The sequence below is a fragment of the Sporosarcina saromensis genome (assembly GCF_033253735.1).
Lineage (GTDB): Bacteria > Bacillota > Bacilli > Bacillales_A > Planococcaceae > Sporosarcina > Sporosarcina saromensis.
The window spans coordinates 1-57521 of sequence record NZ_JAUBDI010000022.1 but is presented as its reverse complement, the minus strand read 5'-3'; the positions used below and the strand labels follow the sequence as shown (position 1 = coordinate 57521).

Annotated in this window: 57 protein-coding genes, 1 pseudogene and 1 riboswitch; of the genes and pseudogenes, 34 read left to right on the top strand and 24 right to left on the bottom strand. The window is 41.4% G+C overall.

Annotation, left to right across the window (positions count from 1 at the left end):
• Positions 1–426 precede the first annotated feature (426 nt).
• The 3 genes from QT711_RS16740 (at position 427) to QT711_RS16730 (ending at position 2036) form a co-directional block, all read left to right on the top strand.
• The gene (locus QT711_RS16740; protein WP_317946157.1) at positions 427–1137 is read left to right on the top strand and encodes a cytochrome c biogenesis CcdA family protein; all 711 of its coding nucleotides are present in this window, start codon (positions 427–429) and stop codon (positions 1135–1137) included.
• A 64-nt stretch (positions 1138–1201) separates the two neighbouring features.
• The gene (locus tag QT711_RS16735; RefSeq protein ID WP_317946156.1) at positions 1202–1531 is read left to right on the top strand and encodes a thioredoxin family protein; all 330 of its coding nucleotides are present in this window, start codon (positions 1202–1204) and stop codon (positions 1529–1531) included.
• Positions 1524–2036, top strand: a complete 513-nt coding sequence (locus QT711_RS16730) for a CcdC family protein (RefSeq protein ID WP_317946154.1) — start codon at positions 1524–1526, stop codon at positions 2034–2036. Before QT711_RS16735 ends, QT711_RS16730 begins: the two co-directional genes overlap by 8 nt.
• Positions 2037–2569: 533 nt before the next feature.
• On the opposite strand, the gene QT711_RS16725 is transcribed toward QT711_RS16730, so the two are convergent.
• Positions 2570–2938, bottom strand: a complete 369-nt coding sequence (locus QT711_RS16725; protein WP_317946152.1) for a DUF4181 domain-containing protein — start codon at positions 2936–2938, stop codon at positions 2570–2572.
• Positions 2939–3334: 396 nt separating this feature from the next.
• The gene (locus tag QT711_RS16720) at positions 3335–3745 is read right to left on the bottom strand and encodes a DUF2621 domain-containing protein (protein ID WP_317946162.1); all 411 of its coding nucleotides are present in this window, start codon (positions 3743–3745) and stop codon (positions 3335–3337) included.
• Between the two features lie 134 nt (positions 3746–3879).
• Here QT711_RS16720 and QT711_RS16715 point away from each other — a divergent pair, with 134 nt between their 5' ends.
• The 5 genes from QT711_RS16715 to QT711_RS16695 all read left to right on the top strand — a co-directional run bounded on the left by QT711_RS16715 (position 3880) and on the right by QT711_RS16695 (position 5924).
• Entirely contained in the window at positions 3880–4098 is a 219-nt protein-coding gene (locus tag QT711_RS16715) for a DUF1659 domain-containing protein (protein WP_317946150.1), read from the top strand.
• 20 nt (positions 4099–4118) lie between these two features.
• Positions 4119–4331, top strand: coding sequence for a DUF2922 domain-containing protein (locus tag QT711_RS16710; protein WP_317946148.1), 213 nt, complete (start codon positions 4119–4121; stop codon positions 4329–4331).
• A gap of 68 nt (positions 4332–4399) precedes the next feature.
• Positions 4400–4528 carry a YvrJ family protein gene (locus tag QT711_RS16705; RefSeq protein WP_317946147.1) on the top strand — a complete coding sequence of 43 codons (129 nt, stop codon included), beginning with the start codon at positions 4400–4402 and terminating at the stop codon, positions 4526–4528.
• Positions 4529–4636: 108 nt separating this feature from the next.
• Positions 4637–5236 (top strand): SCO family protein, encoded by a 600-nt coding sequence (locus tag QT711_RS16700; RefSeq protein WP_317946145.1) that lies wholly within the window; start codon positions 4637–4639, stop codon positions 5234–5236.
• Positions 5237–5261: 25 nt separating this feature from the next.
• Positions 5262–5924 carry a lytic transglycosylase domain-containing protein gene (locus QT711_RS16695; protein ID WP_317946143.1) on the top strand — a complete coding sequence of 221 codons (663 nt, stop codon included), beginning with the start codon at positions 5262–5264 and terminating at the stop codon, positions 5922–5924.
• 52 nt (positions 5925–5976) lie between these two features.
• Here the strand turns inward: QT711_RS16695 and QT711_RS16690 are convergent, their stop codons facing one another.
• Positions 5977–6231, bottom strand: coding sequence for a GlsB/YeaQ/YmgE family stress response membrane protein (locus QT711_RS16690; protein ID WP_317946142.1), 255 nt, complete (start codon positions 6229–6231; stop codon positions 5977–5979).
• A 111-nt stretch (positions 6232–6342) separates the two neighbouring features.
• The gene (locus QT711_RS16685; RefSeq protein WP_317946141.1) at positions 6343–6888 is read right to left on the bottom strand and encodes a cysteine hydrolase family protein; all 546 of its coding nucleotides are present in this window, start codon (positions 6886–6888) and stop codon (positions 6343–6345) included.
• 156 nt (positions 6889–7044) lie between these two features.
• On the opposite strand from QT711_RS16685, the gene QT711_RS16680 reads away from it, so the two are divergent.
• From QT711_RS16680 to thrS, 4 genes are all read left to right on the top strand, one after another.
• On the top strand, positions 7045–8217 hold the full coding sequence (locus QT711_RS16680; RefSeq protein WP_317946139.1) for a type III PLP-dependent enzyme domain-containing protein: 1173 nt from the start codon (positions 7045–7047) through the stop codon (positions 8215–8217).
• Positions 8214–9518: a D-arabinono-1,4-lactone oxidase gene (locus tag QT711_RS16675; RefSeq protein WP_317946138.1), complete on the top strand. Its 1305-nt coding sequence runs from the start codon at positions 8214–8216 to the stop codon at positions 9516–9518. The genes QT711_RS16680 and QT711_RS16675 overlap by 4 nt, the downstream gene beginning before the upstream one ends.
• Positions 9519–9833: 315 nt before the next feature.
• Positions 9834–12548 carry an aconitate hydratase AcnA gene (gene acnA / locus QT711_RS16670; protein ID WP_317946136.1) on the top strand — a complete coding sequence of 905 codons (2715 nt, stop codon included), beginning with the start codon at positions 9834–9836 and terminating at the stop codon, positions 12546–12548.
• A 939-nt stretch (positions 12549–13487) separates the two neighbouring features.
• Positions 13488–14684, top strand: coding sequence for a threonine--tRNA ligase (gene thrS, locus QT711_RS16665; protein ID WP_317946135.1), 1197 nt, complete (start codon positions 13488–13490; stop codon positions 14682–14684).
• A 43-nt stretch (positions 14685–14727) separates the two neighbouring features.
• Here thrS and QT711_RS16660 read toward each other — a convergent pair whose 3' ends face one another.
• Together QT711_RS16660 and QT711_RS16655 are read right to left on the bottom strand one after the other, a co-directional pair.
• Positions 14728–14883 (bottom strand): hypothetical protein, encoded by a 156-nt coding sequence (locus QT711_RS16660; RefSeq protein ID WP_317946133.1) that lies wholly within the window; start codon positions 14881–14883, stop codon positions 14728–14730.
• A gap of 107 nt (positions 14884–14990) precedes the next feature.
• The gene (locus QT711_RS16655; RefSeq protein ID WP_317946131.1) at positions 14991–15272 is read right to left on the bottom strand and encodes a hypothetical protein; all 282 of its coding nucleotides are present in this window, start codon (positions 15270–15272) and stop codon (positions 14991–14993) included.
• A gap of 316 nt (positions 15273–15588) precedes the next feature.
• Here QT711_RS16655 and QT711_RS16650 point away from each other — a divergent pair, with 316 nt between their 5' ends.
• The 5 genes from QT711_RS16650 (at position 15589) to QT711_RS16630 (ending at position 20460) form a co-directional block, all read left to right on the top strand.
• The gene (locus QT711_RS16650) at positions 15589–16014 is read left to right on the top strand and encodes an acyl-CoA thioesterase (protein ID WP_317946130.1); all 426 of its coding nucleotides are present in this window, start codon (positions 15589–15591) and stop codon (positions 16012–16014) included.
• Positions 16014–16334: a hypothetical protein gene (locus tag QT711_RS16645; protein WP_317946129.1), complete on the top strand. Its 321-nt coding sequence runs from the start codon at positions 16014–16016 to the stop codon at positions 16332–16334. The genes QT711_RS16650 and QT711_RS16645 overlap by 1 nt, the downstream gene beginning before the upstream one ends.
• 214 nt (positions 16335–16548) lie before the next feature.
• A complete protein-coding gene (locus tag QT711_RS16640) occupies positions 16549–17760 on the top strand; it encodes an ATP-grasp domain-containing protein (RefSeq protein WP_317946127.1) in 1212 nt (403 codons plus the stop codon).
• 58 nt (positions 17761–17818) lie between these two features.
• Positions 17819–18202: a CotY/CotZ family spore coat protein gene (locus QT711_RS16635; protein WP_317946126.1), complete on the top strand. Its 384-nt coding sequence runs from the start codon at positions 17819–17821 to the stop codon at positions 18200–18202.
• 92 nt (positions 18203–18294) lie between these two features.
• The gene (locus tag QT711_RS16630; RefSeq protein WP_398296300.1) at positions 18295–20460 is read left to right on the top strand and encodes a YheC/YheD family protein; all 2166 of its coding nucleotides are present in this window, start codon (positions 18295–18297) and stop codon (positions 20458–20460) included.
• 36 nt (positions 20461–20496) lie between these two features.
• Here QT711_RS16630 and QT711_RS16625 read toward each other — a convergent pair whose 3' ends face one another.
• Entirely contained in the window at positions 20497–21717 is a 1221-nt protein-coding gene (locus QT711_RS16625; protein WP_317946123.1) for an ATP-grasp domain-containing protein, read from the bottom strand.
• Positions 21718–21892: 175 nt separating this feature from the next.
• On the opposite strand from QT711_RS16625, the gene QT711_RS16620 reads away from it, so the two are divergent.
• From QT711_RS16620 to QT711_RS16605, 4 genes are all read left to right on the top strand, one after another.
• Positions 21893–23284, top strand: coding sequence for a Mur ligase family protein (locus tag QT711_RS16620; protein WP_317946121.1), 1392 nt, complete (start codon positions 21893–21895; stop codon positions 23282–23284).
• Between the two features lie 140 nt (positions 23285–23424).
• Positions 23425–23814, top strand: coding sequence for a hypothetical protein (locus QT711_RS16615; RefSeq protein ID WP_317946120.1), 390 nt, complete (start codon positions 23425–23427; stop codon positions 23812–23814).
• 29 nt (positions 23815–23843) lie between these two features.
• Entirely contained in the window at positions 23844–25163 is a 1320-nt protein-coding gene (locus QT711_RS16610; protein ID WP_317946119.1) for a YheC/YheD family protein, read from the top strand.
• Between the two features lie 14 nt (positions 25164–25177).
• Entirely contained in the window at positions 25178–26560 is a 1383-nt protein-coding gene (locus QT711_RS16605) for a UDP-N-acetylmuramoyl-tripeptide--D-alanyl-D-alanine ligase (RefSeq protein WP_317946118.1), read from the top strand.
• A gap of 49 nt (positions 26561–26609) precedes the next feature.
• On the opposite strand, the gene QT711_RS16600 is transcribed toward QT711_RS16605, so the two are convergent.
• The 3 genes from QT711_RS16600 to plsY form a co-directional block, all read right to left on the bottom strand.
• Positions 26610–27977, bottom strand: a complete 1368-nt coding sequence (locus QT711_RS16600; protein WP_317946116.1) for a C40 family peptidase — start codon at positions 27975–27977, stop codon at positions 26610–26612.
• Between the two features lie 208 nt (positions 27978–28185).
• Positions 28186–28479 carry a HesB/YadR/YfhF family protein gene (locus tag QT711_RS16595; protein ID WP_317946114.1) on the bottom strand — a complete coding sequence of 98 codons (294 nt, stop codon included), beginning with the start codon at positions 28477–28479 and terminating at the stop codon, positions 28186–28188.
• Between the two features lie 33 nt (positions 28480–28512).
• Complete coding sequence (gene plsY, locus QT711_RS16590) at positions 28513–29115, bottom strand: glycerol-3-phosphate 1-O-acyltransferase PlsY (protein WP_317946112.1); 603 nt, start codon at positions 29113–29115, stop codon at positions 28513–28515.
• A 273-nt stretch (positions 29116–29388) separates the two neighbouring features.
• Between plsY and parE the strand changes: the two genes are divergently transcribed.
• From parE to QT711_RS16575, 3 genes are all read left to right on the top strand, one after another.
• Entirely contained in the window at positions 29389–31359 is a 1971-nt protein-coding gene (parE, locus tag QT711_RS16585; RefSeq protein ID WP_317946110.1) for a DNA topoisomerase IV subunit B, read from the top strand.
• On the top strand, positions 31356–33788 hold the full coding sequence (gene parC / locus QT711_RS16580; RefSeq protein ID WP_317946108.1) for a DNA topoisomerase IV subunit A: 2433 nt from the start codon (positions 31356–31358) through the stop codon (positions 33786–33788). Before parE ends, parC begins: the two co-directional genes overlap by 4 nt.
• 135 nt (positions 33789–33923) lie before the next feature.
• Entirely contained in the window at positions 33924–35153 is a 1230-nt protein-coding gene (locus QT711_RS16575) for an MFS transporter (protein ID WP_317946107.1), read from the top strand.
• 130 nt (positions 35154–35283) lie between these two features.
• On the opposite strand, the gene QT711_RS16570 is transcribed toward QT711_RS16575, so the two are convergent.
• The 6 genes from QT711_RS16570 to QT711_RS16545 form a co-directional block, all read right to left on the bottom strand.
• Positions 35284–36396, bottom strand: a complete 1113-nt coding sequence (locus tag QT711_RS16570) for an LAGLIDADG family homing endonuclease (protein WP_317946106.1) — start codon at positions 36394–36396, stop codon at positions 35284–35286.
• 138 nt (positions 36397–36534) lie between these two features.
• On the bottom strand, positions 36535–37566 hold the full coding sequence (gene fni / locus QT711_RS16565; protein ID WP_317946103.1) for a type 2 isopentenyl-diphosphate Delta-isomerase: 1032 nt from the start codon (positions 37564–37566) through the stop codon (positions 36535–36537).
• Positions 37563–38687 (bottom strand): phosphomevalonate kinase, encoded by a 1125-nt coding sequence (locus QT711_RS16560; protein WP_317946101.1) that lies wholly within the window; start codon positions 38685–38687, stop codon positions 37563–37565. The genes fni and QT711_RS16560 overlap by 4 nt, the downstream gene beginning before the upstream one ends.
• A 16-nt stretch (positions 38688–38703) precedes the next feature.
• The gene (gene mvaD / locus QT711_RS16555; RefSeq protein WP_317946099.1) at positions 38704–39684 is read right to left on the bottom strand and encodes a diphosphomevalonate decarboxylase; all 981 of its coding nucleotides are present in this window, start codon (positions 39682–39684) and stop codon (positions 38704–38706) included.
• 35 nt (positions 39685–39719) lie between these two features.
• The gene (gene mvk, locus QT711_RS16550; RefSeq protein ID WP_317946097.1) at positions 39720–40670 is read right to left on the bottom strand and encodes a mevalonate kinase; all 951 of its coding nucleotides are present in this window, start codon (positions 40668–40670) and stop codon (positions 39720–39722) included.
• 117 nt (positions 40671–40787) lie between these two features.
• Positions 40788–41222 carry a GNAT family N-acetyltransferase gene (locus tag QT711_RS16545; protein WP_317946095.1) on the bottom strand — a complete coding sequence of 145 codons (435 nt, stop codon included), beginning with the start codon at positions 41220–41222 and terminating at the stop codon, positions 40788–40790.
• A 234-nt stretch (positions 41223–41456) separates the two neighbouring features.
• A riboswitch (FMN riboswitch) is annotated at positions 41457–41606 on the top strand.
• A gap of 59 nt (positions 41607–41665) precedes the next feature.
• Between QT711_RS16545 and ribD the strand changes: the two are divergent.
• The 4 genes and pseudogenes from ribD to ribH all read left to right on the top strand — a co-directional run bounded on the left by ribD (position 41666) and on the right by ribH (position 45097).
• Positions 41666–42800, top strand: a pseudogene (ribD, locus tag QT711_RS16540) (bifunctional diaminohydroxyphosphoribosylaminopyrimidine deaminase/5-amino-6-(5-phosphoribosylamino)uracil reductase RibD).
• Positions 42755–43411 carry a riboflavin synthase gene (gene ribE / locus QT711_RS16535; RefSeq protein WP_317946091.1) on the top strand — a complete coding sequence of 219 codons (657 nt, stop codon included), beginning with the start codon at positions 42755–42757 and terminating at the stop codon, positions 43409–43411. The pseudogene ribD and the gene ribE overlap by 46 nt, the downstream one beginning before the upstream one ends.
• A 12-nt stretch (positions 43412–43423) precedes the next feature.
• Positions 43424–44626: a bifunctional 3,4-dihydroxy-2-butanone-4-phosphate synthase/GTP cyclohydrolase II gene (locus QT711_RS16530; RefSeq protein WP_317946089.1), complete on the top strand. Its 1203-nt coding sequence runs from the start codon at positions 43424–43426 to the stop codon at positions 44624–44626.
• Positions 44627–44629: 3 nt separating this feature from the next.
• Complete coding sequence (gene ribH, locus QT711_RS16525; protein WP_317946087.1) at positions 44630–45097, top strand: 6,7-dimethyl-8-ribityllumazine synthase; 468 nt, start codon at positions 44630–44632, stop codon at positions 45095–45097.
• A 36-nt stretch (positions 45098–45133) separates the two neighbouring features.
• Here ribH and QT711_RS16520 read toward each other — a convergent pair whose 3' ends face one another.
• The 6 genes from QT711_RS16520 to modA all read right to left on the bottom strand — a co-directional run bounded on the left by QT711_RS16520 (position 45134) and on the right by modA (position 49622).
• Positions 45134–45310, bottom strand: a complete 177-nt coding sequence (locus QT711_RS16520; protein WP_317946086.1) for a hypothetical protein — start codon at positions 45308–45310, stop codon at positions 45134–45136.
• Positions 45311–45427: 117 nt separating this feature from the next.
• Positions 45428–46138 carry a YwaF family protein gene (locus QT711_RS16515; protein WP_317946085.1) on the bottom strand — a complete coding sequence of 237 codons (711 nt, stop codon included), beginning with the start codon at positions 46136–46138 and terminating at the stop codon, positions 45428–45430.
• 69 nt (positions 46139–46207) lie between these two features.
• Positions 46208–47338, bottom strand: coding sequence for a radical SAM/CxCxxxxC motif protein YfkAB (gene yfkAB / locus QT711_RS16510; protein ID WP_317946083.1), 1131 nt, complete (start codon positions 47336–47338; stop codon positions 46208–46210).
• A gap of 126 nt (positions 47339–47464) precedes the next feature.
• Complete coding sequence (locus tag QT711_RS16505) at positions 47465–48121, bottom strand: ATP-binding cassette domain-containing protein (RefSeq protein WP_317946161.1); 657 nt, start codon at positions 48119–48121, stop codon at positions 47465–47467.
• 13 nt (positions 48122–48134) lie between these two features.
• Complete coding sequence (modB, locus tag QT711_RS16500; RefSeq protein ID WP_317946081.1) at positions 48135–48821, bottom strand: molybdate ABC transporter permease subunit; 687 nt, start codon at positions 48819–48821, stop codon at positions 48135–48137.
• A gap of 21 nt (positions 48822–48842) precedes the next feature.
• Positions 48843–49622: a molybdate ABC transporter substrate-binding protein gene (gene modA / locus QT711_RS16495; RefSeq protein ID WP_398296288.1), complete on the bottom strand. Its 780-nt coding sequence runs from the start codon at positions 49620–49622 to the stop codon at positions 48843–48845.
• Positions 49623–49838: 216 nt separating this feature from the next.
• Between modA and QT711_RS16490 the strand changes: the two genes are divergently transcribed.
• The gene (locus tag QT711_RS16490; RefSeq protein WP_317946079.1) at positions 49839–50837 is read left to right on the top strand and encodes a substrate-binding domain-containing protein; all 999 of its coding nucleotides are present in this window, start codon (positions 49839–49841) and stop codon (positions 50835–50837) included.
• Positions 50838–50985: 148 nt separating this feature from the next.
• On the opposite strand, the gene QT711_RS16485 is transcribed toward QT711_RS16490, so the two are convergent.
• Together QT711_RS16485 and QT711_RS16480 are read right to left on the bottom strand one after the other, a co-directional pair.
• Positions 50986–52155: an AI-2E family transporter gene (locus QT711_RS16485; RefSeq protein ID WP_398296299.1), complete on the bottom strand. Its 1170-nt coding sequence runs from the start codon at positions 52153–52155 to the stop codon at positions 50986–50988.
• 66 nt (positions 52156–52221) lie between these two features.
• On the bottom strand, positions 52222–53187 hold the full coding sequence (locus QT711_RS16480) for an LCP family protein (RefSeq protein ID WP_317946076.1): 966 nt from the start codon (positions 53185–53187) through the stop codon (positions 52222–52224).
• A 168-nt stretch (positions 53188–53355) separates the two neighbouring features.
• Between QT711_RS16480 and QT711_RS16475 the strand changes: the two genes are divergently transcribed.
• From QT711_RS16475 to QT711_RS16455, 5 genes are all read left to right on the top strand, one after another.
• On the top strand, positions 53356–53454 hold the full coding sequence (locus QT711_RS16475) for a YjcZ family sporulation protein (RefSeq protein ID WP_317946075.1): 99 nt from the start codon (positions 53356–53358) through the stop codon (positions 53452–53454).
• A 173-nt stretch (positions 53455–53627) separates the two neighbouring features.
• Positions 53628–54161, top strand: coding sequence for a peptide-methionine (S)-S-oxide reductase MsrA (gene msrA / locus QT711_RS16470; RefSeq protein WP_317946074.1), 534 nt, complete (start codon positions 53628–53630; stop codon positions 54159–54161).
• 597 nt (positions 54162–54758) lie between these two features.
• Positions 54759–55070, top strand: coding sequence for a hypothetical protein (locus tag QT711_RS16465; RefSeq protein WP_317946072.1), 312 nt, complete (start codon positions 54759–54761; stop codon positions 55068–55070).
• 50 nt (positions 55071–55120) lie between these two features.
• On the top strand, positions 55121–56725 hold the full coding sequence (locus QT711_RS16460) for an ABC-F family ATP-binding cassette domain-containing protein (RefSeq protein WP_317946071.1): 1605 nt from the start codon (positions 55121–55123) through the stop codon (positions 56723–56725).
• Positions 56726–56857: 132 nt separating this feature from the next.
• The gene (locus QT711_RS16455; protein ID WP_317946069.1) at positions 56858–57445 is read left to right on the top strand and encodes a hypothetical protein; all 588 of its coding nucleotides are present in this window, start codon (positions 56858–56860) and stop codon (positions 57443–57445) included.
• Positions 57446–57521 lie beyond the last annotated feature (76 nt).

The following is a 57521-nucleotide window of genomic DNA, read 5'->3' as shown; positions in this document are numbered from 1 at the left end:
GCCGATAGGATTGGAGCACGATTGAACCACATTCAAGCCGCATGATTCTTGTTTTTTGAAATACAATCTATAAATTCTGCCCTTGTTTGTATTTTTAAAAAGAGGAATTATGAAATCGATTCAGTTTTATAAGTATTACTCATATAACGTCAACTTCAACGTTACCGTCAATAATTCAAAATCACTATGTATTAACGGACTAAATAAATTTAGATATCAATAATAAAAAGTAACTCCTACGATTACAGCGAAATATGTAACATCATGGTGCAATCCACAAAATAAACAAATAGGCTAAATGCAATATTTTTGGAAGATGAAATGTGAAGGGAATGATTTGTTCATAAACTGTTCACAGTCAAATATCGCGTATTTTCCAGTTGAATTTGATACGATGAGGAAAGATTACGTAAAGGGGAGAGAATGATGGGTACAGATTTAAATATTTTCCTCGCTTTTGGAGCGGGCTTTCTCAGTTTCATATCGCCATGTGTCCTGCCATTATACCCGGCGTTCATATCTTACATTACCGGAATGTCCATTGAAGACTTGAAGTCGGATTCCAAACGCATGAGTCGTAACGGGATGCTTCACACTGTATTCTTTTTACTCGGATTTTCAGTCGTATTCGTCTTTTTGGGCTTCAGTACGTCTTTTGTAGGAAGTTTCTTTATCCAGTATAAAGATTTGTTAAGACAAATTGGTGCAATTTTCATCGTCCTATTCGGCTTAATGGTTATCGGGTTGTTTACACCGAAGTTCTTAATGAAAGAACATAAACTTCAGTTTAAAAACAGACCGGCGGGTTATTTAGGAACAGCTTTAATCGGGCTTGCATTTTCAGCAGGTTGGCAACCGTGCATGGGACCGATCATTGGTGCAATCATCGGCCTAGCAGCTGCTAACCCAAGTTCCAGTATGTTGTATATGATGATGTATGTATTAGGTTTTGCCATTCCATTCTTCGTCTTGTCATTTTTTATTACACGACTGGGCTGGATCAGAAGAAACAATCTTATGATCATGAAAATTGGTGGATATGTGATGATTGCGTTCGGTCTATTGCTGTTCTTTGACGGCATCACATTCATTACAAGTTTACTCAGTCCAATTTTTGGTGATTTCCAAGGGTTTTAATAACGTTTAATGCCGTTAAGCATGTAGCTTAACGGCATGTCTCATAGAAGTGGAGGAAAAGCCGATGAACGAAATCGGAAGTTTTGGCCAATGGTTGGAAGTATCAGCAACTGAAAAACAGCTATTATTGTTTGTGAAGACAGATCATTGTTCTGTATGTGAAGGGTTATATCCCCAAGTAGCAGCACTGCAAGACAATTATTCGTTTCCTTTTTACAAAGTAAATGTGGCAGTTGTTCCTGAAATGGCCGGGCAATTGTCATTATTCACAGCACCTGTCGTTCTTTTATTCCATGAAGGAAAAGAAACAGCTCGGTTCGCGCGGTTTGTTCAAATGGAAGAGCTGAAGCATCGTATGAATGAGCTTGCGGAGTGGGAGCGGAACGATGTTTAAACTGGAACAGTTCGTCGACTATGTTTTTAATGAAATTCCTTCCGTTTACTTAATTGTCGGCTCAACATTTGTCTTTCTTTTTATGGGAACACTTGCGTTTTTCGTACGTGCAAAGGCGGCAGAAAGACCGATTAATGCTAAACGGATCATTTTACCACCACTATTCATGTCAACCGGTGCATTCATGTTTTTATTTGAGGAATTCAGAGTACCGCTTGCACAAGTCATCGAGGCTTCTCTTGTCGGACTCGTTTTTTCATCAATATTAATCAAAACAACAAATTTTGAAGAACGAGACGGTAACCTCTATGTCAAGAAGTCGAAAGTGTTCCTCATGATTCTTTTGACGTTATTCATCATCCGGCTTATTGCTAAGTTCGTGTTAAGCAGTTCCATTGATGTCGGTGAGCTGGCAGGAATGTTTTGGATTTTAGCTTTTGCCATGATTCTGCCTTGGCGAATCGGGATGTTAGTGAAGTATACGAAAACATCCACAATGAATTGAAGGACATGTAACATATTTTCGTAATCAATATTTTGAATGAGCGGAAAATGAGGTTAAATACTTGTGGTTAAGTGTCGTAAGAGAAGTAAGAGCTATTGTACTTCTTATTTGACTCAGAACACCGTTTTGTAGGGGTCAAGTATAATGAGAACGCTTCTAATTGCCCGTCATCACCATTTTTGAGCACTTTCGGGTAATTAGAAGACCTCCATGTACCAACAGTATCACTTTAAGCGCATGTTAGACTTAATAAAAATGAATTTCCCCATGATCCAATAAGTTAAGTTTTTTATCTACTTATATCGTTCGTATAAGTGAAAGCATAAAAAAGAGGCCTCCGTTATACAATAACGGGTGCGGTTGATGGGGAGAAAACGCGTAAACGCAACTGAATTAGTAACCTAATTAGCATATGATTTAAACAACAATTATCAGTAGAAAAAGCAAGTAAAAACGCACAGACGTAAAACATTGTGCGTTTTTATTTGCCATATTTTCTTGTTATAGTTTTTCTCACTCCTCAATCAGGACAGTTAGTTGATCGTATTAATATAATAAACCAGTAATGTACCAGAGAATACGCACCAAATCCCTAAATCCACAAGAGTAATAATAAATTCTTGTTCTTCTCGTTCGTATTTATATTCAAAAATGGCTCGGATTATTTTTCCAAAAATAGAAATAGCAATGAACAAAGTGAGCCATACCAAATTCAGATTGAACAAGAAAAGAACAAAGACAATGACGCCTAAAACAACCAATGATATTTCTACCCATTTGTGTGTATCGTTCACATATCTAATTCTTCGCGGGTCAATAATGTTATATTTCTGTCTTATGAATTTTGTTAACATGGAATTGAAAATCACTATCAAAGCAATAAAAATATAGAACTTAAACATCTACACTCCCCCCTCCACTAGTAGTAACACCCCTTACTTATCTTTGTTCCTCAACCTGTGCCGTTTGTTGATTCATCTATTTTAACACGTAACCTCTAATCATTTTCAAAATATTCACTCGTGCCAAATAAGGTATTTTTACATTAACCATTTTATCCAGCAATTTAACAAGTGTTTTAACAAGGCAATTAGCTATGACGCATAAATGTACGTGCTATTGCTAATTCACTTCTAGTTTTAGTGCGAATTCTCTCATGGAAACAGCCCATACATTGCTAGTACAAAAAAACAGGGACACTCATTCATATGCGAATAGTGTCCCAAAATGTTAGGTCATTTAATGTTTTTCCCCGTGTACCGAACCTGTTTATTCTACAAGAGGACCTCTTTTTTCGTTTAATTAAATAAATGCTCATAGGGCGTCAGGTCGACTTCCATCGAATCCAACTTCCTGCGTAAAAATTTATGATCGCGTTTTGGTGTGGCGACGATGTAGCCGCGGATAATATGATCAAAGCCAATTGTGTTTGCTCGATCTTCTAAAGCAATTTGGCCGATTTTGGCAGCAATTTTCTGTTTAGCCACGTCACGGAACAATTCCGGTACGGGACTAACTAATTCGTTCAACATACTTTTCGCTTCATCATTCCAAAGATGAAGGGACTCATTGACATAATGTTCTTCCCAATCAAGTGTAGATTTGCCATCTGCTTTCGGAAACACTTTTAGGAACTTACGGAACATGAAAAAGCCGCCAATGCCGAATAACCCTACGAGTACAATGCACCAAAACAAGATGAACCACATAAACCAATCTTGCAACTGTCTTCACCTCTTCCATTCTACTACCCATTATAAGAGCATTTAAAAGAAATTACACGAACAATGTATCCTTTTCTGTATTTCGAAGCTATATAGTGTGTGAAAGGAGGGGATGACAAATGGCGACACTCGAATTTAGACACGCAGTTGGTAAAGTGTACTTTGACGGAGGTCAGACGGAAGACGGTAAGATGATCCGTAAATCGAAGTCCTATCGACACATCGTCGAAGACGTAACAGCAGATAGCCTGTACAACGCGCTATCGCAATTGGCTCAACTCTCTGCCTATCCATTTATTGGTGCAGAGAAAGTTGAAACAGCAGACATTATGAACTAATGGAAAAGGAGGAATGAACAATGGCAAAGACATTACAACTAAACTTCACAACAGCAGCGGGTAAGCAAGCATCCCTGACGGTGGACGAACCGAAAGAAGGTTTGACAGCGACTGAGGTGGAATTGGCAATGGAGCAAATCATCAGTGCAGGTGCATTTGAAGTCGATGGATCTCCATTTGCGGCGGTCAAAAGTGCGCGCATTATTGAGCGAAATGTCACCGAATTAGTATAAGCGTTATCGATTGGCTCTCCAGTTCCGTACTGGGGAGCTTTTATCATTCGAAGAGGAGGTAGTGAAAGATGGAACAATGGCTAAATTTCATACAGCAAATCGGGTTTCCGATTTTTGTATCCTTTTATCTATTGCACCGACTTGAGACAAAACTCGAAGCAATCCACAATGCGCTCGTTTCACTAAAAGTGAAGTAAACTTCACGGATCTGACAATGAATCGTCAAGAAGGAGAGGGTAGTGCGGTTGTTTGTAAATTGCCTATCCTCTATGATAAAGTAAACAGTGATGTGGAGGAATTTGTATATGCGAAAAAAAATAGTGTTTTCAGCAATGATGTCCATTATACTTCTATTGAGTGCATGTTCATTCGGTGGGTTTAAAGCAGACCACAAATATAAAATTGAGTCGTTTGAATTTACGAATCAGCACAATGAAAAAGTTTCGTTGGATAGCTTGAAAGGAACCGTTTGGCTTGCGCAATTTGTTTTTACGAATTGTGAAACCGTCTGTTTACCGATGATGGCTAATATGACTGATCTTCAGCAACAACTCCAAGATGAAGGAGTAGAAGATTATAAGCTCGTTTCTTTTAGTATCGATCCTCAAACAGACACACCCGAAGCATTGCAAACGTATTTGGACTCATTCGATCCAGTTGACCAAAGTAAGTGGGAAATGTTGACAGGATATAGCCAAAAAACAATTGAAAACTTTGCGATTGGTTCCTTTAAAACGTTTGTTAATAAAGCACCAGGTGAAGATCAAGTCGTGCACGGAACGGCATTTAGTTTAGTGAATAAAGATGGCGTTGCGGTGAAAACATATAACGGGGCAACAGAAGTTCCATATGAACAAATCATTAAAGATATGAAGGCGTTAATTAAACAAGACTCCGAGTCATGAGTAGGGGATAGAAAAGGGTGGTGCAGTGAAGAAACGTAAACAAAAGAAGATTTCGAACAAAACAAAACTGTTCATGATCATTTTGTTAGTGCCGATAGCTGTGACCACCTTCACGCTATCCGCCATCATTTGGACTAGCATACAACACCCTGAACTGATAAAGAAATCTGCAAGTACATTGCTGGAATATCAAGATCGGCACACGGCCACAACAATCCCAGAAGAGTATATCTCGATTTACAAGGATGCTGCAGAAAAATATAACATTCCATGGACATTGCTTGCTGCACATCATCGGATCGAAACACGTTTTTCCACGATGGATCCTTTACTATCGCCAGCTGGTGCAGAAGGGCATATGCAGTTCATGCCCTGTACATTTGTCGGTTGGTCGTATCCGGGTTGCAGTGGATTAGGTAAAGGTGACATCCCGGAAAAAGATAAAACCGATCCAGCGATCATTAAACAGCATGGTGGCTACGGCGTCGATGCGAATGGGGATGGAATTGCAGATCCTTACGATATTGAAGATGCGATTTTCAGTGCAGCCAATTATTTATCCAAAAGTGGTGCAGCTGATGGAGATATCGAAAAAGCGATTTTTCATTACAATCATAGTGATAAATATGTAGAAGATGTTCTTTGGTTTTTTAACGAATTCGAAAGTCAACGGCTTGCAAACGAATAAAAGAGAGCAACTAAGAGAAAACTCTTAGTGCTCTCTTTTTTTTTCATTCTCCTCATGTCGCTTTACGCATAGACTTCATAATGAGGCTTACAACGAACACGAGAATAATCGCACCTAACAATGCTGGTAAGATGTAAAAGTCCGATACTTTAGGACCCCATGAACCGAGCAACATGCCACCAATCCAAGCACCTACGATACCAGCAATGATATTACCGATAATGCCACCAGGGATATCTTTTCCTAAAATAAGTCCTGCAAGCCAACCGATAACGCCTCCAATAATTAAGAACCAAATAAAGCTCATTTTCCTTCATCTCCTTTTAGTAATTGATAATTGCTTACGTAGTATTTGAATATCCGATTATTTGATACCTCAAACATTTTCAGCAAAAAAAATTACTAAAGGGGATGTTTTTCATCGAACGATCGCTGCTCCTAATGTATGTTCGAAATGACGCAACGCCCAGTCATGTCCAGCTGGATCAAAGCTCGCAACACCTTTTTCATGAATGACGAGTTTGAATCCTTTGTTGTACGCATCAATAGCCGTATGCAAAATGCAAATGTCTGTACAAACACCCACAAGGTGCAATTCATTTATGCCACGTGCGCGTAGTTGAATTTCGAGAGGTGTACCTGCAAATGCACTATATCGTGTCTTGTCCATCCACAGTATTTCTTCTTTTCGTTCTTCATACAATGTATGAAGCTTTCCGTATAGATTCCGTCCAGTGGTCCCTTTAATGTTATGGGGAGGAAATAATTTTGACTCAGGATGAAAAGGATCATTCTCTTCATGAATGTCATTTGGCATAATGACTAAATTACCGTCATGTAAAAAGTCCTTCGTTAGATTCGTAATGTAATCTTCCAGGTCAATCCCAGGTTGTCCGCAAGTTAATGCGCCATCTTCAGCAACAAAATCATACGTATAATCAATCACTAACAACGCTTTTTTCAACAGTTCCCACACTCCCTTTTATTCTTTCAATACCTATCATGCCATACAAAGACAACTATATCAGTAATCCATCATTCAGAAAAGTTCAAACGATTGCACGTGAAATGTGTTCAGAATATACTTAAACTATAGATAGATTCATAAGGGGATGAAGAAGTGCACGACGCTTTAAAAGCATATGCATCATTGAAACGACCATTTGCAAGTCTTGACATGGAAGCGATGGATTGGAATATTGGCATGGTCAACAGGCTTTCAAAAACGAAGCAAGTCCGGATCGCAACAAAATCTGTTCGTTCTGTGGAGTTGCTTCACTATATCGCGCAAAAACTAACCAATCATGTGGGGTGGATGACATTTGATTGTGAAGAGACGCAGTTTTTACTTGAAAAAGGATTTGATAATTTTTTAATAGGCTATCCCCAAATTGAAAAAGCTGCAATTGCTTCGTTAGTTCCTTATATAGCAAATGGCTCAAAAGTCGTTTTTATGGTTGATTGTGAAGAACAACTTGCGTACTTGAATAAAATCGGAGAAGCATTCGAAGTCCGTTTGGACATTTGCTTAGACATCAACCTGTCTACTGAATACAAGTGGATGTATTTTGGAACAAGACGTTCTTCTTTACACACGCTAGAAAATGTCATGCGTTTATGTACGAAACAGCAGGAATACGAATGGACAGACATCGTTGGCATTATGGGCTATGAAGCGCAAATTGCAGGTGTTACAGATCAGTCGTCTTCAAAGTGGCAGACCCCTGTCATCCGCATGTTGAAGCAACACTCCAAAAAGAAATTGGCTCAATTCCGGCAAGAAGTCGTTCGTGAAATGACGAAGTCTTGTCCTTCCATCCAATTTGTCAATGGAGGCGGCACAGGAAGTATCGAGTTTACTAGTCAAGCAGAAGAAGTGACTGAATTAACGATCGGTTCCGCATTTTTTTATCCTGCATTATTTTCGAGATATGACCACACACCCTATGAACCGGCGATGACGTACGCATTGCGTGTGACGCGGAAACCGAGCGAGCAAATTGTCGTTTGTCATGGCGGGGGCTATGTAGCATCAGGCGCGACCGGTGTGGATAAAAATCCAGTTCCGTTATGGCCGCCCAACCTCACTTTATTGAAACATGAAGGAGCAGGGGAAGTCCAAACGCCTTTATATGATAAAGACCGCACGTTGAAAATTGGCGACACGGTATTTTTCCGTCATGCAAAAGCAGGGGAACTATGTGAACATTTCACTGAAATTCATGCGCGACGAGGTGATCGATATGTAAAAACATTTAAAACGTACAGAGGTGAGGGGAGATGCTTCATATGATGCGTGGCAAACGGGAGTATTGGCAAAATTGGGCTGAAAATCTTTCTGCACAACCTGAAAGCTTTCATTACCCACAAACAATTGAAGAAGTGCAACAAATCATTGACAGTTGCAGAATTCGCGGAAAAACGTTAAAGGTCGTAGGAGCCAGCCATTCATTTAGTGCGGTTGCCAAACCTGACGAAGAAGCACTCTCTTTGGAAGAAATGAGAGGACTCATTGCAGTCGATCGTTCCTTGATGGAAGCGACGTTTTGGGCGGGTACATATTTATATGAAGCGGCACCACTGTTAGCATCCGCCAATATGGCTTTTGAAAATATGGGGGACATACAAGAACAGACGATTGGGGGAGCAATTAGTACAGGCACACACGGAACTGGTAAATACTTAGCATCCCTCTCCAATCAAGTCGTCGCTTGGACTTGGGTGGACGGAAACGGTCAAATTCGACATCACCGTCGAGAGGATGACGATTTATCGAAAGCGTTAAGCATCTCACTTGGGCTATTAGGTGTCCTCGTCAAAGTAACAATACGAACGGTTCCGCTTTACAGCCTAGCCGTCACAACAGAAAAAAAGTCTTTTACACAGGCAAAGGCTGCGTGGACAAACGCACTTGAAGCTCATCGGCATATCGAATGGTTTTACTTTCCAGGAGTTGAAACCGTACAAGTGAAGTCAATGAACATGATTCCATTGGCCAAGCAAAACTTCCGATCTAAATCTCTTGAATTCATTAAAGATGGTGTCATTGAAACGGTCGGTTTTAAACTGATGTCTGAAATGGTCCGTGTGAAGCCACGCCTTTCAAGAAAGGTGACAAAATTTGCCGCCGCGACCATTCCGACGGGTAGTAAAGACGGCTATTACTACGAAATGTTTCCGTCAAACAGACTTGTAAAATTCACAGAATGCGAATACGCGATTCCGCTTGTTGACTTTGAAGCGTGCATGGAAGAAATGCATGACTTCCTAAAAGCGCATCCGTTTTATGTGCATTTTCCAATCGAGTGTCGGGTGAGCGCAGGGGAAGACGCTTTTCTAAGCCCTACGCAAGGTGTGGATGTCGCTTATCTTGCCTTCCATATGTACAAAGGGATGGACAACGGTCCGTATTTTAAATGGGTGGACACGCTTATGAAAAAGTACCGTGGCCGTCCCCATTTTGGGAAATTAAACACGTTAACTTCGAACGATACAAAAAAGCTTTATCCGCATCTTGAACACTTTCATGCCGTAAGAAGACAGTGTGATCCACAAGGCATATTTCTTACAGACTATATGAAAGGCCTTTTGTAAACAAAAAAATCCAGAAAATCGGCAAATTATCAGCTAAATTGATGTTTTAGATAGAAGAAATAGGTTATAAGATGGATGACGGGAAAAAGGCTGGTTACGGAATTGTTAACGTCTTTAATGAGAAAAATGCCTACTCATTGACCGCTGTCGCTAGCTAGCTTACATTGTCGACAACTATTTTCTAAGTCATTACTTTTTCTTATGAAAGACTATAATTTTTAAGTATTTTACTTATGAACGTAGCTGTATTATGATGTAATAGAGAAAAGATGCTTATTTACAGCCTTTTCAGTAGATAAAGGGAGGAATACACACATGGCTAAAAGTAATTTGCATAACAGCCGCAAATCGTTTGAGCTCAATGGTAAGACGTATAACTATTACCATATTAAAGCGCTTGAAGATGCAGGCATTGCGAATGTTTCCAAACTGCCTTACTCAGTAAAAGTGTTACTTGAATCCGTCTTACGCCAATATGACGGCTATGTCATCAAAGATGATCATGTTGAAAACCTGGCAAAATGGGGCAAAGATGCGGATAAGGATGCAGAAGTGCCATTCAAACCATCACGCGTCATCCTACAAGACTTCACAGGTGTACCTGTAGTCGTTGACCTTGCAGCGCTTCGTTCTGCAATGGCAAAAATGGGTGGAAACCCTGACAAAATCAACCCGGAAATCCCGGTTGACCTCGTCATCGACCACTCCGTACAAGTTGACCGTTACGGTTCCGATGATGCATTGCGTCTGAACATGGAACTTGAGTTTGAACGGAATGCTGAACGTTACCAATTCTTAAGCTGGGCACAAAAAGCGTATGACAACTACCGTGCAGTACCACCTGCAACAGGTATCGTTCACCAAGTAAACTTGGAATACCTTGCAAGTGTCGTTCATGCGATTGAAAATGAAGATGGTACATTTGAAACATACCCAGATACACTCGTTGGAACTGACTCCCACACGACAATGATCAATGGGATCGGTGTCCTTGGATGGGGTGTTGGTGGTATTGAAGCAGAAGCAGGAATGCTTGGTCAACCTTCATACTTCCCAATTCCAGAAGTTATCGGTGTAAAACTAGTAGGGGAACTTCCAAACGGAACAACTGCTACTGACCTTGCGTTGAAAGTAACGCAAACATTACGTGCGCATGGTGTTGTTGGTAAATTTGTTGAGTTCTTTGGACCAGGTGTATCTAAATTGCCACTTGCAGACCGTGCAACGATTGCCAATATGGCACCTGAATACGGCGCAACTTGCGGTTTCTTCCCGGTAGACGAAGAGTCACTTGACTACATGCGTTTAACAGGACGTGACGAGGAGCACATTCAAGTCGTCAAGAAATACCTTGAAGAAAACGATATGTTCTTCACAGTCGACAATGAAGATCCGACGTATACGGAAGTTCTCGAAATCGACCTTACGAAAATTGAAGCAAATCTTGCAGGTCCAAAACGTCCACAAGATATGATTCCACTTTCTGATTTACAACGTTCTTTCAAAGACTCCGTTGTAGCACCTGAAGGCAACCAAGGATTCGGCCTAACGCCAAAAGAATTTGACAAGAAAGCAACTGTCAAGTTTGAAGATGGACGTACGGTTGGTATGAAGACAGGTGACCTTGCAATTGCTGCGATTACGTCTTGTACAAATACATCCAACCCTTACGTTATGTTAGGTGCTGGACTTGTTGCGAAAAAAGCTGTTGAAAAAGGACTTACACCTCCTGCATACGTGAAAACTTCACTCGCACCAGGTTCAAAAGTCGTTACAGGTTATTTACAAGACTCCGGTCTGAATGAATACTTGGATCAAATCGGCTTCAATACAGTCGGTTATGGCTGTACGACATGTATCGGTAACTCCGGGCCATTGCTCCCTGAAATCGAGAAAACGATTATCGATAACGACCTTCTCGTGTCTTCGGTCCTTTCTGGTAACCGTAACTTTGAAGGCCGTATCCACCCACTTGTGAAAGCAAACTACTTGGCATCACCGCCACTCGTTGTTGCCTATGCACTTGCAGGTACAGTCGATATCGATTTTGAGAAGGATCCAATCGGCAAAGCAAAAGACGGTACAGATGTGTACTTCAAAGACATTTGGCCATCCACTGAAGAAGTACAGGAAGTCGTTAAAGCGACTGTTACACCTGAACTCTTCCGTAAAGAATATGCGCGTGTTTTCACTGAAAACGAAGCATGGAACGCAATCGAAACGACTGACGATTCCTTGTACGATTTCGATGAAAACTCAACATATATCCAAAACCCACCGTTTTTTGAAGGACTCTCTAAAGAGCCTGCGGATATCCAAGCGCTATCAGGACTTCGCGTCATCGGTAAATTCGGTGATTCCATTACAACGGATCATATCTCTCCTGCAGGTGCGATCGGTAAAGATACACCAGCTGGAAAATACTTGCGTGAGCGCGGCGTAGAGCCTCGTTACTTCAACTCATACGGTTCCCGTCGTGGTAACCACGAAGTCATGATGCGCGGTACATTCGCAAACATCCGTATCCGTAACCAAATTGCAAAAGGTACAGAAGGTGGATTCACTACGTACTGGCCAACAAAAGAAATTATGCCAATTTATGATGCAGCGATGAAGTATCAAGAAGACGGCACAGGCCTTGCAATCATTACTGGTAAAGATTACGGAATGGGCTCTTCACGTGACTGGGCTGCAAAAGGTACTTCCTTACTCGGCATCAAAACAGTCATCGCTGAAAGCTACGAGCGTATCCACCGTTCGAACCTAGTCATGATGGGCGTTCTTCCACTTCAGTTCATGAATGGCGATAGCGCTGAATCACTTGGCCTAACAGGTGAGGAAGAAATTAGCGTAAACATTGCAGAAGGCGTAAAACCACGTGACATTCTAAAAGTGACGGCAACTGCAAAAGACGGCTCTGTTAAAGAGTTCGACGTATTAGCACGTTTCGACTCCGACGTAGAAGTAGACTACTACCGTCACGGCGGAATCCTTCAAATGGTTCTTCGTGATAAAATGAAGAATAACTAATAAGCATATCAAAGGCGTCCGATAAAATCGGGCGCCTTTTTAAATCTAAATTTAAAATAATGTACAATTGCTTTCCGTTCCAGGCGGACACGGTCATGGCATCCGCTCACTACTTCCTGCTCGTAATTACTCATGCTTTTCTTTACTTTTTTTAACACTCAATTGATGAAAATAGACAAAATACGGTTAAAAAATTAGGTGGATGTAGATTTTGGATTGACATAGTCAATATAGCCGCATATAATACAATACAATGAAGTTTCTATAAACAAGCTATGAGAAGGACATGAATCATTTCGGAAGCTTTACCAGAGAACAGGACCTTGGCTGGAAGTCCTGTAGCGAAAGAAGTAATTTACCACCTTTAAGCTATCGTAGAGGACTGCGTAGGGCAGGAAACTACGATCGGGAGACCGTTATCGATTGAGCGCTGCGCTTTTTAAGCATGGCGAAATTTGGGTGGCACCACGACCGCATTCGTCCCTTTATTGGGGAGAATGCGGTCTTTTTTATTTAATCCAGCTACGGCGCTAACTTCTAGGGTCATAAGCCAGCACTGCTGCACGGCAAAAAGCGCCGTTTCGCATGTCCGTCTTATGCCTGTCGCAGCAAAAGCGCAGCGTTACGAGCAGTTATAGCGAGCGACCTTCGCTTTTTATAACAAGCGTTAAGAAGGACATGAATCATTTTGGAAGCTTACCAGAGAACGGGACCTTGGCTGGAAGTCCTGTAGCGGAACAAGTGATTTACCACCTTTAAGCTATCGTAGGGGACTGTTTATGCAGGAAACTATGATCGGGAGACCGTTATCATTTGAGCGCTGTGCCTTTTTAGCACAGCGAAATTTGGGTGGCACCACGACCGCATTCGTCCCTTTACGAGGGAGGAATGCGGTCTTTTTTTTTATTTATATACAACTAATAAATGGGAGGAATTATAATGTCAGTAGAAATGGATATCGAAAAAAGGAATCATCGTAAATTGGGCCAGGAGCTTGAATTGTTTATGGCGTCAGAAGAAGCGCCGGGTATGCCGTTTTATTTACCAAAAGGGATGGTGTTACGGAATGAGTTGGAGCAATTTTGGAAACGGAAGCATCAGGAGGCAGGCTATGAGGAAATTAAAACGCCAATTATGATGAAGCAGGGGCTTTGGGAGCAATCCGGCCATTGGGATCATTACCATGAGAACATGTATTTTTCGGATGTGGATGAACAGCAGTATGCATTGAAACCGATGAATTGTCCGGGGGCGATGCTTATATATAATCATAAACGTAGAAGTTATCGAGAACTCCCAATTCGATACGCGGAATTAGGATTGGTCCACCGCCATGAATTATCGGGATCCTTGAATGGACTATTGCGAGTACGCGCATTTACACAAGACGATGCGCATCTATTCGTTCGAAAAGATCAAATTGAAAGGGAAGTGGATCGGGTATTGGACTTGATTGACGAGATTTATTCGGAATTCGGTTTCAGTTATGAAGTCGAATTATCGACAAGGCCCGAAAATTATATGGGCTCCATCGATTTATGGGATGAAGCTGAACAGTCATTGGGAGAGGTGTTGAAACAGCGGGGAATGGCCTATCGTATTAACGAAGGAGATGGAGCGTTCTATGGTCCTAAGATAGATTTTCACATACTGGATTCTTTAGGGCGGAGCTGGCAATGCGGAACAGTACAACTTGACTTCCAAATGCCCGAGAAGTTCAATTGCCGGTACATTAATGAAAAGAATGAACTTGAATACCCGATCATCATTCATCGTGCCATTTTCGGTTCAGTCGAAAGATTCCTTGCAATTTTGGTTGAGCACTACGCAGGAGAGTTCCCATTATGGCTCGCACCAGAGCAAGTAAGAATCATTCCAATTGCAGATAAGCATGTTGCTTATGCTGATGAATTGAAAAAGGAGCTTGCATCAAAGGGATTCCGTGTTAACGTGGATAACCGGGCTGAAAAGATGGGGTTGAAAATTAGGGAATCGGAGAAGCAGAAGGTACCTTTTATGATGATTGTTGGTGATCAGGAAGTTGAAAATCAAAAGGTTTCTGTCCGGAAGCGGAAAGAAGGGGACCTTGGACAGTTAGCCATTGATGATATCTTGGATTTATTAAAAGTAGAATAAGAAAAGATTGTCGTTTGTGCACTCTTTCCTTATTTACCTCGTGTTAGTCGGAATGTACGAATTCAATTTTAGTTCCTTCGTACATTCCATTTTCAAATTGATACGTAATATGAAAACTCCCTATATATCCACCAACAGGTGAGATTTGTGCACCGATGATGGCCGTTAATTGATTATCGATCACTTCAAATCGTATCAAGTTTTCAGTAACAATCTCGGAAAATAGATTCTTTGGTTCAATCCCTAAATTGTGTATCTTTTGGTCCGTCTTTTCATTATCAATCGTAATGGTAGCTTCCGATTTGGTTATTTTGTTTTCACGTTCTTAAGAAGAATCGCTAATAGATTATCAACAATCATTTCCCTATAAACATCTCCAAAATTTGTTTCAGTATTATGTAATACATGAACATCTTGAAGGATAATGCCGGTACCGTACCCTTTTGTTAGAATGATAATTAATTCTTTTTCTCCATCTTGATTAATATCACGATAAATCAGTTGCGGCCAATACGACTCATTCGATACATTAATCCAAAACGGGAAGTGTTGAATACTTCCATTCGCCCCTAAACGGAAATTTTCCAAATTGCCTTCTCTTTTAGTCGCATATAAATAGATATTTACTTACGGTAATTTCCCAACAACTTTTTCAATGGCCATAGATTTCTCTGGTTTTATCATCAGCACTATCAAACAGGCTGCTACGCAACATACTAACACTCGATTCATACAACACCTCTTTATCGTTTAATTTAGTATGAGTAAAATATTTTTAAAAATTGAAGGATATATACTACAAGTGAAAGATGATACGTTGCCTTAGACATTATAAAAAAACACTAAGTTGCACAAACAGCAATTCACCCATCTCTTTTGTATAATAGTCAGAGAGGTGAAGACAATGTTTGTCAGTGAAAAAGAAATAGAAATCCGGTATGCGGAGACGGACCAAATGGGCGTCGTCTATCATGCCAACTACTTAGTCTGGATGGAAATTGGTCGAACGAGCCTTATACAGGATTTAGGTTTTACATACGCAGGTCTTGAGTCGGAGGGCTATCTTTCCCCTGTTATCGACTTGTCGATTCAATATAAGGCAGCTATGAGATACGGACAGAAAGCGACCGTTCGGACGTGGGTTGAATCGCATGGTAAACTACGTTCAGTATACGGCTACGAAATTCTTCATGAAGATGGAACGGTTGCAGCAACCGCCACTTCTGAACATATTTTAGTGAAAAAGGACAGTTTTAGACCAGTATCGTTACGGAAAATCGATCCAAAATGGGATGCGAAATATACGGAAATCCAACGGGCAGCAGACTGATGGCGTTCGGCATCGATCGAGATGAATTGAAACAATGGAAATTGGCGGTTCGTTCTGGCGAGATGGCTTTTCTAACGCATTACTGGCTAGATGATCGTTTTCCAGGTTGCAAAACCGTCACGAAAGCAGGTTGTGCGAATGTGGAAAGACTAAAGGATTGGGGTAAGACGTACGGATTGAAACCTGAATGGATTGACTATAAACCCGGCTTTCCTCATTATGATTTGTTTGGCAAAGTAGAACTTCAAGTATTGATGGACGAAGGGCTTATGGAACAAATTAACCGTTTCAGTTTGCTTGAAACACGAGAGACGACTTGACAGATGGATTCATTGAATGAATAAAGTAGTGTTCATTCAAATTTCTTTTGCTACATATAACAACTACACCATGGAGACCAAAGTACAAGGGGGCAACCTTTGTGCTTTTTTCTGTTGTTCGCAATGCTAACCGAGTGATTCGCCTAATTGCTCAAAAGGTGCGCCGCATACGATTACATAAAGGCGAATGTCCAACTGAAAGGTGTTGTCCTGGATGGAATCGATTTTATTTATCGAATCCGCGCGGTCGGGTTCAAGCCGTGAAGCATTAGCGGCAGCTACTCGGTTAGGCTTTACACCCATCCTCCTAACATGTAAAAAGCGGTTTTTATGTCAGTTTGATGCAAGTACTCAAATCTATTGTTTAGATCATATAAATGAGCGCGTGATTCGGGAGACGATTCAAGAACTTCGGCAAAAAGGCTATATGATTCGTGCAATTATGAGCTTTGTAGACCCGTATGTCTCAATGGCGGCTACACTTTCTAATGAATATTGCCAATCCGCTATTTCCGTAGAGGCGTTGAAGGTCCTAGAAAATAAATGTGAAACACGTAACGTATTAAGAACAAATTCTACGTCTATTTCCTATGAAGCTTTTATTCCTTCCGCAATCCAACCTTCATTTTCTACGACCGATAGAAAATTCCCACAAATATTAAAGAAAGCTACATCAAACGGTTCAAAAGATCTCTATAAAATTGAAACAGCGGAGCAATTGGAAGCAATAATCGAAAAAATTACGATGACCAATGGCTATGAACAATGGCTCCTTGAAGATTATGTCGAAGGGATTCAATACATTATCGAGTTGGCTGTATACGAAGGAATTCCGAACGTTATTGCGATCATTCAACAGGAAATTACACATGACGTAACGTTTGTCGTGACCGGATATGACGTTTGTATGACGATCGAACCGAAAATGGAGAAAGAATTAACTTCTGCGGTCGATGAAATCATTCGAGATATCGGTTTGTATCACGGCACTTGCCACTTAGAAATGCGCTATACAGATCGGGGGTGGAAACTCATTGAAATAAATCCGAGAATATCGGGTGGGGCAATGAACCGCATGGTGGAAGAAGCGTTTGGTATTTCGATTGTGGAGGAAACGATCAAGTTGTTTATTGGTAAAGAACCAGATTATCACAAAAAGAAAATGCAACCCGTTTATACATCCTATATAACGCTTGCAAAGGCAGGCTATTTATTACAAATAGAAGGTGCAGAACATGCGAAAATGACACCAGGAATGATTGAGTTGAACGTATCTGCAGCGATTGGATCCCTGGTGATGCCTGCGTTGTCGATGGGGTGTCGCTATGGGTATGTTATGGCGAAAGGGAATTCCCAAGAAGAAGCGAAAAATCGTGCGGAACATGCGGCAAACTTACTGACGTTTTATTTGGAACCGATTGAATGAACATCCATACATAGAAGCGGAGGGATATACGTTGGATACTTGCTGTATTTGCAAAGAGATGGAAAAATTGCTGAATGAACAAAAGTTGTTGGAGAACTTCGGGAAAGATTGCCGGTACTTGCAGCTGCCAAGAAAGATGGATACAATTCCATTCCTGTTAGTCAATACTGACAAATTTAGCCACTTCCAAGCGATGTACAATAGAGGACTGACACCTTTTTTCAGAATAGAAAGCCTGATACCTTCAACCTGTTGCGCAAAACTTCGATTGCTGAAACCTTCTAACCTTGCTGGTCGGTATACGAATTGTGTAAGTGATTTGTATACGTTGCAAAAGACTGATGTGTGTATCCACGTCAACCTCTGTTGCTTCGTTGCCATTGAATCATTAGCGCCTCAACTTGTTGACAGAACGCCTCCTTTCATGGAAGTGAAAGTATAGGAAAGTTTCATGCTCTATGCGCGTGTCCTTGTCATAAACGCAAACACTTGCATGTACTAGAAGGAGCTGTCAACGAGAAAGGGAGTTTGCGAATGACGATTATTGGGATGTTGCACCATCGGAAAGATCCGACAACCGTCGTGAAAGCTTATGCATTTGCGGCAATCGCGGCGGCAGAGGGTGCACAATTTTATTATTTTTCACCGGGAGAAGTCAATTTTGTGAATCGTACCATTAAAGGACAAGTATATGAAAATGGGAAGTGGACGACGAAAATCATGCCGTTTCCGGATGTCATTTATAATGCGGGCAGTCCAGAGAAATTGGCAAAATCGAAGAACATTATGAAGAAATTGAAAAATGACATTCCGTTCACAACGCATTCGATTGGAAATAAGTGGAGCGTGAGTAGGCGACTAAAAGAAGCAAAAGACTTTGCAAGCTATTTAATCCCAACAGAAGTTGTGAAACATGCCGATCATTTCCTTCATTATATGAGTGCGTTTGAGAAAGTTGTTTTCAAACCAATCGATGGTCGAAAAGGGCAAGGGATTTATTTTATCGTGAAAGATGAAGAACAGTTTGTCGTAAGAGGACACGGTTTCTATCGTACATTTTCTACCGCACAAATCGAAGAATTCATCGCCAATCAACTGGAAAAGGAAACATTTATCGTTCAACCTTACATTCAATCTGTTACAAAAAGTGGCCAAGTGTTTGATTTCCGTCTACACGTACAAAAAGATGGAAATGGGGAATGGGTCATAACGACAATTTACCCTCGTGTTGCGCCGAAAGGCTCCATTATCGCGAACATTAATAGTGGCGGCTACACAAATTATTTAGATCCCTTTTTGGAACAGGAATTCAAGCAAGACGCCTATAATATTCGAAAAAAACTAGAATACTTTTCCTTAGCCTTGGCAAAACATCTTGATGAGTTGCAAATGGAGAAGTTTGGTGAAGTCATCGATGAAATCGGTGTCGATATTGGGATGGACGATAACCAAAAAATCTGGATTTACGAAGTGAATTGGCGTCCCGGCTGTCCTCCAACGTTTTACTTGGAAATGGATGTCGTGAAAAACACCATTCAATATGCAATGTATCTTGCAAACAACCAAGAAGTCATCAAGAAAAAAATTCGAGCAGTTAAACGAAGCCGTGCAAAACAACAGGACCAAATTCCAATCATCGGGATTACAGGAAGTGCTGGGAAAACGACAACGAAAGCGTTTCTCGCCTCAATCTTGTCAAAGAAGTGGAACGTTTTCGAATCAAAAGATTATTGGAATACAACGGAACATACAAAAAAGCATGCCGCAGAAATTAATGCTTCCCACCAGGCAGTCGTCCTTGAATATGGGATGGCTTATCCAGGAGTCATTACAGAACATTGCAACATCATTAAACCAAATATGAGTATTGTTACGAACATTGGCTTGGCGCATGTCGGTAACTTCAACGGGGACCCTCGCGGCGTTGCGAAAGCAAAGTCTGAACTAATTCACGGGATGGACCAAACTGGAATTCTTTGTGTTAATCGGGATAACGACAATTCAAAATACCTCGAAACGGACAATTTTAAAGGGAAGATTGTTACAGTAGGAATTCATCGCCATGCCCATTATCGTGCATATGACGTTCAATATGCAGAAAACGGCATGAACTTCAAAATGAAGCTTCACAACGAAGAAATTGAGTTGTTCATACCGATCTTTGGTGAACATCACATCTATAATGCTCTGTCGGCCATTGCGATTGCTGATCAGTTAGGCTTCACACCAATGGAAATCAAAACAGGACTCATTTTCAAGAAGCCGCCGAGACGGTTAACAATTTACGACTGCAAAGACCAAATTAAACTAATCGACGATACAGTCCATTCCCATCCTGAAGGGGTCCGTGCTGCGATAGACGTTCTGACAAACATCGCAAAAAAACGTAAAATCGCCATAATCGGTCAAATGCGCGAACTCGGCAACTTGCGTGAGGCGGAATACCAAAAAGTTGGGGAGTATGTTCAACAGCAAGGAATTGACATCTTGATCACTTACGGTTTCAGAACAGAAGAAATCGGGGCGCATGCGATTGCTAAAGGAATGAAAGCAAGTAACGTTCACCATTTTACAGACCGCGAAAAACTCCATGCGTTACTGAAAGATTTGCTCCAAAAAGAGGATACGATTCTTATTAAAGGGGCAAGTAAAACAAACATGTTTGAAACGGTACAATTCATCGATCGGACATTTCGATAACAAGAGAGGACTCCCAATCCACTGGAGTCCTCTCTTTTAATGATCCTGTAAATGAAATTGTATTTCTTTCGCAGCTTTCTTCGCAATCACTTTGGCACTTGACATTGTTCGTCCTTTCGCAATGACATACGCGTACCGATGTCCCATTGATAGGGGAGGTACGAGTAGCGAGCCTTTTTTAGGTTTCACATACACTTCAACGACACCGTCCATCTTTCTCGCGCGGTTTTTTCCGGTCACTTTTTCTAAGATTCCTTTCTCTTGAACGATGACGTATTGCGTGAAAATGAAGTGCTTATGTTGGTGCTCAAGTTGAGGACGTTCGCCTAAGTATAGTTTTAGTGTTTCTTCAGCGAGATTAAAACCAAATGCGGCTTGCAGCATGTTGTTCATAGCACCTCCGGAAATGCGGGGATTAATTTCAATTAACCGCCATTCATTGTTCACGAAACGCATCTCTACGTGAAGTGCTGCATTTTCAATCGCAAATTTTTCAACAATCGATTGTAATACTTTCTCAATACCTTCTGTTAAGTGTCTAGGAATGGTTGCTAGAACCCCATATCCTGTAATAATGAATCGTTTACCGAATGTGATTTCCTGCTCGATGACACCGGCGATGTGTATTTGTTTCCGATGAACGATCGCTTCTACTAAATATTGTTGCCCTTCAATGAATTCTTCGATCATGACCGCTTCGTCTTCGTTCTTTTCTTGTAATTTACGTACATGGGAACGTAATTGGTCCAAGTTTTCAGCTCGAAGCACATCTTTTGAACCGGTCGATGATGATGATTTTACGATGAGCGGGAAGCCTTTAAAGGTTTTAATCGTCTGTAAGTCTACTTGCTCATTCGGCGTTATCGTTACGAATTTCGGTGAAAAAGGTAGCCCGTCTAACAATGAACGGGTGCTTGCTTTGTTCTCCATTACTTCGGCAGTAGAGGAAGATAAGCCGTTCGGACAGAACACTTCGCATAGTTTTAATGCGATAGACACATGTGAATCGATGAAACTAACGATTGTCTTGATGTCATTTCCTTTTTTCTGAAGTGAGACAATCTCCTTTTTCATCGCTGGTAGGTCAGTTGTATCGATGAAAATCATTTCATGTACGTCAACATACTCATGCCGTTGTTCAAGTTGTCTCTCTTTATGTGTAAATAAGACCGTAAAATAGCCGAGTTTTACCGCCGCTCTGATCGCTTCTCTACTCGACCCGGATTTATTTGAGCCGATAAAAATGATCGTTTTCAAAATGTCAACCCCTTCATATATAAGACAGTCTATATAGGTTATGAGGAGAATTTCAATCTGTATGGTTATACACCCTATAGGCGGCTGACTGAATGAAAAAAATTGCTCGGGTGTTTCGTACAAGCTACATGACTGCGAGGGACATAAAATAATAAAAGCGAAAGGAGTGAAAAAATTGAAGCCACTATCCATACGATATATACGAAAACTGATTACGGGAACAGTACTGCAAGGAAGTGAAGAATTGCTCATACAACATGGCGCATATCGACTAAAGCAAGTACGTCAACGCAATACGATTTTGTTCATTAAACGAAAAATCGTTGATTGGGAGCGTTTAAAGCCGTTTTTTCCAATTGCCATTGTAACTGACAAACCACTGAAAACCGCTTATAAAGAAGTGACCATAGTAAAAGTAGATGATGTCGATGTCGCTTATTGGAAATTTGTCCGCAACTATCGGTCGATGATGAATATTCCAATCATTGCAGTTACCGGTACTTCTGGAAAAACGACAACAAAGGAAATGATCTATCATTTGTTATCGGGCCATCTATCCGTTGCGCATACAAATAGTACGAACAATTCACGTACCGCCCATTTGATGCATCTACTAAGTATAGATGAAGAGACGGAAGCAGCCGTGTTTGAAACGGCTGTAGGCGCTCCGGGAGATTTAACGAATGCGGCAGCCTATTTACAACCAACTATCGGGATTATTACGAATATTGGCGAACATCATCTGAATTATTGTAAAACGATCGAAGGGTACATTGCTGCAAAAGGTGAGATGCGTAAAGCGTTGGAACCGGATGGTTTATTAATTGTAAATGCAGATGATGCCAATACGAGGAGATTGGAATTAGAAAAATTTAAAGGCACGCTACTTACTTTTGGGATTAAAAACCGGAGTGATTTTCGAGCAGAAGATCTGGCCTATTCAAAAAATGGCATGTATATGACCGTTCTTCATCAAGGGAAACGTTATCGCATGTATGTACCAGGACTAGGCGAACACCAAGTGTATAACGCACTTGCGGCAATTGCAGCAGTATCGTTGGTAGGAATGGATATGTCTAGTATTGCTGAACGTTTAAGAACGTATGAACCGATGAATAAACAAGTGCAAGTGCTGCAAGGGATGAATCAATCAACCATCATCGATGATACGTGGAGTATAACGACTACTTCACTAGGGGCTGCGTTAAAAGTGTTGCAGGCAATCGGGAAAGAAAAAAAGAAAATTGCTGTCATCGGGACGATTACGGATTTAGGGTCCTGGGGTTACATTATCCATGAGCAGGCAGGGAAAATGCTTGCGACTAGTGGAATTGATGTACTGATTACAGTTGGTGAACATGCACGAATCATGGCGGATGTTGCGAAAAGAATGCATTCTGTGCCTGAAGTTCATGCGTGTAGTAATCATCATTCGGCGTACTTGTTGTTGAAAGAACGGATGAACAAAGGGACGATTACACTCATTAAAGGCGATATGTATAGCGAATCGATCAAAGAGTTAGCGCAACTGATTCGAAAAGACGATGCGGGTCAACCGCCTATATAAAGAACGCCAACGTTTTGTTAGCTCAGATAGGACAAACACCAAGGGCTAACACAGCAAAGCTAATATAGTAAAGATGAAAGGGAGGGATTAGTGTGGGATTAGAATGTTTATGTGGTGTTAAAATAGATGCCTTTTCTTGTATGCATCAAGTGATGTTTGAAGAGCAACAAGGGACTATACGAGGTGACTTGACGTATTACGCCGACGTCTGTGTAACGACGTTAGCAGCATCGTTCTTATCACTAGATTTTGAAGACACCGAAACATGTGGAGGAAAAAACAGTTTCCTGTTTGTCTCTAACGCGATTACTTCTGTCGAATGTGACCAACAAGGTCAGAATTGTGAAGTGACTGTGAGTGGCAGCGGTGTTGTGAACAATGTCCAGTATCCATTTACCGCCGTTTTTGTCGATCAAACACCGATGGCAAACGTGGACCTTGTCAAAAGTTTTGTCATAACTGGCTTTTTTGATCAGAACGGGACTGTACCAGTTGCACAAGGTTCAGTTCAAGCGCTCGGTTGTGAATGAATTGATTGGCCATAGTTGTCTTCCTACTGATGGATGGAGGAGGTGGTGAGAATTTGATGAAAGTGCTTTCTGGCAGATATGGCTATTATCAACTGTTGCAAAAAAATGCCAACATACGAACACAGTTAGTCGAGACACATCTCTTTTCGCAGGCTAGTTTAACAATGTGCTTAGAGAAATCCAACAACCTATTGATTCGACCGTTAGTTGGACCTTCCTGTATGCAAGTGAGACGTTTTGGAAGTGACGAATATGAAGTGGAGCGTAAAGGAGAGAAGATCCAATGTAGCGATCTTCCTACACTTTATCAAGTAATCCATGAAAACCTGATTGACAAAAAACAATATGTCGTACAATCTTTCCCACTTGAAGAGCCCATCCACCAACGTTCTTTTTATACCCTTCATCGAAAAACACAGTTTGCTAATTGGCATGTCCTTCACAAAACAACGAGTAGACAAGGAAATGAAATCAAACGATATGATTTGTTCAGACAATGGAATTTAATGAACGTGTTACTCGAAATAGGCGAGACACTTGGCGAAGCTTTTCCTCGCTGTTCAACCGTTGTCGTCGAAATCATCAATTCCGAAACTGATTTTTTATGTATCGATACGGTTGTTCATTATCGAAATAGTAAATGGAGCCAATTCCATTCCTTAGGAAACAAGTGGTTTTCCCGTTCGTTTATTCCTAAAACTGACCTCTGTACAAAATGGACTGTAGAACAATTTCTTCACAAAATGAACGATGTCATTTTAAAACCATGCATTGGGCAACAAGGGAAAGGAATTGTGAAAATCCACGTGACAACAAGTCGCACCTACGAAGTGCAGTATAGAAACAAAAAAACAATTTTCCAAACGTTTGAAGAATTGTATCGCCACTTGGAACGAACGTATTTAACGAAAAATGACTATTTGATTCAGCAATTCATCCACTTACGGACGGTCGATCAATGTCCATATGACATCCGGGTCATTACACAACTGGATAGAGGCAAATGGTTAGTGACAGGCATGCTCATAAAAGTGGCTGCGCCGGAATATTTTGTGACAAATCGTGCACAGAAGCTCTTAACGATCGATACTTTGCACGATTTTTCATTAGATAGAAGTAAGAAGGCCATTGAAAAACTTTGTCTAAAAGCATCCAAAATATTGGAAGAGCGTACTGCGCCGTTAGGAATGATTGGCTTTGATGTCGGTATGGATGCTAACGGCAAGCTATGGATATTGGAAGCGAATTATACACCTGCGCTGTCGATGTTTTATGGACTAGGGAATAACGAAATGTATGAGAACATCCATCATTTCATTCGATTGAAAAAGAGCAACGAAATTGAGTAGAAAGGAGTGAAAATGTGAAGCCATTACAAGTTAAGGATATTAAAAGACTCTTGAAAGGTGAACTCGTAGCAGGTCATGTCGATTGGGCGGTTCACGAAGCCATCTATTACAAACGGCATGAACATGCAAAAAGACATACGTTACTATTTGTTAGCAGAGTCGATCACGTCGATTGGACGTTAATTAATGCAAAAGGCCCTTCACTCGTAATTACCGATTTACCCGTCGATTCGTTACCGACATCCCTTACACAGACGACGATTTTAAAAGTACAAAGCCTCGTACAATCGTATTGGAAATTCATCAACTATTACAGGAATCTATTCAATATTCCTGTTGTGACAATTACCGGGACATGCGGCAAGACGACGACGAAAGAAATGCTTAAGCATATGCTAAGTTTTGACAAAAAAATCGAAACGTCCATTAGTAGCCAGAACGAACCGCGAAGATCTTTCCCCTATTTATTGAAAATAGACGACGATACCGAAGCTGCAGTGTTTGAACATGGGCTTGGCAACTCCGGGAATATTAAACACCAGTGCATGATCTACCAACCGACAATTGGCATTTTGACGAATATCGGTGTGCATCATTTAGATGGTTGCAAAAATCTGGAAGGGTATATAAAAGCTAAAGGAGAAATTGTTGAAGGAATTCGGGAAGGTGGAACACTAATTCTGAACGCGGACGATGAAAATACGAAGAAAGTCCGTTTAGATATGTTTAAGGGGAAAATAATCTATTTTGGGATTCGCGAAAAGGCGACGATTACGGCAACTTCAATCGTGTATGGAAATAAGGGCATGCATTTCACGGTGCAATTTGAGGGGAGAGCGTTGAAAGCCTATGTGCCTGGCTTAGGGGAACATCAAGTGAGTAATGCGTTAGCGGCACTGGCAGCAATGCATGAATTAGGGGTAGATCTCGAACTGGCAATTAGACGTTTACGCACCTATAAAGAAATGGAGCGGCACTTGGAAGTGTCTACAGGAATCAAAGGGAGTACAATCGTGGACGATACATGGACAAATAATCCAACGTCTGTGAAGGCGGCGCTCAATGTCATCGATTCAATTGGGAAAGATAAAAAAATTGTACTCATTTTAGGTGACATTAACCGTCTTGGTAACTTCGAAAAGAAATACCATCAGGAAATCGGCAGTCTCATCGCCTCGCGAGAGATTCACACACTCGTTACAATCGGGAAAAAGGCAGAAGAAATTGCCCGTCAGGCGAAAAAGGACGGGAGCAACGCAATGATAAAAATGTATGAAAGTGCAAAAGAGATTGGCCACCAACTAGATCATGTAATTGATGCTGATTCTGTTGTATTGCTAAAAGGCCCGATGTCAAGTCGAGCGATGATCGATTTTGCGAAAAGTTTAAAACGATGAGGTAAAAAAAAGAAGCACCTAACGCAATCCGTTAAGTAGCTTCTTTTACTTATTTTGATAGTACACGACGTGCTTGGACATAATTTAACTTCGCCCAAGTGGAAGATAAACTTTGCTTGACGACTGTGCCTGAAGTTGAAAGACTGATAAACTGGTTACCACCCATGTAAATGCCTGTCTGTGTGATCCGTGTACGTTTGTTGTCTGTGGAGAAGAACAAGACGTCCCCTTTTTGTAAATTGGATTTTGCGACGGCTGTACCTACTTTTGCTTGTTGGCTGGCCATTTTATACGTTAAGTCAATTCCTTGTTTTTTATAGACGTAGTACGTAAATCCAGCGCCAGTGAAAGTAAGGGACTTTTCATCATAGACATAGCCAAATTTCGCTTTTCCAGTCAAACTCGTCGCAAAATTGACGACTTTATCTGCCGATGTTGCGCTCGTACTTGGAGGTGTTGGTTTAGTTGGTGTTGTGTCCGTCTGATTGGTAACGACTCTTTTTGCTGTAATGTAGTGGTCGTTGTAGTAGTCCACAAGCAATACACGTGAGATGACACCACCTGAATTCGGAATGACGACACGATGTTCCCCTGCGTAAATACCGACTAAACTAGGGTTTGTTGACCCTTTTACACTGTTAAAGAATACGAGATCACCTTTTTGTAAATTCGAGCGGGAAACTGTAGTTCCTTTTGCTTGTAATGTTTTAAGGTTCGTTGCATTCAAGTTCACACCGTTTTTCTTGTATACGTAGTTTACAAATCCTGTGCTCGTGAATTTCTTTGCGCTTTCATTATTGACCGATCCGATTGTAGCTGTATCTTTCAAATCATAGGCAAGGCTCACAACTTTGTCTCCAGTCGTTGCTGGATTTGCAGGTAGAAGACTAGGAATCACTCTTCTTGCACCCATATATGTTTCGGTATAATAAGGTTTGCTATCCATATCAGAAATAACGATGTTCTGTTTGGAATCAGCCATATGAATGACTTTGTTATCTCCGATGTACATGGCAACGTGGTCGGGATCTGTACCTGTTGTTTTGCTTTTAAAGAAAAGGAGATCTCCTTTTTGCCATTGTCCTTTTGCGACAGGTGTTCCTTGTTGCATCATGTAGTTCTCATTATAAGTTGCTAAATCGACACCATTTTCCTCAAATACATACATCAAGAATGTTGCACAAGAGAATTTGTAAGGGTATGTAGGCTTATATACCGCTGTACTGTAAGTCGCTTTGCCGATCAGGCTTTTAGCTGTATTTATGAGCTGGTCTGCTTTTGCATTGACCGTTTGTTGACTAGCTTGCGTAGTGAGCGTAGCAGCTGATACTGTAGTTGTTTGGTCTAACGCTGGAACTGCGAATGAACTAACACTTAAACAAGTAACAAGTGCTGCAGAAAGTAGTTGTCTTTTCATCTGATACTGACCTCCAAGAAAAAGATTTGATCGCTTCGAAAACGATCGTAGCATGATTTACAATCCATTTTTGGAGGGAATATTCGCCATTCTTCGGTAGGGTTTTCGAAAACAACTGGTAGTTATACGTTCATCCAGCTTTTTTACAATTACATTACAACGAAAAATAGGTAAATTACGGAACAAAAAAACGTGTAGCTCATCGCTATCACGCTTTTTTGTATGTATACGTAAGTTCGTTCAATGCAGAATCGACAAGTACATGCAAATCATGCCCATCAAAAAACCAATGGTCTCGCTTTTCGACATAAAATAGAATGCCTTCTTTTTCAATTTGCACATATACGTCATCTGGTTGTTCTTTTGTAACACCTATTGAGAAACCTTCATGTAACGGACTTGAGCCACCGTAACGCGCAAAAAACTTGATGGCATCACCATGTTCTGCATCCATATCCTGTTTAAACCAGCGTAGTGCCTCGTCAGAAATTACGATTTGCATCATGCATCCACCTTTCAAGTGTCGTGCTTATTCTTACAACCATTTTACTTTCGGTTCAGTTCCGGCTTTAATGCGGCTGATATTTGCACGGTGTCGGTAAAAGATGAAAATGCCCATCAATCCGACGACAATCATTAAATAGAAATCTCCTGTCCACACATAGTAGGCAATACAGTACATGAAACCGACGACCGCAACGATCATTGATGAGAGAGAAACCATTTTCGTCATTTTGAGTGCCAACAGAAATGTCAGAAGTACAATGATGAAAATTGGCCAGTTATAGCCGAGTAAGACACCCCCTGATGTTGCAACCGCTTTTCCACCTTTGAATTTCGCGAAGATCGGAAAGATATGTCCGATGACCGCAAAAAAGCCGATGAAAAGGGGATGTATGCCTGTCGAGGTGAAAAACGGGATAAATGTGATAAGTACTGCAGCAGTTCCTTTTAAAATATCAATAATCGTAACGATAAGGCCAGCTGTTTTCCCTAATACGCGAAATGTATTTGTGGCGCCTAAATTTCCGCTTCCATGTTCGCGTACGTCCGTATTGTAAAAGACTTTGCCAATCCATAATGCAGATGGAATGGATCCGAGCAAATATGCGCTCAAAATTAGTAAAAAAATGTCCATAATGCTCCCCTTTATAGCGTAATTCAATACAATAAGTGTAGCAGAAGTTAGGGAAACCGACAATGCACGTAATTTGGTCACCTACACGGTAAAAAATCACGTGAACTTTTTAAAGTTGTGCTAACATTTTCCTCATGTAATTGCAATAAAGCGGTTTCTTCTATACAATTAATTGAGCGAGCTTCTTGAAACGTTGATTTGACAACATTTAGAGGAAGCGTTACGATAACAGATATTTAACAAAGAGAACATTCGTTTGATGGGGGTTGCGATTTGACGAAGAAAGAAGAAGTTTATACGTATGATGATGATTCCATTCAGGTACTCGAAGGACTCGAAGCAGTTAGAAAGAGACCTGGTATGTATATCGGTTCGACGGATTCGAGGGGACTGCACCACCTCGTGTATGAAATCGTCGACAATGCGGTTGACGAAGCACTTGCTGGGTACGGTTCAGAAGTACATGTGACATTACACCAGGACGGCAGCATCGGCGTACGTGACTATGGGCGTGGGATGCCGACTGGAATGCATAAAACCGGAAAACCGACAACGGAAGTTATTTTAACTGTTTTGCATGCTGGTGGAAAATTTGGCCAAGGTGGCTATAAAACGAGTGGCGGTTTACATGGTGTAGGTGCATCAGTAGTAAATGCGCTTTCCGAATGGCTAGAAGTGACGATTTGCCGTGACGGCAAAAAGTTCCGCCAACGATTTGAACGTGGCGGCAAACCTGTTACGACGTTAGAAGAAATCGGAACGACGAAAGAAACGGGTACGTTGATTCATTTCAAGCCGGATCCAACCATGTTTTCTACAGTTAAATACCAATACGAAATTTTAGCAGAACGGTTAAGAGAATCAGCTTTTCTTCTAAAAGGCTTAAAGATCGTCTTAACAGAAGAAGGTTCCGATAAACACGACGTATTTCATTATGAAACGGGCATTCAAGCGTTCATCGCATATTTGAACGAAGAAAAAGATGTCTTGCATGAAGTCGCTTATCTTGAAGGTGAGGCTGACGGAATTGAAGTTGAATATGCATTTCAATTCAGTGATGGCTATTCAGAAACCATTTTATCATTCGTCAATAACGTAAGGACGAAAGATGGCGGGACACATGAAACAGGAGCGAAAAGTGCGATGACGCGCGTGTTTAATGAATATGCGCGCAAGACAGGCATCTTAAAGGAAAAGGATAAGAATTTGGACGGTTCGGATATTCGTGAAGGGATATCTGCGATTGTGTCTGTCCGTATTCCTGAAGAAATTCTACAGTTTGAAGGACAGACGAAAGGGAAGCTTGGTACGAGTGAAGCCCGTACGGCGACAGACGCCATCATTTCTCAGCATCTTCTTTATTTCTTGGAAGAAAATGCGGAATTGAGCGCGAGTCTGATCCGAAAAGCGATTCGTGCACAACAAGCTCGTGAAGCAGCACGTAAAGCCCGTGAAGATGCTCGTTCAGGGAAAAAACGCAAACGGTCAGATACACTTCTCACAGGTAAGCTGACGCCTGCACAGTCTAGAAACGCTTCGAAAAACGAATTGTATCTTGTCGAGGGTGATTCAGCAGGCGGTTCTGCAAAACAAGGTAGAGACCGGACATTCCAAGCTATTTTGCCGTTACGTGGTAAAGTCATTAATACCGAAAAGGCGAAGCTTGAAGACATCATGAAGAACGAGGAAATCAATACGATTATTCACGCGATTGGTGGCGGCGTAGGAGCCGATTTTCAATTGGATGATATAGCGTATGACAAAGTAATCATCATGACGGATGCCGATACAGATGGTGCCCATATCCAAGTCCTTTTGCTAACGTTTTTCTATCGTTATATGAAACCATTAATCGAAGCAGGAAAAGTATACATTGCACTGCCACCTCTTTATAAAGTCTTCAAAGGGACAGGCAAGAAAGAACAAATCGCTTATGCGTGGACAGAAGCTGACCTTGACGAAGCAATCAAGAAAATTGGTAGAGGGTATATGCTCCAACGCTATAAAGGTCTTGGTGAAATGAATGCCGATCAGCTATGGGAAACGACGATGAATCCTGATACACGTACGCTGATTCGTGTAACGATTGAAGACGGCGCACAATCGGAAAGACGTGTGACGACGTTAATGGGAGATAAAGTCGAGCCACGTAGAAAATGGATTGAAAGTAACGTGGACTTCGGTACAGAAGAAAAGAATATACTTGAGAATGAATTTTTGCATGTTGAGGGGGACTTTGAATGACTTCAACTGAACGGTACCAAGATCTGCCGCTAGAAGAAGTAATCGGGGATCGTTTTGGTCGATATAGTAAATACATCATTCAAGATCGAGCACTACCAGATGCACGAGATGGTTTGAAACCCGTACAAAGAAGGATTTTATATGCAATGTTCCATGAAGGGAATACGCACGATAAAGCCTTTCGTAAATCTGCAAAAACCGTGGGGAATGTAATCGGTAACTACCATCCGCACGGTGATACGTCTGTTTACGATGCGATGGTACGGATGAGTCAGGAATGGAAACTTCGCCATCTGATGATTGATATGCATGGGAACAATGGTTCGGTAGACGGCGATTCGGCAGCTGCAATGCGGTATACAGAAGCAAGACTGTCCGCAATTGCTTCTGAAATGCTCCGTGATATTAACAAAGATACGGTTGAATTCGTGCCGAACTTTGACGATACAGAACCGGAGCCGACTGTTTTACCGTCTCGTTTTCCTAATTTGCTCGTCAACGGCTCTACGGGGATTTCTGCAGGGTATGCGACAGACATTCCACCGCATGCTTTGCATGAAGTGATCGACGCTGTATTGATGCGCATGGATGATCCTACGGTATCTGTAGATGATTTAATGACAGTATTGAAAGGTCCTGATTTCCCGACAGGTGCGATTATCCAAGGAACGGATGGTATCAAAACCGCATATGAAACTGGACGAGGACGTTTTGTCATTCGTGCGAAATCCGAAATTGAGCAATTAAAAGCTGGTAAGTCACAAATTGTCATCACTGAAATTCCGTATGATGTCAATAAAGCAAACCTCGTAAAGAAGATGGATGAACTTCGAGTCGATCGTAAGCTTGATGGGATTGCCGATGTACGTGATGAATCAGATCGTACTGGTCTCCGAATTGTCGTTGAGTTGAAGAAAGATATGGACGGCAATGCGATTTTACAGTATTTATTAAAAAACACAGATTTGCAAATTACGTATAATTTTAATATGGTCGCTATTTCAAATCGTCGACCTACACTTATGTCATTACCGATGCTGCTTGATGCGTATATTGTTCATCAAAAAGAAGTCGTAACGAGAAGATCAACTTATGATATCCAGAAAGCAAAAGACCGTTTACACATTGTTGAAGGATTAATAAAAGCTTTGTCCATTTTGGATGAAGTCATTAAAACGATTCGGGCTTCCGCAGATAAACGGGATGCAAAAAACAACTTAATTACAAAGTTTTCGTTTACAGAAGTTCAGGCGGAAGCAATTGTTTCCCTACAGTTGTACCGCTTAACGAATACGGATATAACTGAGCTTCGCAAAGAAGATGAAGAGCTACGGAAACTGATCGAAAAGTTGAACGCCATCTTGACAAGTGATAAGAAGTTAGCTTCCGTCATTAAGAAAGAACTGATGGAAATTCGGAAGCAATTCTCTGAACAACGTAGATCGGTCATCGAAGAAAAGATTGAAAGTATTAAAGTAGACCTTGATATCCTCGTTCCTAGTGAAGAAGTTGTCGTGTCTGTAACGAAAGATGGTTACGTGAAGCGTACGAGCATGCGTTCGTACAGCGCGTCAAACGGCACTGGCCAGGAAATGAAGGATTCTGATTATAGTTTACTTGAAGCAGTCATGAACACACAGCATCATTTGCTATTGTTCACTTCACTCGGTAATTATTTATATCAACCTGTACATGAATTACCGGATATTCGATGGAGAGATCTAGGCCAACATATTTCGAGTATCATTTCCTTAGAACCGAATGAAGAGATCATTGCAGCAATCGGCATCGAAAGTTTCGACGAGCAAACAGCCGTTCTCACAGTAGCAGACAATGGAAACATAAAACTATCCAAGTTAGCCGACTTCCAAGTACAACGCTATTCAAGGACTTTCAAAGCGATGAACTTGAAGAAAGGCGACAAAATGACGAATGTACAGCTTGTAACAGGCGAGGAAGATGTTATTCTCTTCACGGAACAAGCTTATGCATTACGCTTCTCTTTATCGGAGTTATCGATTACTGGCGTTCGTACTTCAGGTGTTAAAGGCATTAACTTAAAGTCTGGCGATAAGCTTGTTTCCATGCTCGTACTGCGTGATGAAGCGGAATCCATCGTCATTGGAACACAGCGAGGATCCATTAAACGCATTGCCTTGAAAGAATTTGAGCAAGCTTCAAGAGCACAACGTGGGATGGTCGTGCTAAAAGAGTTGAAGGCAAATCCGCATCGAATTGTCGGAACTGCACTCGTCAAACCTGGAGATACAGTCATTTTGACGACGACAAAAGATAACAAAATTCCAATTGAAACAGGGAATTTACGGTTAGTCGATCGTTTATCCAATGGTAGTGCGCTCGTGGATGAAACAAGGGACGGTAAAGTACAAGCCGTCATTAAACCAGTGACAGCTGATCCAAAAAGTTAATAAATACGCTCGTCTCATCAGTTCACGATGAGACGAGCGTATTTTTCATTGCTTCGTAAAAAAAGAGTGACTTTTCCTTTGATTTGCCGTATACTAATTCGACAACCGAAATATATAGAAGAATGGGGAAGTGCCATGTGGAACAATCGTAATGTTTGGATTATCCTGAGTGGTGAGATGATTGCAGGTCTCGGATTATGGACGGGAATCATCGGTAATCTTGAGTTTCTTCAAGCAAAAATACCCTCTGATTTTGTCAAAGCCATTATCTTATCGATTGGATTACTAGCAGGTATTATTGCAGGTCCAACGGCAGGACGGATTATTGACCAATCACGTAAAAAGACTGTATTACTTATAGCAGGTATTGGGAGAATGATCAGTGTCGTTTTCATGCTGCTTGCCATTGCTACGGGCTCTGTTTGGTGGATGGTCGCATTCATCGTCTCGATTCAATTAGCGGCAACGTTTTACTTTCCAGCCCTGCAAGCTGCAATTCCGCTTGTTGTGAAGGATAAAGATCTGTTAGCCATGAATGGCTTGCATATGAACGTAGCAACGATAGCAAGGGTAGCAGGCACTGCATTAGCTGGTGTCATGCTTGTGTATTGGTCATTAGCATCGTTGTACTGGGTTTCCTTATTGGCATACGGCTTGTTACTAGGGTTTACGCTTATGCTGAAAATTGATGAAGGGAAGGGGAGTGACGAAGGGAAAAGTGCAAAGCAACGTGAAAACAGTGGATTTATGGATGTGTTCCCAGTGTTAAAAGCATTTCCGACTGTCGGTATGACGCTTGTTATGACGTTAATCCCGTTATTATTTATCGGCTCCTTTAACTTGATCGTCATAAACATTAGTGAAATCCAAAATTCTTCATCCATTAAAGGACTCATTTATACGTTTGAAGGCATTGCGTTCATGATTGGATCGTTTGCGGTAAAATACATCGCACAGAAATGGAAGACGACGGTTATCTTATTTTTCTTTGCAACGATGGTTGCAGTTGCAGAGTTCATGCTCTTTTTTGCAAGTAGTGTCGTTATGACACTTAGCGCATTTGCGGTGCTAGGTTTTGCGTTAGGTTGTTTTTTTCCAACAGCAATGGTCATTTTTCAGAAACAAATGCCAAAAGCATATCACGGCCGGTTTTTCTCATTCCGTAATATGTTAGAACGGGTCATGTTTCAAGTCGTGTTAGTGAGCACAGGCGCATTTTTAGATATCGTTGGGTTGCAAACAATGGTCATACTATTTGGGATGATTAGTTTAACGTTAACGGTGTTATTTTATGTATTGATGAAAAAGAAAAATATCACTTTTGAACAGCCACAAATTGAAAAACCCGCAGCAGAAATCGTGTAAATGATTTGCTGCGGGTTTTTATGTAAAAAAACGCGTTTCATCTCACTGTTTCAAGTATACTTAATGATGATATTTAACTGCCCAAAATAAATATTATGTTAACTTAAATTTTTAACAAAGAAATAGGAGATTATTTACCACGATCCCCTAGAAATTTTAAACTATATTCGATTAGATCATTTATATACAATCCACGGGATTTCGCAAGTACTCTCAACTCTTCAAGTAACGATTTTTGATAAGTTGTTTTAAAATGAATACGGTCTTTCGGTCGATCGGTTTTGCAAATAGTAATATTTTCTTTGGTGTTCAATAGCTGATTAATACATCTTTCCAACAATCGATTGATTGGAACGTTTTGTTTTATCGCAAGTTGTTTAACGGGCTCTAATCGTTCTATACTTATTGTAGTTCTAAAGCGAATGCGTCCTTGTGCAGTTTGAAATTTCCCTAATAATTTTAGATTATTAGGATCACTATGGAAAAACATTCGACTCTTTTTATAAGCAATATGATTAGAGTCACTATTCAAGTAAATAATTTGAGCTAGTGTAAGTACTTGTTGTTTTCCTTTAACCCAGACTCGATAAATATTCTTTTGAGATGAAGTACTCTTGGTTGTCTGTAGAAAAGGGTTAATATTCCAGCACTCAATAGTTTTCATAATCCCCATAGCGAATTTAAAACTCGCAGTCGTAATATTTAAGCTATATCCCTCCCGATCAACCCATCCATCCCCATCAATTACACCCCGTATAAATGCAGGCAAGTATTGTTCAGGGACGTCAGGAAATGGCACAGTATAAGACTTGTTTGAAGTAATGCCTAATTGCTTTAAATCCTCTTTAATAATTTTTGAGTTGATGATTAACAACGGTGTCTTTCGTGTCCCTATTGGATCCCTGATAACTGGATGTGCTCCCATAACTGCCGCAACTTTCCGCAAAATAGTTTCATCTTTTTGTGCAAGGCTAATACTGTGAAGGTCTTTTTGGACATTTCCATCCGTAATAAATAACCCAAGTACCCAAGCCATTTCATGTGTCCACGTCTTAAAAAAATGTTCATTCACTTGGTAAATACGTGGTCTACCGATTGGCTTTCTTTCAATACCATGTTTAACTAATACATTACGAATAGCACGATTTGTTATGCCGATATTTGAGCTCATCTCTACATAGGACATACCACTTACATACATTTCAATAATATGTTCGTCCGTAATTCCCCTTTTTCTAGCCATTTATCCCACCCCACCCTATCGCTTATTGAAATCTTTGTTCATCTCCATCATACGAACTTTAGTTCCTATGTGCAAGTAACTCTATAAATAAAACATGCCCTCTCTCAAGATTCATGAGAAAAGACATGTTGAGCAATTTTATCGATGATAAACAACTCGATCGGTTGCTTGTAAAGTTTGAATATCCTTAGCGCCAATTCCAAACATGGCCATTCGCAATTCCAATTCTTTCGTTTCCATGACCGTCATAACGTCTTCAACAGAAAGTGTTGCTTCTTTCAAAATCGATCTGCCGAAGCCTACCATATCAGCACCTAACGCAATTGTTTTCGCAGCATCTAGCCCCGTATACATGCCGCCACTTGCTACGATCGATGTATTTGCAACCTGCTCACGAACGCCAATGACACAATCGACGGTCGGATTGCCCCAACCACTAAACGTTTCTGCGGCAGCGCGTTTTACTGGGTCGTTTGAACGGAATTTTTCGACTTGGCTCCAAGAAGTTCCACCTGCACCAGCTACATCGACAAACGAAATGCCGGCGTCACACAGTTTCTTGGCAGTGTTCCCATCAATTCCCCAACCGACTTCCTTCACGCCTATCGGTACGCCTAATTCTTTCGTTAATTGTTCGATTTTTAAGAGTAAGTCTTTGAAATTCAAGTCTCCATTCGGTTGGATGACTTCTTGAATCGTATTTAAGTGAAGCACTAATGCATTCGCATCTGTCATTTCGATAATTTGTTTACATTGTTCAACGCCAAATCCATAGTTTAATTGAACAGCGCCTAAATTAGCGATGATTGGCACATTCGGTGCATATTGTCTTACTTGAAATGATGACCGATGTTCTTCGCTTTCGATTAGGGCACGCATTGAACCTAATGCAAGGATCCATCCTTTTTCTTCCGCAGCAATGGCCAAGTTCCGATTGATTGTTTCGGCAAATGCAGCTCCACCTGTCATCGAACTAATAACGAACGGTGTCGGTCTTTGCTCATTTAAGAACTTGCTTTCAATGGAAATCTCATTAAAGTCAATCTCAGGTAGTGCATTATGAATAAATTGAACTTTTTCAAGTCCAGTCGAAATGTTTGTACCCGTTACTTTTTCATTAAGCGTAATCTCAATGTGTTCGGCTTTCCGTGTATGGATCGAATCCGTCATACGATTAAATCCCCCTTTTCTATCCTCTTTGTGCCTTCCATGCAGACAGTCAAATTCAATGGTTCGATGCCCGCTTGTCGCCACTCTCTCTTTAATGAATCAACAAACGATTTTTCTGAAACGAGCGCAATACCACAATCACCACCGCCTGCACCCGATGTTTTACCAGCTCCGTACTCATTCGCAATCTGTATCAAAGCTTGCAAACTAGGTGTTTCAATGACGGCATCCAATTCTTCACTTAACGCTTTCAATGCATTACGATTTGCGGTTAGACTCTGTAGAGCGCCTGCTAAATTGTTCGCTGAAAAATGTTTAACCATTGACAAAACTGCCTCTGTGCTCTGGTCTATAAAAGCCGCATAGCGATGTGGCCGCTGCGTTTGTAATGCACGAATACGGTCGATCATCTTCACTGTCGACATTTCGCTCCCTGTCCATCCGACGACTAATTCCAAGTCGGCTGGTGGCTGAATAGTTGTCGCTTGTAAACCAGGCCATTGTTTGGCAACAAGTGTATGGACGTCTACCCCGTCTTCAAGTTGTTCGATCAACCACTTCGCATCAAATGTACGATAATGAAGCCATCCCCCGTAAGTTGACGCTGCAATGTCAGCACAAGAACCACTTCCTTGCGTCGTGAAGTGTGCAATTGCTGCTAACTTATAAATCACTTCATGCGACAAAGGAATCCCATGCGCATGATGTTTTTGTAAAATAGCGCTTATAACTGCAACAACGACCGCCGCACTTGACCCTAAACCGTATTTTTTGCCCGTAGCGAAATCATCCAGTTCACTGTCAATTGTTAAGCTGAATGGTTCCACTTGAATACCAACATGTCGTATGTATTGATGACAAACGGTAATGGCATTTTGGATGAAGGTTAGTTTTGGTGCATACGTACAGAAGTGTAATCCGTCATCCGTTTCGGACCAAGACATTTTTGAAAAACCGATTTGGGGTAAGTTGACGACAAATTCCGGACTGTCTATTAGATGCGCATACACATACCGGTCGATAGCTACAACAACACTATGCCCTCCTGGTTCCAACACAGCATATTCTCCTGCGATAAACAACTTACCTGGTACCCTGACGGTTAAGGTTGGTGGTTTCATACATCGATTCCTTCCTTCATGTAGTTAAATAGTGGATACCAGGTCCTGGATGGCAAAGGAATAGATCTTTCACGCACATCAGCTGTTTCAACCTGTCCATTACGACCCTTTCATCTGCGGGTTGGCAAATCACTTTAACATTCGGACCTGCATCGATTGTAAAATATGCCTGTATGCCGTCTTCTCGCAATTCCTGAACTGCTTGCATCACTTCAATCGTGGAACTCATCCAATACATGAATGGAGGGTTAGCGCCTAATGTTGTGGCGTGCATTTTCATCGCATTTCGTTCCAGCACCGTTCCTAATTGTTCAAACGTACGGTTGGCGATTGCTGCACGCGTTGCAAGTAGATCCGGTTCAAGCGAAGCTAACCAACCGTCGTAAAAAGGGGATGTTTCAACCGTCCTTTTCATCCCTTCTCGACTTAGAACCTTTTTCTGTTTCGCTTCGACCATGACGGATATTATGCTCAGTTGCCAGTCTTCTTCTGAAAGAAGTTGCGTGGCGAATGAATCGGTTCCATCATTCTTTTCACCCATATGCCATTCGACGAATCCCCCGTATATCGACCGACACGCTGAACCAGATCCTTGTCGAGCAAGAATGGATAGTCCTGCATCAGATATTTCATACCCAAGCGCTTTCGTAGAAGCTGCAGCCAGTGCTGCAAAGCCTGAAGCGGATGAGGCGAAACCTGCAGCAGTCGGAACATTGTTAGAGGACTCCACGACTGCATACCCATGATGCTTCGTCGTTTTTCTGACGAGGTCTAGAAAAGTTGAAATTTTGTTTTGTTCTGCACCACCAAGTTCCACTCCGTCCAATACGAACACATCAGATGCTAAGTCGTCTTGGAAAGTAACCGAAGTTGTTGTATAAAACTGGTCGAGTGTAATGGAAATGCTATTATTCATCGGAAGGAACAATTGTTCGTCTCGTTTCCCCCAATATTTAATTAGCGCAATATTCGTATGCGCTCTTGCAGTTGCTTTCATCAAAAACCCTCACTTCATAATCTGTTCTGCTCTTGTTATGGATGGCTAATACGACTCGTCCATGTTTGACAAGCTCCAGCTTTTTCTAACGCACTTGCCAACTTTTGTGCATGTTGTTCATCTTCAGCCAAACATAACACACAGCCGCCACGACCGCCGCCCGTCAATTTAGCGCCAAGTGCACCGTTCGCTCTAGCGATTGTGATTAAATGATCCAGCTTTGTATCACTGACACCGAGTGTGACTAATTCCGTTTGTGCAAGATTCAACAACTCGCCAACTTTTGTGCTATTGCCTTCCAGCAATGCATCTTTGCACGCATGCGTGTACGCACCTAGCAAGTCAATCGATGCCCGAGCAGACGTCGGTTGGTTTCGATACATATGGCGTATACTCTCCACAGCCGTTCGCGTATCCCCGAATTGTCCAGAATCCGCGATGACGATATGTAAAGGTTTCTTGAAAGAAAGAGCTGTTGTCTTCTTCCCTTTTTGAAACCAAATGGGCGCTTCATTTGAAGTAGCTTTCATATCAATGCCACTCGGATTGCCGTGCGCATGCGTTTCGGCAATTTGGACGAGGTGCATTTGCACATCATGTGGCAAAGGTGCATCAAAGTAATGAAAGATCCCTTTTACGACTGCATGAGCGACTGCTGCACTCGATCCTAATCCTCTTCCTGACGGTATGGATGAATCGATCTGTATCGATAAATTCGTATCCGTGGCATGTAACAATTGCAGCGATTCTTCTACACTCGCTTTAAAACCGGATAACTCGACAGGTGCCTGTTGAAGCTCACCACTAAAATATCGACTTGTTACACAAATTGACGTTTTATTATCATTTTCAATACCTTCCCTTACAGTCGCAACGACGTTCACAACCGGAAATGGCAAGGCAATTGCAGGTTTATCATAAACAACGGAATGTTCTCCGATGAGGATTACTTTTCCGTGTGCTTTACCTTCTGCTTCTCTTGACATGCGTGTGTTCCTCACTTTTTCAACAAAATTCAACGATTCACTGGTGTAAACCTGCTAATTCTTCCTCATTATAAAGTACATAGTGCCCTATTTCAGCTATTTGGCTTTATGAATGGATCACAGCGTTTTTGTAAAAACAAAACTCGCACGCTCATACCCCATTTTTTCTTCATAAAACCGGTGTGCATGTTCTCGTTGGAGACCAGAAGATAGTGCAATCCGGTCAAATCCTTCTTTCTTTGCAAGCGAATGGACAAACGTCAATAGCTGTTCACCAAATCCTTTTGATCGAAATGCTATGTCAGTCACTAAATCACAGACCCAAATATACTTTCCGTAATAAAGCGTAATCATTGGTTGAAAACCAATCACAGCTACGATACGTCCATCTACTCGCAATGCGAATTGGCGGTAGGTCTCGTTCTTTTGAGCTTCTTCCACCAGTGCGATATAACTTTGCTCAGTAAATTGAGGTCTTAGGTACCGCATGACATGAAATCCTTCCAGTAGTTCTTGCCGTGATTGTAATTCTTCAATTGTACGATTTTCCATTCGTCGCCTCCATTCTTGAATGTTTCAAACGATTCATTTTCAGTTCAATCTATTTTACCTATCTTTCTATCAATCCGTTCAGATTGCATAAGCTAAATGACTCTAAATACACTTCATGATAGCATTTTAAGCGCTTAAAAACGACGGTTAATCAACAATTGACGCTTTCTTGTTTATAAAAAGAGTTTGGCAAGTCGCTATTTTTGTGCTAAATTGATTGCGGTAAATAAAATACTGCAACTTCGGGGCAAGGTGAAATTCCTTACCGGCGGTGATCGAGCAATCGCGCTCGTCAGTCCGTGACCCGTTCTTCTCTACTTGAAGACGGTGGAGCTGGTGTAACTCCGGCACCGACAGTGAAAGTCTGGATGGGAGAAGTTGCAGGCGTTTTTTTGCCATGCCCACTATACGTCTGCCCTTTTCATGTTGAAAGGGGGAACAAAATGACAGATGAAACTTATATGAAACTCGCTTTAGATCTCGCAAGGACTGCTGAAGGTCACACTTCTCCGAATCCGATTGTCGGCGCTGTTTGCGTAAAAGACGGCCAAATTGTCGGAACAGGTATGCATGTACGTGCAGGGACACCGCATGCTGAGGTGCACGCTTTAACAATGGCCGGCGCGCAAGCACAGAATGCCGATTTGTATGTGACACTGGAACCATGTGCACATACGGGGAAAACGCCACCGTGCACGGATACCATTATTAAGAGCGGTATCCGACGCGTTTTCATTGCGTCATTGGACCCTAATCCCGCCGTCAATGGCAACGGGATCAGGCTTCTTAGAGCTGCAGGCATTGAAGTCATTTTAGCTATTTGTACAAAAGAGGCAGATTTTAGTAACCGGGCATATTTTCATTTTATAAAACACGGAACACCGTATATCACCTTAAAAGCCGCCACATCATTGGACGGCCGCCTAGCGACGCACACTGGGGACAGCAAATGGATAACTTCGTCACACGCAAGATCGGATGTCCATACCCTCCGCCATACCCATGATGCGATACTAGTAGGTGTAAATACGATTCTTCAAGATAACCCTTTCCTCACCACCCGTTTGCCCCATGGTGGAAAGAACCCTATTCGCATAATTTTAGACAGGCATCTACGGACGCCACAAACAGCTAATGTCATTCAGGACAATGCTGCAGAAACAATCATTTTTACTGTCGGACAAGACACACTGACGAACCAGTTCGCAAAATACCCCCTCGTAACCGTTGAGTCGATTCCTCCTGATGTCGACTATTTACACGAGGTGTTAAAACGTCTCGGTAAACGTGGGATTATGAAACTACTCGTTGAAGGTGGCAGTCAAGTACACTCCAGTTTCATCACAGCAGGTTTAGCGGATGAATTGTATTTGTATGTAGCCCCGAAACTGATTGGAAACGGTCCTTCCCTTTTCATGGACCACGGCTGTACCCGTATCGCTGAAGGGAAAATGCTCGACATCCTTGATATGAAAACACTTCATGAGGATGTACGTATCCATGCCCTTTTCAACAAGCGAGGTGATGACTAATTGTTCACTGGAATTGTTGAAGAAATTGGAACGGTGCATGCAGTAAACAGAGGAAACCGATCTATGTCGTTAACGATCGTCTGTACGACTGTTCTTGCGGATGTCAATTTCGGTGATAGTCTAGCTGTGAATGGCGTCTGTTTGACGGTTTCATCTTTTACATCAACGTATTTTACTGCAGATGTCATGCCGGAAACGTTTCAGTCGACTACGTTATCCAAACTCCAAAAGGGAGACAAAGTGAATTTAGAACGAGCAATGGCCATGACGAGCCGCTTTGGCGGACATATCGTATCAGGTCACGTTGACAGCATAGGAAAAATCACTTCAATGCGCAAACACGAAAATGCACTGTATATGGACATTCAACTAGAAGAATCGTTGTTGAAATACATGATTCCGAAAGGGTCCATCACAATTGACGGAACTTCATTGACGATTTTTGATGTGTTTTCAACTGGCTGTACAATTTCATTAATTCCAACGACGCAACAACAGTCCATTATTGGCATGAAGGTAGTTGGCCATTATGTAAATGTTGAATGTGACATACTTGCGAAATATGTAGAGCAACTATGCCGCCCAGCGACTCAAAAACAACATCAAAAAGACGTACTGACAATGGATACACTCGTCAAAAACGGATTTTACGCATAAGGAGCTGAGAACGTGTTTGCATCGGTAGAAACAGCACTCGAACAACTTAAACAAGGAAAAGCCATTATTGTTGTCGATGACGAGAAGCGAGAAAACGAGGGTGATTTCGTAGCACTTGCGGAATTTGCCACACCTGAAATGATCAATTTCATGGCGATGGAAGGTCGAGGACTCATTTGCGTGCCGATTGAAGAGGAAAAGAATGAACAGTTAGGGCTTTCCCCGATGACCGGAACGAATACAGATGCGCATGGTACCGCTTTTACGGTCAGTATCGACCACGCGAATGCACATACTGGCATATCTGCATTCGAAAGATCGGAAACGATTATGAAAATGTTGAATCATACTTCTGTGGCAACCGATTTTAGACGACCTGGCCACATATTCCCTTTAGTCGCCAAACAAGGTGGCGTCTTGACACGCCCTGGCCACACGGAAGCGGCGGTCGACTTGGCGAAACTTGCAGGCGCTGAGCCAGTAGGCGTTATATGTGAAATTATGAATGCAGATGGCACGATGGCAAGAGGACGTCAACTTGAAGAACTTGCTGAACGTTTAGGCATGGTCATTCTTTCGATTGAGCAATTGATTGCCTATCGGAAAAAGAATGAACAACTTATCGAACACATTGTGTCAACACATTTACCGACGACATATGGAGAATTTACAGCGTATACGTATGTAGAGAAATGGACGGGTCAAGAGCATATTGCCTTTGTAATGGGTGATTTGGCTACTGTCGAAGCCCCATTCGTCAGGATTCACTCCGAATGTTTAACAGGAGATGTCTTCGGTTCTTGTCGATGTGATTGTGGCCCCCAGCTACATGCCGCCCTTGCGACTATCCAACAAGCGGGAGTCGGTGTCCTTCTTTATATGCGACAGGAAGGGCGTGGGATTGGGCTTGTCAATAAAATGAAAGCGTATCAGTTGCAAGAACAAGGCTATGATACGGTCGAAGCGAATGCCCTTTTAGGATTTGCCGATGACTGCCGTACGTATGACGTCAGTGCACAAATCTTGAAAGAGCTCGGTTGTATACAAATCCAGTTGTTAACGAATAACCCACGAAAAATGGACAGTATTGAAGCGCATGGCATTCAAATCACGCGCAGAGTTCCAATTGAAATACCGACACACGAAGCGAATGAACAGTATATGAAAACGAAGAAAGAGAAACTTGGACATCTTTTATACGAAGGAGCGAAATGAGCGATGTATACAACATATGAAGGACATTTAATAGGGGATGGCTTAAAAATAGGCATCGTCGTTTCAAGATTTAATGAGTTTATTACTGGCAAACTACTAAGCGGAGCACAAGACGCTTTAGTCAGACATCGTGTCGCACCGGAAGATATCGAAATCTGTTGGGTGCCAGGTGCATTTGAGATTCCCTTGATAGCCAAGCGTATGGCTGCCTCAAAGAAATATGATGCCGTTATCGCACTCGGTACGGTCATTAGAGGAGCAACTCCTCATTTCGACTATGTATGTAATGAAGTGGCAAAAGGAATCGCCTCTTTGAATATGACAGAAGAGATTCCCGTGCTTTTTGGTGTGTTGACGACAGAGACGATTGAACAAGCTGTCGAGCGTGCAGGCACGAAGGCGGGCAACAAAGGCTGGGACGTTGGAATGGCTGCCATTGAAATGGCAAACTTGATCAAAGCGATGGCATAAAAAAAGTAGAGGGGGATCTTCCCCTCTACCTCATTATTAAATCCCCATTTTTCTGCTTGACTGTGTGACCGGTTTTTCTTGCTGGCTTTTCATTTTAGGGCCTTGTTGAATAGGGTTGCCAGTTCGTTTGTTAACGGAAGCTTTGTTCTTCTTTGCTTCGAGCTGTTGTTTGACTGCGTCTTTTAAACTGATTTTCGTTTTTTGTTCCGTCATCGCATGTCCTCCTTGGTTTTCTTCATCGTAGTTCCTAAATCGTACCATTTCCCTTATAGCATTGTCTACATAAATTCGAAGATGGAACGTACCTATATACGTCGCTTTAGAGTTTCGTCAGTCTCCGCTCACAGATCGAGATTGACGAGTAGATTTTCGTAATCCTAGCCACAAAAGTGTAAAAATGAGAAACGCAACCGCCTCAAGTGAAAGAATATACCATGGATACGGTCCTAGCACGTCTAATAAACTACCGTTTTCCGGCTTGTTTCGTAAAAACATGTAATTCCCGTCAACTAACTTGTTCACAAGCAAGATCACTGGCAATAGAACATTTAAGACGATCATCGTTTTTACAACGCCTTTAAAGGTCGGTCGATATCCTTTTATCCAGATGAAATATAAACCCGTCAGGATAATCATTGTATGGGTATAAAAGAAATGAAAATAACGGAAATGTGGGAAATCCATATCCAACACGGGTGTTACAATTGCTTGGAGCGCGCCTCCAATACCCGCAAAAAAAACAAAATCGACGACATGCTTATTCCCTGTCCATAACAGAAAAGCTGTAACGAGTAGCGACAAGCTGCATAGCTCCAATGGCAATGAATCGACTAATCGCCAACGCTCCGATTGTACCATCCATACATGATAAAGGATTTCCATCCCAATTAATGAAAGTGCAATTCCCCGCTCTATACGTCTCGTTTTTTGCATGTCAAATTGGAATTTCTTCCGGAATGTAAACAAACTGATCATCAACGCTAAAATGACGCATAGTGTAGCGATGTGGATGGTCGAAAACATGACAAATGGCGCGGACAATGGAACACCTCCTCCGACAAACTTCTTTCTACTCATTAAACGAAATTGTTAGAGAATGGTTCCATCTGATTAGCGTGTAATCTTTGCGTTTCGCGAAGTAAAATCGACGTCCTTGTAATAGGCATCCTTGACAAGTAAATTGGGCCCTAGGCATTGAACAGCTGGGCAATGGCAGCTAATCGACTTGGCGAGTGGACGTTCTAACCAACGATCGAGCATGTCTGGTAACGAATCCGATGTAATGTTCCCCATCGGCGGTGTGTCACCAAAATCTGTGACAATGACATCTCCTGTGAAGATATTGACGTTCAATCTAGAGCGTCCATCCGGATCATTTCGTACGGAAGCGTTTTTGCTGTTGTAAATCCGCTTTAACAGTTGAAGGTCTTCTTCGAGTGGGCTGCAAGGATAAAATGGCAACGTGCCAAATAGCATCCACGTATCTTCATCACGGACATCGAGCAAATCATGCAATGCTTTTCTCGTTTCTGCAAGCGACAATACTTCTAGAGAACTTGCAAAATCACTCGGATACATCGGGTGGATTTCATGACGTGCACACTTCATCTCTTCAACTACTTGCTTATGAATAGATTGTAAATGTGGCAATGTCCGTTTATTCAGCATCGTTTCTGCTGAAACCATCACACCCATATCAGCTAGAGCTTTACTGTTATCGATCATGCGTTGGAACTGCGCTGCTCTTCGTTCACGTGGCGGCTGCTTTTCCATGTTGGCAAATCCGCCTTCCACAAAATCATCTACCGTCCCCCAATTGTGGGAGATGTGCAATACATCCAAATATGGGGCTACTTGCTCATAACGTTCGAGTGGCATTGTCAAATTAGAATTCATCTGCGTTTTGACGCCACGTCCGTGTGCATATTTCAAAAGGGGTAGCACGACTTGTTCAACCGATTTTTTTGAGAACATCGGCTCGCCACCCGTAATGCTGATTGTCCGCAAATGTGGAATTTCATCCAATCGAGCGGTCAATAGTTCAATCGGCAAAGTGTCCGGATCTTTCGGTTGTAACATGTATCCGACTGCACAATGCTCACAACGCATATTACATAAATAAGTCGTAGTAAATTCGATACTCGATAACGTCAATTGACCGTGTTGTTTGACATCCATATACGCTTCCCACGGATCGTTTTCAACAGTCATCGGACGGTTTTCAATACTGTAAGTTGTCATATGATCAAAACTCCTAAATTAGATAAGTAACTTATTAAGTATGCGCTTGATCGTCTAGTTATTCAAGAGTTTACAATGAAAAAGCACCTTCCGTATGATGTTCAGAAGGCACTGTGTAGTATGAATTCATGTACTTATTCTACATCTTCTTTCTTCAATGACTTTTCCTTGCTCCATCAATAACATCCGATGCCCCAATTTTTCAGCTTCTTCTTGATCGTGTGTCACAATAATGAACGGGATTTTCCACATTTCATGGATGCGAATGAGCTCATTCTGACACTCGATACGCGTTTGCTTATCCAGTGCGGATAACGGTTCATCCAATAAAAGAATGGATGGTTCCGTGGCTAACGCTCTTGCTAATGCTACACGTTGTTTTTCGCCGCCGGAAATTTGATGTGGATACTTATTTAGTAAATGTTGTATCCCAAGCACATTCGTAAGTTGCTCAATGATGGTATATACCTTGACCGTTGTTTTTTTTACACCATAATTAATATTCTTCTCGACCGTCATATGTGGAAACAAGGCGTAATCCTGAAAAAGATAGCCAATATTTCTTCTTTGAGTGGGTAGTGAATTGTTCGGTGAGTGGAAAAACGGTTGATCATTTAACACGATCTTTCCGCCGTCTGGATTGGCTAGCCCTGCGATACAATTGAGAATGGTCGTCTTGCCTGCTCCTGAAGGTCCAAATAGCACAAGAATTTCATCTCTCATCGTAAACGAAACATCCAATGGAAAGTGCGCTAGTTGTTTTTGTATAGTCACTTTAAGCATGGGCTCACCTACTTTACTTTTCATTTGAATATCGCCTCATATTCCGTCTACTCCACCAGTTCAACCACAAAATCGTACTAAATCCAAGCGCAACAATAATGACCACCCAAAACGTTGCCTTTTCCATTTGTCCCGCTTCTACAGCAAAATAGATGGCCATCGGAATGGTGTCTGTCTTCCCTGGGATGTAACCTGCCAGCATAAGGGTCGCGCCAAATTCTCCGAGCCCTCTTGCAAATGACAGCACGAATCCAGCAAGTAATCCTGGCCAAGCGAGGGGAAACGCAATTGTCCAAAATACACGCCACTCAGAAGCACCCATCGTCCGCGCGGCGTTCTCCAATTTCACGTCTACACTCGTAAAGGCGGCAGATGCACTTTGATACATGAGCGGAAAAGAAACCACAACGGCCGCAATGACCGCACCAACCCAAGTGAACACGACTTGATAATCAAACCATTCCAACAGCCATTTACCGATCCATCCTTTTTTACCGAACAGGATCAGCAGTCCAAAACCGACAACCGTTGGCGGCAATACAAGTGGAAGTAAAAACAACGCTTCAATAATACTTTTCCCGAAAAATTCTTTCCTAGAAAATCGGTGCGCAAAAATGAGGCCGAGTAGAAAGACAATTGCAGTGGAAATGACCGCCACTTTTAATGACAACAGTAACGGTGAATAACTCATGTCCATCATCCGTGCACACTCCTTTGCGAATTACTTGAAACCATATGCTTCTAATGCTTTTTTTCCTTCCTCGCTACCTAGATAAGCAAGAAATGCATGAGCTTCCGCTTCATGCTTCGTACTTTTTACGACCGCACCTGGATAAACAATCGGCGCATGCCAATTTGGATCCGCTTCCGCTAACACCTTCACCTTGTCAGAAATGAATGCATCACTCGAGTACACCACACCAAGATCTGCATTCCCTAATTCTACATGCGTTAATACTTGCCGTACATCAGAACCCCTAACAAGTTTGTTCTGCAATGTATCCCACAAGTCAAGGTGCTCTAACACCTCTTTAGTATAACGCCCGACAGGCACGCTTTCCGGCTCACCAATTGCAATGTTCGCGATTGCTGCATTGTCAATGTCCCCAAATGAAGGTACTTGGAATTGTGCATCGCGGTGGCCAATCAACACGAGCGCGTTTTCCGTAAAATTTCTACGCGTCGAATCGATCAGGAGTTCTTCACCTTCTAGAACATCCATATCCTTAGGACTTGCGGATAAAAACACATCTACAGGCGCACCTTGCGTAATTTGGGTCGCCAACTTACCAGAACTGCCAAAATTGAAGGTAATACTTACGTTTTCATGTTCATTTTCAAACGAATCTTTTAACGCTGTCAATGCATCTGTTAAACTTGCAGCCGCAGCGACTACTAATTCTACTTCCTCTTCGCCATCGTTACTACCACTTCTCGATGAACAACCAGCCAATAATCCGACAACACAAAGAGCAATCCATATGTTCTTTAACCGAATCACGCTACTTCCATCCCCTTATCCTTTACTGTATTTAGATATATCTAAATATAACATAAAATAACTATATCATACTAATTATAATTTAATAGATTTAAATAGTTCTCGTTCACAATCGAACATACTAATTATCATTTATTCCCATTATACATGTTCTAATCTTGCAAATTATTTTTTAATAAGGGACAATGAATAGAAGAATCCTACTAGGAGGCTACTATGAATAACCAATCTACGACATCGTTTACAACTGAAGAACTTGCTGAGCAATTGAAAGTATCAAAATTGACGATCTATGATTTGATAAAAAAAGGTGAGCTTCGTGCGTATCGTGTTGGGCGTCAAATGCGTGTCGATGCGATTGACTTAGAAGCCTATAAGGAAAGTACAAAAAGTGGAGGTGTATCTGCATCTCCTATCCCGCACACAAAAGAGCAACCAATGGATAGTACGAATGAGGTTAACGAAGCATTCACTGAAGAACCTCCACCTCACTTCCCTACCTTTGCAACCCGTCAAGTGATCATTAGTGGTCAAGACATGAGCCTCGATTTACTAGCGAGTGCAATCGAAAAAGAGAACATTGGCTACCGACCATTACGTTCTTATCAAGGTAGTTTAAACAGCCTCATTGCTATGTACAATGGCAAAGCGGATATTGTAAGTACTCACCTGTTTGACGGAGATACAGGAGAGTACAACATTCCTTACATTAAGCGCATATTAAATGGACATTCTTTCATTGTGATGAATTTATTAGCAAGGAAGGCAGGTCTGTATGTGCAAAAAGGCAATCCGAAAAACATCCGACACTGGAGGGACTTGCAAAGACCGTCCATAAAAATGATCAATCGGGAAATCGGCTCAGGGGCTAGAGTATTGTTGGATGAACAATTGCGTATGGCAGGGATAAAAGGCAATCGTATTGAAGGATACGAACAAATTGAAATGAACCATATTGCTGTTGCGAGTAAGGTTTCAAATGGGCTAGCTGACGTTGGAATCGGAATCGAGAAAGCCGCCGCGTTAGTAGACGTGGACTTCATTCCCCTCATCCAGGAGCAATATGACCTTGTAATATTTAAAAGACCTGACAACAAGCACTTGCGCGATAGCATTTTGAGGACCCTACAAGGTGAAGCTTTCAAAAATGAAATGCGTGCAATGAGCGGTTATGACCTTTCGATGACAGGCACAATACTGTATGAAACACCTTAACGTGCTCGATCTGAATAAAATAAAGAGGATATTAATGAAGTACAGCGAAAGGTTAACATAATATTATTATGTTAGCAATTGTACCTCTGATGCACATGAAAAAAGACGAGAAGGCTTTACACCTCATCGTCTTTTTTTATGCATATTGTTACCTTGAAGGTTTTTCATAATGATACTGTTCATCAGTTTCGAATTTATTATACCGAAGACGTAACAGTTTAAACAAATGCGTGAACACTACTTTTAGCAACGCATAACCCGGGATACCGAATACGACCCCTACTACCCCAAACAAAGAACCACCTGTTAACAATACGAAAATGATTGTGATCGGATGGATATGCAGCGATTTCCCCATAATTTGCGGGGAAATGAACTTCCCTTCGACTAATTGTACAATCGTCCACACAATGGCGAGCTTCACGAGCATGAAAGGTGAAGTGACAATTGCAATAATGACAGCAGGTGTAATTGCGATGATTGGGCCTAAATATGGAACGACACTTGTAAACATGGCGAGTACACCTAATAGCCAAGCATAATCCATACCGATGATTCGAAAGCCGATGGAAACCATTATGCCAATGCAAATCGCGACGAGTATTTGTCCCTGAATGTAAGCGCTGATTTGATGGTCAGCGTCTTCGAAAATTTCTTGAGCATCGTCACGGAGACGCGGCGGCAACATTTTCAATAGCATTTTCGGAAATTTTTCACCTTCTAGCAATAAGTAAAACAAGATGAAAGGTACAGTCACAATCGCCAGAACAAATCCGGTTAAGGCAGAGATGAATGATGTGACACCAGAAGCGAGTCCGCCAATAGCATCCGTAAATAGTTGTCCAATAGTCCCTAACCGTTCATCCAAGAATGTGTTGACGTCAATATCCAATTCTTTGTAATAAGATGAAAAGATCGAAGTGCGTAAAAACGAGTCCACATTAATGAGCATCTGATTGAAATATGTAGGAAACTCATCTATTAAATTCATAAATTGAGTCTTTAAAAAAGGAAAAACGAGAAATACGAGTAAAGTGATTAAACCTATTAATGCAATGAAGAGAATGAAAATACCCCATATTCTAGGAATCTTCCACTTCTCCAATAAGCGTAAAAGCGGTCGCAGTAAATAATAGGCGATTGTCGCTAAAATAACTGGTAAAACAACCGTCGAGAAAAACACTTTAATCGGATAAAAGATAAACGCCACTTTACTGAAGACTAAAATGATAATGCCAATCAATAAAATTGAGAGAAGGACGAACATTGTCGTACGGCCTCCAAGAAAACGAATGGTTCTTGACGAGCCATTGTCCATGCGATTGGTCGCCTGTCCTTTTTCAGAAGTATGATGCGTACCCATTGCTAATCCCCTTCTCTCTCTTTAGTCAGTAGTTGGTTCTAAGAAAGCGGCTAACGCTTCTTTATTTTTTTCGAGGTCCAATTCAATCACAGACCCTGCATGTTCATATCTTGTAAAGCGATAGGTTCCTTCTATCGGAATTGTTAATGTTTCAAGTTCAGGTTTTCCATTCATTAAAAGCGTCAATGCTTTTGAAATCTCTTCTTTCGCTGTTAAGTCTGTCTCAATATACCCAGTCAATGCACCAGACAACTTAGGCACATGCAACAACATACCGGGGCGTAACGCTTCCTCTTTTATCGCCGCAAGAACTTCCTGCTGCCGGCCAACTCGCCCAAAATCCCCTTCTGCATCTGCACGGAAACGCGCATAGCCTAGAAGTTCTTTGCCGTTCAAATGCTGCTTGCCAGGCATTAACGTAACGCCGATTTTTTCGGACATTTCTTTCTTTACGTTCATTTCCACACCATTTGGAAACGCGATATCAACAATCGATTCAAAATTATCAAAGTCAATGATTGCATAATGATGGATCGGAATACCGAACATCCCAGTAATGGTGTCTTTCGCGGTTTGAACACCATTTAAATAATAGGCAGTGTTCAATTTATAGGATTGGTAGCCAGGGATATCAGCGTATATGTCCCGCATAAATGACACAAGTCGAAGAGACCCTTCTTTCTTGTTCCAAGAAAGCACCATCATTGTATCCGTACGAGACTTACCGCTTCCATCATCGTCTACACCTAGTAATAAATAATTCTCAACAGAAGGATTTTTCGGATCAATGACATCCCCTTTAAAAGGACCCGGATCAATCGCATTCCCTTCTGCTAACGATTTACCTTTCTGATATTGAATGTATGAATAGAGCCCGCCTATGATGAAGATGAGAAAAAGTAGTGTGAAGAACAACCTTCCTACCCTTAATCTCCTTCTTCTCCGTCTTCTTCTCGGAACGGGACCTTCGTATTGGTCTTCTGTCAAAGTAAATTCCTCCAAAAAATGATGTCGTCAATAGGACGAATGGTAGTAATGCGGGTTGCATGACAAGATCGCCATCGTTCAATCTTGTAAGTTTCTCATGTGCAACCGGCTCTTTACCTATGTCCGTTCCCTTCCTACGCATAGTCTATAATGAAGGTGGTGGATTTTATGGGAAATGAACATGGTCATAAAACCGGTTTTTCTTTCGCGTTGTTAGTAGTGCTTTTCATACTATTGATCATCATCGGTGCAAGCTACTTGTATTAATTAATCGTCAAAATACACATACCCACTCATTAGCACCTCGGAAAGGTTGTACGCACGTTTACAAAACGTAGGCAACCTTTCTATTTATTTTACAGAATTCAAGCGACAAATCAATTGTAAAACGTTCGTCACTCTTATGGTACAATCGGTAGAGAAAAAAGGAGTGATTGAAAATGTCCAAAACGACTATTGAAAAAGCGGCATTTGCAGGTGGGTGTTTTTGGTGTATGGTGAAACCGTTCAAAGAATGGGACGGCATTCATGATGTCGTATCGGGCTATATGGGTGGACATGTTGACAATCCTACATATGAAGATGTAAAAAAAGGTGATTCTGGCCATTTGGAAGTTGTTGAGATTACGTTTGACCCTTCAATTTTCACATACGAACAATTGTTAGAAGTCTATTGGCAACAAATCGACCCGACCGATGCTGGTGGACAATTCCAAGATCGAGGACATTCGTACAGTACTGCAATTTTCTATTATACGGAAGAACAACAGCATGCGGCACAGACTTCTAAAACTGCATTAGAAGAAAGCGGTAAATTCAAAAAACCTATCGTTACAGTTATCAGACCTGCAGAAACGTTCTATCCTGCCGAAGAGTACCATCAAGATTATTATGTAAAAGAAGAACAGCATTATAAAGAGGACCGCGCAAAATCAGGAAGAGACGAGTTCATTCAAGAGAATTGGTTGAAGTGAAATTGTTAGGGATTCTTTCTCATTAAAAGTGAAACTGAGTTCGCTCAGGTTCACTTTTTTCTTTCGTACTGTAAGCGTATTAGTGCTCTCATTGACCGTGGACGCCATTTTTTGATGCTTACGGTCATTTAGAAGTGCTCTTAATGACCGAGTATGCTGATTTTACATGCTAACGGTCATTTAGAAGTGTTCTCATTGACCGTGGACGCCAATTTTTCATGCTGACGGTCAATTAGAAGTGCTCTCATTGACCGTGGATGCTGATTTTTGAAGCTGACGGTCATTTAGAAGTGCTCTTATTGACCGAGTATGCTGATTTTACATGCTAACGGTCATTTAGAAGTGCTCTTAATGACCGAGTATGCTGATTTTACATGCTAACGGTCATTTAGAAGTGCTCTCATTGACCGTGGATGCTGATTTTTTATACTGGCGGTCAATTAGAAGTCCTCTCATAATAACTTCTCATTGCTTTCACATTATCCACTCACCTCTCATCCAACTTCCCCCTATTCAAACGGACACTCCTTACACATCAAAGAACTTGTGTTCGCATCGCGCTGTAGTATAATAGAAAGATAGAAAGGATGAAGAATGATGGAGCTTATTCATTGGGAATACGGTAGAAAATATCAAGTGAAAGGAATCTTTAACGAGTTTCCTTCAACCGTCGTCATCTTTCGTCAGATCAAGGATTATTATTTTATTTATACAATGTCGGCAATTGACGATACATCGCTTCCAACGAGAAAACAATATGTGCAAATGGAATATTTGCTAAATAAGGAACTAGGAACACTTCCTGCGTATCGAAATCGGCAAGTTTTTCGGACCTCTCTTCAAAACCAAACAGATTTTCATATTGAAAAGAAAAACGCGCAAATACACATTGATGACACACCACTTTGAAAAGATTTCATGTTATAATGGGAGCATTGTGAATTTAGGAGGATTTTTCTATGATAGCAGTCAGTAATGTAAGTCTTCAATTCGGTGACCGCAAACTGTTTGAAGATGTAAATATACAGTTTAATCCAGGTCATTGTTACGGTTTAATCGGTGCAAACGGTGCGGGTAAATCGACTTTCCTTAAAATTTTATCAGGTGAACTTGAGCCGCAAACTGGAAATGTCATCATGAACAAAGATGAGCGTTTAGCGGTACTTAAACAAAATCACTTTGAGTATGAGGAAAACGAAGTGTTAAATACAGTCATCATGGGGCACAAACGCCTTTATGACATAATGACTGAGAAAAACGCAATTTATATGAAAGAGGATTTCTCAGACGAAGATGGGATGCGTGCTGCTGAACTTGAAGGTGAATTCGGTGAACTGAACGGTTGGGAAGCTGATTCAGAAGCAGCGATTCTTTTACAAGGTTTAGGCATTCCAGAATCTCTACACCATGTTAAAATGGCTGAATTGAGTGGTTCTGAAAAAGTGAAAGTGCTACTTGCTCAAGCTTTATTCGGTAAACCTGATGTACTTCTACTCGATGAGCCGACGAACCATTTAGACTTAAAAGCAATCCAATGGCTTGAAGAGTTTCTAATCAACTTTGAGAATACGGTAATTGTTGTATCGCATGACCGTCATTTCTTGAATAAAGTATGTACACAAATTGCCGATTTGGACTTTTCTAAAATTCAATTGTATCCAGGAAACTATGATTTCTGGTACGAATCCAGCCAACTCGCATTGCGTATGGCTCAAGATCAAAACAAGAAAAAAGAAGAGAAGATTAAAGAATTACAAGCGTTCGTTGCTCGATTCAGTGCGAATGCATCCAAATCCAAGCAAGCGACGTCTCGTAAAAAAGCACTCGAGAAAATCGAGTTGGATGACATTAAACCATCATCCCGCCGTTACCCGTTCGTTAACTTCCAAATTGGACGTGAAATTGGGAATGACGTGTTAAGTGTTCAAGGTCTATCCAAAACACAAGACGGTAATGTTATGTTTAAAGATGCGACCTTTACTATGAATAAAGAAGACAAAATTATTCTTCTTGGAAATCCACTTGCTAAAACGGCATTATTGGAAATTCTCGCTGAAGAAGCTCAACCGGACGAGGGTACATTCAAATGGGGTGTAACAACTTCACGTGCGTACTTCCCTCTTGATAACAGTGAATTCTTCGAAGGCTCAGAGTCGTCATTAGTTGAGTGGTTACGTCAATATTCACCTGAGGATCAAACGGAAACATTTTTACGTGGATTCCTAGGACGTATGCTTTTCTCCGGAGAAGAAGTGAAAAAGAAGCCATCCGTATTGTCCGGTGGCGAGAAAGTACGTTGTATGCTGTCTAAAATGATGCTTTCTTCTGCCAACGTCTTGCTGTTAGATGAACCGATGAACCACTTGGATTTGGAATCGATTCAAGCACTTAATAACGGATTGATTGCATTTAAAGGGGCAATGTTGTTCACATCGCACGACCAACAGTTCATTCAAACAGTTGCAAATCGAATCATTGAAATCCGCGAAGACGGTACGATATTTGATAAAATGATGCAATATGATGAGTACTTGGAATGGAAAGAGCAACAAGCAATTTCATAATAGAACGTAAAAATGGCCGTTTTCTGTACTCGCAGAAAACGGCTTTTTCCGTTGTGTCAGCTTTACACATGATCTTCTGAAGCATAGCTTTGTGTATCTCGTCAATAATAATCAAAAAGGAGTGGAAAATAGATGCGGACGATACAAAACCTATTGATTATTATGAGTATCTGCAGCCTTTTCGTAGTTGGGTGCTCCCCTGCCACTACAGACCTTAATAACAGCGGAAATAGTGGCGAAAGTGCCCAGCCAAATGAAAAGACGGATGAAGAAATTACAGATGCAGCAAAAGAGAGTGAGCTCGTTGATTATTTTCTGCCTGACACTTCAAAAGCAATGTTTATTGGTGAAGGGAACGAATACGCTGACTTAGATATTGATTATGCGCATCCGTTTAAGAACTATGTCATCGTGCACGAAAATAATGGTGGTACGTTAATCCGATATATTTACAAAATCGAATCGGATCAAATTTTAAGGTTGGATCAGCGAGTGATTGAGTTAAAAGAAGACTTCCCTTCTCTTGACGAATTACAAGCAATGGAACCGAATGGAATTTATTTGGAAAAACCATTTGAAGTTGGTACGACATTTGATGAATGGAAAATTGTTGAGACGGACATTACATTAGAAACACCTTATCAGACATTTGACCACGTTTTCGTCATTGAATTGTATTTGGCAAGTAGGAAATGCATAGTTTGGCAGTTAAAAATGTAGCTACTTGCCAACATCCATTTTATCGATTTAGTAAAGATTCTTTATGACGAAAACTCTCTCGATTAAATACTATTAA

Coding starts and splice junctions, on each gene's coding strand:
- QT711_RS16740 (WP_317946157.1), top strand. CDS start 427: ATGGGTACAGATTTAAATATTTTCCTCGCTTTTGGAGCGGGCTTTCTC.
- QT711_RS16735 (WP_317946156.1), top strand. CDS start 1,202: ATGAACGAAATCGGAAGTTTTGGCCAATGGTTGGAAGTATCAGCAACT.
- QT711_RS16730 (WP_317946154.1), top strand. CDS start 1,524: ATGTTTAAACTGGAACAGTTCGTCGACTATGTTTTTAATGAAATTCCT.
- QT711_RS16725 (WP_317946152.1), bottom strand. CDS start 2,938: ATGTTTAAGTTCTATATTTTTATTGCTTTGATAGTGATTTTCAATTCC.
- QT711_RS16720 (WP_317946162.1), bottom strand. CDS start 3,745: ATGTGGTTCATCTTGTTTTGGTGCATTGTACTCGTAGGGTTATTCGGC.
- QT711_RS16715 (WP_317946150.1), top strand. CDS start 3,880: ATGGCGACACTCGAATTTAGACACGCAGTTGGTAAAGTGTACTTTGAC.
- QT711_RS16710 (WP_317946148.1), top strand. CDS start 4,119: ATGGCAAAGACATTACAACTAAACTTCACAACAGCAGCGGGTAAGCAA.
- QT711_RS16705 (WP_317946147.1), top strand. CDS start 4,400: ATGGAACAATGGCTAAATTTCATACAGCAAATCGGGTTTCCGATTTTT.
- QT711_RS16700 (WP_317946145.1), top strand. CDS start 4,637: ATGCGAAAAAAAATAGTGTTTTCAGCAATGATGTCCATTATACTTCTA.
- QT711_RS16690 (WP_317946142.1), bottom strand. CDS start 6,231: ATGAGCTTTATTTGGTTCTTAATTATTGGAGGCGTTATCGGTTGGCTT.
- QT711_RS16675 (WP_317946138.1), top strand. CDS start 8,214: ATGATGCGTGGCAAACGGGAGTATTGGCAAAATTGGGCTGAAAATCTT.
- acnA (WP_317946136.1), top strand. CDS start 9,834: ATGGCTAAAAGTAATTTGCATAACAGCCGCAAATCGTTTGAGCTCAAT.
- thrS (WP_317946135.1), top strand. CDS start 13,488: ATGTCAGTAGAAATGGATATCGAAAAAAGGAATCATCGTAAATTGGGC.
- QT711_RS16650 (WP_317946130.1), top strand. CDS start 15,589: ATGTTTGTCAGTGAAAAAGAAATAGAAATCCGGTATGCGGAGACGGAC.
- QT711_RS16645 (WP_317946129.1), top strand. CDS start 16,014: ATGGCGTTCGGCATCGATCGAGATGAATTGAAACAATGGAAATTGGCG.
- QT711_RS16640 (WP_317946127.1), top strand. CDS start 16,549: ATGGAATCGATTTTATTTATCGAATCCGCGCGGTCGGGTTCAAGCCGT.
- QT711_RS16635 (WP_317946126.1), top strand. CDS start 17,819: ATGGAAAAATTGCTGAATGAACAAAAGTTGTTGGAGAACTTCGGGAAA.
- QT711_RS16630 (WP_398296300.1), top strand. CDS start 18,295: ATGACGATTATTGGGATGTTGCACCATCGGAAAGATCCGACAACCGTC.
- QT711_RS16615 (WP_317946120.1), top strand. CDS start 23,425: ATGCATCAAGTGATGTTTGAAGAGCAACAAGGGACTATACGAGGTGAC.
- QT711_RS16610 (WP_317946119.1), top strand. CDS start 23,844: ATGGATGGAGGAGGTGGTGAGAATTTGATGAAAGTGCTTTCTGGCAGA.
- QT711_RS16600 (WP_317946116.1), bottom strand. CDS start 27,977: ATGAAAAGACAACTACTTTCTGCAGCACTTGTTACTTGTTTAAGTGTT.
- QT711_RS16595 (WP_317946114.1), bottom strand. CDS start 28,479: ATGCAAATCGTAATTTCTGACGAGGCACTACGCTGGTTTAAACAGGAT.
- plsY (WP_317946112.1), bottom strand. CDS start 29,115: ATGGACATTTTTTTACTAATTTTGAGCGCATATTTGCTCGGATCCATT.
- parC (WP_317946108.1), top strand. CDS start 31,356: ATGACTTCAACTGAACGGTACCAAGATCTGCCGCTAGAAGAAGTAATC.
- QT711_RS16575 (WP_317946107.1), top strand. CDS start 33,924: ATGTGGAACAATCGTAATGTTTGGATTATCCTGAGTGGTGAGATGATT.
- QT711_RS16570 (WP_317946106.1), bottom strand. CDS start 36,396: ATGGCTAGAAAAAGGGGAATTACGGACGAACATATTATTGAAATGTAT.
- fni (WP_317946103.1), bottom strand. CDS start 37,566: ATGACGGATTCGATCCATACACGGAAAGCCGAACACATTGAGATTACG.
- QT711_RS16560 (WP_317946101.1), bottom strand. CDS start 38,687: ATGAAACCACCAACCTTAACCGTCAGGGTACCAGGTAAGTTGTTTATC.
- mvaD (WP_317946099.1), bottom strand. CDS start 39,684: ATGAAAGCAACTGCAAGAGCGCATACGAATATTGCGCTAATTAAATAT.
- mvk (WP_317946097.1), bottom strand. CDS start 40,670: ATGTCAAGAGAAGCAGAAGGTAAAGCACACGGAAAAGTAATCCTCATC.
- QT711_RS16545 (WP_317946095.1), bottom strand. CDS start 41,222: ATGGAAAATCGTACAATTGAAGAATTACAATCACGGCAAGAACTACTG.
- ribH (WP_317946087.1), top strand. CDS start 44,630: ATGTATACAACATATGAAGGACATTTAATAGGGGATGGCTTAAAAATA.
- QT711_RS16520 (WP_317946086.1), bottom strand. CDS start 45,310: ATGACGGAACAAAAAACGAAAATCAGTTTAAAAGACGCAGTCAAACAA.
- yfkAB (WP_317946083.1), bottom strand. CDS start 47,338: ATGACAACTTACAGTATTGAAAACCGTCCGATGACTGTTGAAAACGAT.
- QT711_RS16505 (WP_317946161.1), bottom strand. CDS start 48,121: ATGCTTAAAGTGACTATACAAAAACAACTAGCGCACTTTCCATTGGAT.
- modB (WP_317946081.1), bottom strand. CDS start 48,821: ATGATGGACATGAGTTATTCACCGTTACTGTTGTCATTAAAAGTGGCG.
- QT711_RS16490 (WP_317946079.1), top strand. CDS start 49,839: ATGAATAACCAATCTACGACATCGTTTACAACTGAAGAACTTGCTGAG.
- QT711_RS16485 (WP_398296299.1), bottom strand. CDS start 52,155: ATGGACAATGGCTCGTCAAGAACCATTCGTTTTCTTGGAGGCCGTACG.
- QT711_RS16475 (WP_317946075.1), top strand. CDS start 53,356: ATGGGAAATGAACATGGTCATAAAACCGGTTTTTCTTTCGCGTTGTTA.
- msrA (WP_317946074.1), top strand. CDS start 53,628: ATGTCCAAAACGACTATTGAAAAAGCGGCATTTGCAGGTGGGTGTTTT.
- QT711_RS16465 (WP_317946072.1), top strand. CDS start 54,759: ATGGAGCTTATTCATTGGGAATACGGTAGAAAATATCAAGTGAAAGGA.
- QT711_RS16460 (WP_317946071.1), top strand. CDS start 55,121: ATGATAGCAGTCAGTAATGTAAGTCTTCAATTCGGTGACCGCAAACTG.
- QT711_RS16455 (WP_317946069.1), top strand. CDS start 56,858: ATGCGGACGATACAAAACCTATTGATTATTATGAGTATCTGCAGCCTT.